Raw genomic sequence first — 54,763 nt, 5'->3', positions numbered from 1 at the left:
ATCGTGCCGTCCATGCAGAGATAGTCTGGCGAAATCCGCCCCACTGCCGGGAATGCCGCCTTGCGTCCGGCCCAGAACAGATTGCGCTCGGCCTCCGAGGTGGAAATCTGGCAGGTCGTCGAACCGCACCCTTGCGCGATCGCCTCGACGCGCTTGATCAATTCGTCGACCTCGACGCTCGGGCCATCGAGTTCGATGATCAGGAGCGCCTCGACGTCGAGCGGATAGCCGGCATGGACGAAGGCTTCGGCGGCGTGGATCGCGGGCTTGTCCATCATCTCCATGCCGCCCGGAATGATGCCGGCGCCGATGATCCGCGCGACGCATTCGCCGGCGGCCTCGACCTCGGCGAAGCCGACCATCAGGGCGCGTGCGGTCTCCGGCTTCTGCAGGATGCGCACCGTGATTTCGGTGATGACGCCGAGCAGCCCCTCCGAACCCGTGATGATTCCCATCAGGTCGTAGCCCGAATTCTCCGCCGTCTTGCCGCCGATCCTTAAAATCTCGCCCGACATCAGCACGATCTCGCAGCCGAGCACGTTGTTGGTGGTCATGCCGTATTTCAGGCAATGCACACCGCCGGAGTTCTCCGCGACATTGCCGCCGATCGAGCAGGCAATCTGCGACGACGGGTCGGGCGCGTAGTAGAAGCCGGCATGCGCCACCGCCTGGCTGATGGCGAGGTTGGTAACGCCGGGCTCGGTCACCACCACGCGGTTGTCGAAATCGATCTCGCGAATGCGCTTGAACTTGCCGAGCCCGAGCAGCACGGCATCGGCCAGCGGCAGCGCGCCGCCTGACAACGATGTGCCGGAGCCGCGCGGAACCACCTTGATGCCCTGCTCACCGCAATATTTCAGGATCCTGGAGACCTGTTCGGTGGTGTCGGGCAACACCACGACCATCGGCGGCTGCCGATAGGCCATCAGGCCGTCGGACTCGTAGGGCAGCATTTCGGCAGCACTGTCGATCACGCCCTCGCCCGGCACGATCGCGCGCAGCGCCGCCACGATTTCACTGCGGCGATCCAGGACCGCCTGATCGGAAGCCGGCATCATGATGGCCATGCGTGTCCTCCAGGCCCCGCGAATTAACGATTTGTGATGGCAAATCAAGCACGTCTACCGAAGTTTGGGTAGGCCATCCGAAGGTTGGATTGCCACAGTTCAAACGATCAGTTCTCTCTGGGACAAGTCTGCAATGATGAAACCTGTCAAAGTTTCGTGGCTTGTCCCGTCCAAGCGGGCCTGCCACAAGAAAATCCGACTCTGTCCCCTGGGAAGAAACGAAGAGCACCACATGAAAACATCGACTTTGAGCGCGCTGGTTGTCGTTACCTCATGGGCCGCAGCATCCGGCGCGCTGGCGCAGGATGCCGCCGCCGGCAAGACCTCGTTCAACAAATGCCTGGCCTGCCATGCAATCGGCGAAGGCGCCAAGAACAAGGTCGGCCCGGTGCTGAACGGGCTCGACGGCCGCAAGTCCGGCACCATCGAGGGCTATTCCTATTCGGAGGCCAACAAGAATTCCGGCATTACCTGGGGCAAGGACGTGTTCCTCGAATACATCAAGGACCCGAAGGCGAAGATCCCCGGAACCAAAATGGTGTTCGCCGGCATCAAGAACGAGAAAGAGGCAGGCGATCTCTGGGCCTATGTCTCCTCGTTCGACAAGGACGGCAAGCAGAAGTGAGAGCTGCGTTGTCCTCACCCTCCCCTGGAGGGGTCCGAGACGAGCGAAGCTTGCTCGTGGGTCGCCGCGTAGCGGCGGGGTGGGGTGACGGTCTCTCCACGTCCGACAGTGCCCGAGTGGAGAGATCACCCCACCCCGTCTAACATTTCGCTGCGCTCAATGTGAGCCGACCCTCCCCCTCCAGGGGAGGGTGAAGACAAACGTCGAGCCGATCTTCCGCTTCTTCGCTTTCCCTGCTGATTGATAGGGCTCCAGCGCTCGCCCGATCAAGCCAGCGTGTGCACGATCACCGGCCCCGCCGTCGCGGTCGCCGGCCCGGTCAGCAGCGGCGCGAGATCGTGCTCGATCCACGCCAGAGCGCGCTTGTTGGATTCTTCGGCCGCCGCAAAATTGCTGAACAGGCTGATCGCAATCACCGTGTCGTCGGGCGCATAGACCACGTAATAGCCCATGAATCCGTCGACCCCGCTGATGACGGGAATCGCGCCTTCCTTGATCCTGCGGGTGAGTTCTTCGGCCTTGCCGGGCTTGGCCTTGCCCTGACGAATGGCGGCGTACATCACGCTCTCCCTCGAAGGTCGGCTGCCCGATATCGCAACTCTCAGGTTCATCCCCGGCGGGACGAGCAGCGGAATCCCGCGCGCACCGATGGTACCTCATCCGGAGCCGTCAGGCCACGTGCGGTGTCACCGCCGTCCCTGATCGCGAGAAAAACGCGGGTCGATAGATCCCGGGCTCCCAGACCCATCAATCGGTCGCCGCTGCCGCCCTCAGCGTCATCGCGCCCATCATCGCCTCCACTTCTGCGATCGCGAGATCGGGCGCCGCTTGCTGAATCATGTGGCCGACGCCGGGCAGCACGATCAGCCTCGCATTCGGCGCAGCGGCGGCGAGCGGTCGCGAATGGATGCGGGTCGAGACCGTTTTGTCGGATTCATCGCCCGTGATGATCGTGATCGGCGCCGTGATCTCGGCGTAGCGCGGCGCTTGCTCGGCCACCGCCGCCTTTAACGTCACGAAGTCAAGCGCGTTGGCGATAAATTCGCGCGGCCGCAGCAGCAGCGGCGTCGCAGTGTCCCTGACAAAGTCGTCCGGCATGGTCTGCGGGAGGAAGACGACGCGCGCGCCGCGTTCGGCCAGCAAGTGGCCGAGCGGCAGCGTGATTGTATAGGCGAGCAGCGGGCCGATCACCGGCGTCGCGATGATCTTGTTGTATCGGCCGACGCCCCCCGGCCAGGGATAGGCGACCGGCGCCAGCATCACGAGACCCGCCACAGTTTGCGGCTCATCCAGCGCCATGCGCAGGCCGAGGGCGCCCGCCCAGGAATGCACCACGAAGATCGCCTGGCCGACGCCGAGCTTTGCCAAAGCCTCCCCGATCATCCGGCCCTGGATTTCGGGCGTCGAATCCTCCAGCCGGAGGCGGGTGCTCCAGCCATGGCCGGGACGGTCGATCAGGATCACGCGGTGCTTTCTGGCAAGCTGTTCCCCGACCGGCCGCCGCATCACCTCCAGATTGGAACTCGCGCCATGCAGCATCACGATCGGCGGGCCGGCCGCATCGCGCGGGCCGATATCCAGGATGTGGAGTACCCCACCCGCCACCTCGACCATCCTGCCCCGGGCTGGATGGGCGCGCTGTGCGAGAAAAACGCCAATTTGCGTGACCAGCGCCAGCACCGCCAGCGCTGCCGCTACAATCACTGCCGCCATCGAGAATTTCCGGCCTGTTTTCTGCACCGGCGAGCTACGGCCCGGATCGGTTGCGGGTTTCGGGATTGTCCACAGGGCCTCGAACCTGTGGATAGCGGGGTCATACTGCTGTCACTGGCAAATTTGTACAGTGGCGCTGACACTTTCGCCATGTGTGCACGTGCCTGATTAGGGGGTAGCCGGGCGCATGCGTTGTACCCAACATCCACAGGAACAAGGGCGCTCACTACAAATTGTTCCAAGCGTATCAAGCGTATCATCGGAGGACTGCCCTATGATTTCCGACGCAAGCGAAGCCGCCATCGATCAGATCGTAGCGAGTTGCAATGGCGACATCCGCGGCGCACTCAAGGCCCTGCTGCGGGTAAACGAGCAGCTTGAGGCCGAACTGGCGCAGTTCTACGCGGCGGTGGGTCTCGACGGCATGGCCCGCGGCAGCAACGCCATACACTAGACCCGCGTCTATTGCTTCTTCTCGTCCGGCGCTCCTGCAGGAGGTTCCGGCACGATCGGGCACTGGGAAATGGTCGAACGGGCCAGCTTGGCATCGTCGATTGATTTGTACGGCCCGGTTCCGAAATAGATGTTGCCACCAACCTGGCTGTTAATGACGGGATTGCTCGTGACGATCTCGCATTTGCCGGTCGCGTGGTCGCCTACGACCCAATAGCCGCCTTGCGCGAAAGCGCAGGTTTCGGTCGCGATAATCATCGCGCCGGCCAGCAGCGATGATTTCATGGCTCGCTCCTGTCACGCAGTCAGCGAATAATAGCGCTTTGGCAGCGCCACGTTCCCGCCTGACGTAAGCGGTCGGAATCAAGGTTAACCGCGAAAGATCAGATATCGCGGCCTTCGACCTTTTCGGTGAGAGTCTTGACCAGGTCCGGCACCTTTTCGAGATGCGGATTGACGGCCAGCGCCTTGCGGAATGCCTCAAGCGCGCGCTTTTCGTCGCCGATTTCCTGCATGATCATGCCAAGCCCGGCCAGCGCGCCGAAATGCCGGGGCTCGCGGATCAGCACCTGCCGGATGTCCTCCAGCGAACGGGTGTAGTCGTTCTTCAGGTAATACAGCGTCGCACGCCGGTTCCAGGCCTCAACATAATCGGGGCGCAGCTTGATGACGGCATCGAGCAGTTTCATCGCGACGTCGACCTTCTGCGCTTCCATCGCGGCCTTGGCGCGCAGCATCAACAGCGAAGCCGTGTCGCTCGGGGTCTGCATCCACAGCGCCCAGATCCGCGCCTCGACATGCTTGGCGCTGGCTTCATCGGGGGCGGCTTTCAATGCGCCGAACAGGAAATCCAGCCCGCGGGTGCGATCGGCACCGACCTTGGGAAGCTTGCTCGGCGCTTCCGGCAATTTCTTCTGGGCTTTCGGCGGGGGAATGACCCTGGGGTCGTCCTGGGCAAAAGCAGCCGCCGGCACGGCCGTCATGACAGCGGCGAGGACCGCAATCCGGCAGTTACGGGCGCCCGGGAATCTCAATGCCATGCGCCAAGTCTAGACGCGTAAAACCGCGCCGCAAAGCGGCACGTCGTCAAAGACATGTGAAACGAGGAAAGAAAACCGCTTCGCCCCAGGCTTAACCTTGGCGGGCCTTGAAGCGGCGCTGCACCTTGTTGATCACGTAAACCCGGCCCTTGCGGCGGACCAGACGGTTGTTGCGGTGACGCCCGCGCAGCGATTTCAAGGAGTTACGGACCTTCATGGGACAATCCTGATGCTTTGAAAGGCCGTGCTGGAGGCCCGAACCTGAGCTACCCGAAAGTGGCAAAATGGGATCAATCCCGAAAAGCGGCCAACCGCCCGGGATGGGGCGGTTTCTAAGCAGCGCGGGAGCGTATGTCAATCCAAACGCGCCGTTTTCGGCTCCATCTGTCCTGTTCCGGACCTAACGCTGGCTTATACTATTTGGCATTCGGCCTGGTGGAGCGTCGCCGTCAAGCTCGCATCTGTGGAACTCTACGGAATCACTGGCAAAACAGGTCGCGCGGGAATTCGACTAGGGCCTCGCCAGTCGCGACCCTTTCGCCCGCCTGGTTCTTGACCACCACATCGATCAACACCCAGCGCGATTTTTCAGTCGATTGCTTGGCCTTGATGATTCCTGTTGGCTGGATGGTATCGCCGGGCCGGACCGGCTTGACCCACCGCGTCTCCAGCCGCCGGTGGACCGCACCGGCGGGGCAGGCCCAATCGGTGATCATTCGGGAGATCAGCCCGAAATTGTTCATGCCGTGCATGATGATGCCGCCAAAATTGGTCTTGCCGAAATTGCCCTTCATGTAGTCGTCGTCGAGATGCAGCGGGTTGTAGTCGAGCGAGGCATCGCAGAACAGGCGGATGGATTCGCGTGAGACCGCGAATTTCGGGCCGTCGATGACGTCGCCGGCGGAGAGATTATCGAACGTAGCAGTCATTGATCGCTCCCTCTCACATCGGCCGAATCGTCCAGCCGCGGCCGGAACAGATTACGTCGCCTTTCTGATTGAAAAAGACGTTGTCGTGCACCACGAACAGCCGCTCGCGCTTGATGAACTTGTCGAGCGCGCGGGCCTGCAACGTGATGACGTCGGCCGGGCGCGCCGGAATGTTGTAGCTCCAGGACTGCCCGGCATTGACGGTGCCCGGCGAGCGCATCCAGTCATCCGCGGGCGTGCAGGAAAACATCAGGAGGATGTGGATGGAGGGCGGCGCGATCAGCCCGCCATAGCGCGTGGTCTTGGCATAGGCCTCGTCGAAATAGATCGGATTGGTTTCGCCGACCGATCTGCAATACAGCTCGATCGCGTGCCTGGTCAGCGTGTAAGGGATGGTCTTGCGCGGCTCGCCCGGGACGATGTCGTCCCATGTTTTCCGCAAGTTCGCATCTTTCCAGAAATCGGTCTCGAAGGCCTCTGCCTGCGCCATACCATCCTCCCTGATTCCGCTCATTTATTTCTGCCGCCTTGCGGAATTTGTTATATAGTATAATCAATTTTCCAGACCCAAAAATCAAGCCGGCGGGAAACCCAAGAGATGCCCAAGCTCAAGCTGCCCGATATCGAAAAAGTCGTCGCGATCGACATCCACACCCATGCCGAAGAGCCCTGCGGCCTTCATGGCGACGACGGCTATGACAACTTCCAGGAGCGCATGGCCGAATACTTCAAGTCGCCGCACAAGCATCCGCCGACCGTGCCGGAAACCGCGGCCTATTATCGCTCCAAGAACATCGCGGCCGTGATCTTCCCGGTCGACGCCGAGCGCGAGACAGGTTTTCGCCGCTACAACAATTACGAGATGCTGGAAGTGGCGTCCGATAATCTCGACGTCCTGATCCCCTTCGTCTCGATCGATCCGCACAAGGGCAAGCTCGGCGTGCGCGAGGCGAAGAAGCTGATGGAGGAATACGGCGTCCGCGGCTTCAAATTCCACCCGACCATGCAGGGCTTCTACGCCAACGACCGCATGGCCTATCCGCTCTATGAAGCGATCAATGACGGCGGCGCGATCGCGCTGTTTCACACCGGGCAGACCGGCGTTGGAAGCGGCATGCCCGGCGGCATGGGGATGCGGCTGAAATATTCCAATCCGATGTATATGGACGACGTGGCGGCGGATTTTCCTGACCTGAAGATCATCCTCGCGCATCCCTCCTTCCCCTGGCAGGAAGAGGCGCTGTCGGTCGCAACCCACAAGCCGAATGTCTATATCGACCTCTCCGGCTGGTCGCCGAAATATTTTCCGCCGATCCTCGTCCGCTACATCAACTCGATCCTGCAGGACAAGATGCTGTTCGGCTCGGACTGGCCTGTCATCACGCCGGACCGCTGGCTGGCGGATTTCGCAAAACTCGACATCCGCGAGGAAATCCGGCCGAAGATCTTGAAGGCCAACGCGCGGAAGATTTTGGGTATATAAGGATACCACCCGCGCGCTTTTTTTGCGCTGGAGGTAGTCCATGACGAACCTCGCCAAAGTCGCTGCCCTCGCCGGTGCATTCGTGATCGGTTATGCGATCGAATCCGCCTCGGCTCAAACTCAGCCGGAGGGCACCGTCGTCGAGCTGGAATCGCCACTGGCAAGCTCGCATCCGCTGGTGGGCTACATGAGACGCCCGAAGGGCGGCGCAGGCCCCTCGCCCGCGGTGGTCTTGCTGCATAGCTGCCACGGAGACTGGCGGCGTATTGACGAGCGATGGGGCAAGCGCATCGCGTCTGGGGTTATGTGACGCTGTCGGTGGACAGCCTTGGTCCGCGCGGCAACAAGGCGAACTGTAGAGAAAGCACGCTATCCAATTTCGCTTCCGACGCTTACCGTGCCCTGGACTTTCTGGCGCAGCACCCCGCCGTCGATCCTTCGCGCATTGCCGCAATCGGATTCGCAATGGGCGGCTTGTCGGTCCTCTCGTCGGTCGAGCGCGGTGTTGCCGAGGAAGCCTCGTCAAACAAGTTCCGTGCGGCGGTCGCGTTCTATCCACGCTGCGAAAGATTGAAGGGGAATATGACCGTTCCCACGCTGATCCTGATTGGCGAACGGGATGACTGGCACTCGGCGAACGAGTGCCGCGATTTAGCGGCCGGCCGCGACGGCTGGGGGATATCCCGGCAGAAGGACCGGGGCGTTCCGATCAAACTCATTGTCTATCCCGACGCCCATCACGCCTTCGACGCGCCGGGCCTGAAGACGCCCGTTCAGCTTCAGGGACATCATCTCGAATTCAACCAATCGGCGGCAGATCAATCGGCCGCCGCGCTCCTTGAGTTTCTCGACACGAAGATGGACAACGGAGTGCAGGTCAAATGACCATCAAAGCCGTTGTGTTCGATGCCTATGGCACGCTTTACGACGTCCAGTCGGTGGCTGATGTCACCGAGGACGCGTTTCCCGGCTATGGCGGGATCATCACCCAGGTCTGGCGTATCAAGCAGCTCGAATATACCTGGCTGCGCTCGCTGATGCGGCACTACCAGGATTTCTCCGAAGTGACGCGCGACTCGCTGGCCTACACGCTCACCAGCCTTGGACTACAGTATGACGAGGACACGTTCGCACGCATCATCGACAAGTATCTGCATCTCGATCTCTATCCGGATGCGCTTGCGGCACTTTCGGCGATGAAGGATCGCAAGCTCGCGATCCTGTCCAACGGAAGTCCTGATATGCTCGACGCGCTGGTGCACAACAGCGGGCTCGACCGCGTGCTCGATGCCGTCATCAGCGTCGACGCGAAGAAAACATTTAAGCCCAGTCCCGAGGTCTACGCGCTGATCGAGGAGGCGCTGCACGTGCCGCCCGCCGAGGTGCTGTTCATCTCGGCCAATCCATGGGACGCCTGCGGCGCCAAGGCATTCGGGCTCAACGTCGCCTGGATCGAGCGGGTGACGCCGGAAGCGATGGCGCTCGCCTGCCTCGAAAGCGAGACGCTGCCGCCATTGACGATGTTTTGGGCGTTGCGTACCCAGATGGACGAGCTTGGCGTCGCGCCCGATCATCGCATCCACGGCCTCGCCGAACTGCCCGCCCTGGTGTCTGCCCAAAGGTCCTGAAATGAGTCTTGAGTCCGTCCGCGCCTTCTTCGCAGAAAAGGCGCCCGATATCTCCGTGATCGAATCCAGCATGAGTTCTGCCACCGTCGCGCTGGCCGCCGAAGCCTATGGCGTCGAGCCGGCGCGGATCGCCAAGACGCTGTCCTTGCGGGTCGGCGACCGCGTGGTGCTGATCGTGGCGGCCGGAACGTCGCGGATGGACAACAGGAAGGTGAAGGCGCTGTTCGGAGGAAAGCCGAAGATGCTCGGCCTCGAAGAGGTCGCCGAGATTACCGGCCACGAGGTCGGCGGCGTCTGCCCGTTCGGATTGAAGACGCCGCTGCCGATCTATTGCGACGTCTCGCTGAAGGCGTTCGACATCGTGGTGCCCGCCGCAGGCTCGACCCACAGCGCCGTAAAGATCACGCCGGCGCGCATGGCAGAGCTGACCGGAGCTGAATGGGTCGATGTCTGCGAGCTCAGGCCCGAGCGCGAAGCTGTGGCCTAATAGTCTTCCTCATAATAGGGCCGAGGCTGCATCGGCCGCGGCCGTACCGCTTGCGGCTGCCCCTGCTGCGGAGCGCGGGCACGTGGTGCGTTTTGTTGCAGCCCGCGCGGCGCTGGCTGCGCGTCGGCCTGCGATTCGAACACCGCACGGCAATTAGGAGAGAGCTGCGGCGTGTTCTGCCGCAAGCAGGCCACGATCCGGCTGGCATCCGGGATCTGGTCGCCACAGAGCCGCCAGACGTCGGGTGTGCAGGCCATCTGCTGTTCCCAGGTTCCGCGATATTCCTGCGAAAATACGGGGCTGGCGCCAATGCCGACGATCGCAACGGCAAGGCTGAGGACTATCCGCTGCGTGGGCATGGATCACGTCCTTTCTGTTCGATTTCGAGTTGACGCGGGAACTCCGCGCGGCGATGGGCATCAAGCCTGTCGAATGAATGCGGCCACGCGACGTTAGTGCGAACAAAAAGTTGTGAAGCGGGTTCCCTACTCCACTTTGCCGATCTTCTTCACCGCCGCGACCAGCCGCGCGCTGTCTTCCGCAACGAACTTTGCAAATTCCGGCGCGTCCAGATAAGCGACCGGGCTGCCGGCGGTCTCATACGTCTTGACCACCTCGGGCGCCTTTACCGCTTCCGCCATTGCTTCACGCAGCCGCGTCATGATCGGCGCCGGCAAGGCTGCTTGCGCGAACAATCCCGCCCAGATGTAGAACTCGACATCCTTGTAGCCGAGCTCCTTGAAGGTCGGCAGATCAGGGAAACTCTTGATGCGCTCGGCGCCCCAATTGGCGAGGACGCGCATCTTGCCGTGATCGACCTGCTGCTTCAGCGTGCCCGGAGCCGACGCCACCGCCTGCACGGTGCCGCTCAAGAGTGCAGTCAGCGCAGGGCCGGCGCCGCGGAACGGTACGTGCAGCAATTTGATGCCGGCGCTGGCCGCAAACATCTCCATCGCCACATGCAGCGTGCCGTAGGGACCGGACGAGCCGTAGGGAATTTGCCCGGGACGCTTTTTGGCGTCATCGACGAAATCCTGCAGCGTCTTCCACGGCGCCGACGCCGGCACCGCCAGCAGGGTCGGATCGGCCAGCACGCGCGCGATCGGCGCGAACTGCGAGACCTCATACGCCACCGGGCGATCGAACAAGCGGTCGGCTTCCGGCAACACGGCGAGCGAGGACAGCGTCATCAACAGCGTGTGGCCGTCGGGCTCGGCGCGCGCCGCCGCCGCATTGCCGACCGATCCGCCGCCGCCGCCGGCGCGGTTGTCGACGATCACGGGCTTGCCGAGGATCCGCTCCAACGCCTGCGCCACAGGGCGCGCGGCGAGATCGGCCTGGCCGCCCGGCGGGAATGGGACGATCATGGTGATGTTGCGCGAGGGGTATGGGCTTTGCGCGAAGGCGATGTGCGAGAGCGTGGTCTGCGCCAGCGGCAGCGCGGCGGCGGTTTTGAGAAGTTCGCGGCGGTTCATTGGTAGCTTCTCCCCGGCATTTGTTTTGGTTGTTGGAGACAGCCTAGCCTCAATCGTAGGGTGGGCAAAGCGCAGCGTGCCCACCATCCCTCGGGCAAAAGGGCTTGTATCGAGCAACTTCACTCGTTGCGCATGAATGGTGGGCACGCTTCGCTCTGCCCACCCTACGAAATTCACTTCCGCTTCTTCGCTTTCGCGAAATGCTTCGCCAAGAACTCCGCCAGCACTTCGACGCGGGCGGGGCGCGGGCCGCCGGGCGGGGTGACCAGATGCACCGCGCCTTCGGGCTGATGCCAGCCTTTCAGGATCACCTCGACCTCGCCCGATGCGATCGCGTCGCCGACGATGAAATCCGGCAGGTCGGCGATGCCGAGCCCGGCAATGACGCTCGGCAGCAGCGCCTCACCGTTGTTGACGCGGAGCTGGCCCGCGGGTCGCACGCTGGCCTGCTCGCCGGCGGCGTTGGTGTAGTGCCAGACGCCCGGTGTCGAGAGATAGACGTAGCCGAAGCATTTGTGCTGGGCTAGATGCATCGGATGCGTCGGTCTGCCATGGCGCTTCAAATAGGCCGGCGCCGCCACCGTGTAGCGCGGCATCGCGCAGAGCCGCCGCGCGATCAGCGAAGAGTCCGGGAGCCGCGCGATGCGCAAACCGGCATCGAACCCCTCGCCGATCAGGTCCACTGTCGCATCGCTCAGATGAAGATCGATCGAGACTTCCGGGTAAGTCGCGAGAAACTCCGGCAATATCGGCGCGACAGCTTTCACCCCGAACGTCATGGGGACCGCGAGCCGCACCAGCCCGCGCGGCGCCTTCGATTGCGACAGCGCTTCGTTCTCGGCGTCCTCACCATCGGCGAGCAGACGCGTGGCGCGCTCCGCGAGCTTCTGCCCGGCATCGGTCAATGCCAGCCGCCGCGAGGTGCGGTTGAACAGCCGTGCGCCGAGCCGCTGCTCCAGCCGGCTGACCGCCTTGGACACCGTGGCCTTGGACAGCGCCAGTTCAGTCGCGGCTGACGCAAACGACCGCAATTCCACGACTTTCGCGAAAATCGCGAGCGCCTCGAAATCCGGGAGTTTCGACATTCGGACCGCCCCACGGTTCACTTTTGGAAACAATGAGTTTCAATAGTTTCTATTTCTATATCACGATGCAGCGCATATCCAAGCGGCATCAAACTTCGAAACTGATGAGGACCACTCCCATGATCGAACTCAGACCATTTGCAAAACTCGCCAGCGCCGATCACGGCTGGCTGAAAGCAAAACACCACTTCTCGTTCGGCAGCCATTACGACCCGGACAATATGGGCCACGGCTCCTTACGGGTGTGGAACGATGACGAGATCGCGCCGAACACCGGCTTTCCCGCACATCCCCACGCCAACATGGAAATCATCACCTATGTCCGCGAAGGCGCGATCACGCACCAGGACTCGCTCGGCAACAAGGGCCGGACCGAGGCCGGCGACGTGCAGGTGATGAGCGCGGGCAGCGGCATTCGTCATTCCGAGTACAATCTGGAGCCTTCGAAGACGAAGATCTTCCAGATCTGGATCGAGCCGACGACGAAGGGCGGCCAGCCGACCTGGGGCGCGAAACCGTTTCCGAAGCCGGATCGCTCCGGCAAGCTCGTCACCATCGCCAGCGGCATCGCCGGCGACAAGGACGCGCTGCCGATCCGCGCCGATGCGCGGGTGCTCGCCACCACACTGAGGGCGGGTGAGCGCGCGGAATACGCACCGCACAAGGCGCGTCACCTTTATCTTGTGCCGGCGGCCGGCAGCATCGAAGTCAACGGTGTGCGCGTCAACGCCCGCGACGGCGCCGCGATCCGCGACGAGGCGAAGCTGACGATTACCGCGCTGGAAGATTCCGAACTGGTGCTAGTCGACGCGGCCTGATCGCCAAACTCAAGACTCGTCATGCCCGGGCTTGACCCGGGCATCCATCCCTCTTCGCAAGATGTTTTTCGAAGTTGGTGGATTGCCGGGTCAAGCCCGGCAACGACACCTCAAAGCAAACAACACGCATCCCAAACTCAAAGGAAAGCCATCATGGCCAAAGTACTCGTGCTTTATTACTCCGCCTACGGTCACATCGAGGCGATGGCGAACGCCGTCGCAGAGGGCGCACGCAAGGCCGGCGCCACCGTCGATATCAAGCGTGTACCGGAACTGGTGCCTGAAGCGGTCGCCAAAGCCTCGTACTACAAGCTCGATCAGGCCGCACCGGTCGCCAATATCGAGGATCTCGCCAATTACGACGCGATCGTCATCGGCACCGGCACCCGCTTTGGCCGGATGGCCTCGCAGATGGCGAACTTCCTCGATCAGGCCGGCGGTCTCTGGGCCAAGGGCGCGCTGCATGGCAAGGTCGGCGGCGCCTTCACCGCGACGGCGACCCAGCACGGCGGACAGGAAACCACGCTGTTCTCGATCATCACCAATCTGCTGCACTTCGGCATGACAGTCGTCGGTCTGAACTACGGCTTCGCCGGCCAGATGAAGCTTGACGAGGTCACCGGCGGTGCGCCTTACGGTGCGACCACGATCACTGGCGGCGACGGCAGCCGCCAGCCAAGCGAAAACGAACTCGCCGGCGCGCGCTATCAAGGACGCGTGATCGCGGAGACCGCCAGCAAGCTGCATGGCTGATGCGACAAGGGCGGCATTCTCATTCGGGGATGCCGCCCTATCTCGTCCCTGACGGGACGACGGAAACAATGATGGTCGAACTTCTTTTTATCGCTCAACTGGCGCGTCAGCCGCTGCAAGCTGTGGCGTGGCGCTGGTGGTGCCGGAGCCTCTACCGCGCCTCGCGCGAACAGCGGCGCTGCCGGGAATGCACGAAATCGCGAGCCGCGCTTTTTAAACCTCTCCTGAATTCGTGATACGCCTTCTGCCTTCACGTGAGCGCCGACAGGGTTCTGGCATGAGCAACAAATCGCAAGGCCCGTGGCCGGAATTGCCGACCGCGGCGTGGCGCGACACCTGCGCGACGCTGCACCTCTGGACCCAGATCGTCGGCAAGATCCGGCTGACCAAATCGCCCTGGCTCAATCATTCCTGGCATGTGACGCTCTACGTCGCGCCGCGCGGATTGATGACTTCCCCGATGCCCGACGGTGCGCGAACGTTTCAGATCGATTTTGATTTCATCGACCATCGCTTGCGCATCTCGACCAGCGACGGCACGCAGCAGCAATTTGCGCTGGCGGGTCATTCCGTCGCCAGCTTCCACGCTGCCACGCTTGCTGCACTTGCCGAACTCGGCATTTCCGTTGCCATCGACGAGATGCCGAATGAGTTGCCCGATCCTGTGCGGTTCTCGCTAGATACCGCGCATGCCTCCTACGATCCCGATGCCGTCGGGCGCTTCCTGCAAATCCTCGTCAACTGCGACCGCGTCTTCAAGCAATTCCGCACCGGCTTCCTCGGCAAAGCGAGCCCGGTGCATTTCTTCTGGGGCAGTTTCGATCTGGCGGTGACGCGCTTCTCGGGCCGTCGCGCGCCGCGCCATCCGGGCGGCGTGCCGAATTTGCCCGACCCGGTCGCCCATGAAGCCTATTCACACGAAGTCAGCAGCGCCGGCTTCTGGCCAGGCAGTGGCGCGATCGATTATCCCGCGTTCTATTCCTATGCCTATCCCGAGCCATCAGGCTTCCGCGCGGCAAAGGTGCTGCCGGAGGCGGCGTTCTTCAGCGAAGCGCTCGGCGAGTTCATCCTGCCCTACGATGCCGTGCGCACGGCTGCCGATCCCGACAAGGCGCTGCTCGATTTCCTGCAGAGCACCTACGAGGCTACTGCGATCGCAGCGAAGTGGGATCGCGGGGAACTCGAATGCGATCCGGGCAAGCCGGGTGTGGTGCGGCAGGTTTGATCTTCGGCTAATGCTGCAGTTGCGGCTTCGCGATGGTCTGGCGAACTTCGGCGCCGCAGTCGGCGCATTCATAGGTGAAGTCGATCTTCGCCATGCTCCAATGCGGCTCGATATCGCGCACATACATCGGAAGTCCGACGCACCTCGGACAGATGACGAAGGCCGGTTCGATATCGTGCTGATGGATATAGGCTGGCATGTCGGCTCTCCCCAAGAAAGCTTTCAAGAAAGCATTCACCGGTGGCCCCTAACCCGGCGCAGAGCATATGCCCATAGCGCGAAGGCGATCATGAACTCTCGCGAACACAGGAAGAACATCCGCACAATCCCCGTATGTGTTGCATATTTGCACTCCGTTCCCGTGCGGCAACAATGTGTCAATCTTCGTGTGGCAGCGGCTTACCGAGCGCGCGCCTCGGCCAGGCATCGAGCGTGGATGGTTGCGCAATGCGCGCACCACACGATCGCGAAGTGCGTAAGGCCATCCGCGCCAACTCAAGGCGGCGCCGCTGATGTCCGTTCGAGGCCGAGCGCGGCCAGCGCGCTGCCGATCGCCACCGTAACGGGATGCATGGCAATCGTCCGCTCACGTTCGGTCAGCATTACGCCCACGGCATAGACAATAGAAAACGGCAAGGCTGCCAGCAGTTTGGCGGTCAACTTCGCCCGCAGCCAGAGCGTCGGCGTCGCCTTGCGCTGGACGTGATAATTGATCGCGCCGATCCGCAGGCCGCGCATCGCCAGCCATTTCAAGCTGGTCCGGCTTTTCGGCACGGTCTCGCTGATCACGGCTTCGGCCACCCAATGAAACCGCAAGCCGAGCCTCATGCAACGGTAGAAGAAATCGGTGTCCCCGCCGCCCAGAAAATTGAAACGGAGATCGAATGCCGGCATGCCCAAGCGGGTAAACACCGAACGCCGGATCAGGCAATTGCCGCAGCCGTAGATCAGCGGCACCGGGCCTGAGGTGTCGTACGCCGGGGCAAAAGCGGGGTGGCGGCGTAAGCCGCGCTTCCGTTCATCATCGAATTCGGGGAATACCGGTCCGCCGACGATGTCGGCACCGGTCGCATTGGCAGTCCTTACCATCTGCTCCAGCCAGTCCGGCGAAGCGATTTCGTCGTCGTCGATCATCAACAAGCTGGTTGCCGCCGGGAACATCTGCAGCGCCGTCTCGAAGGCAGCGTTGATCGCATGGCAATTGCCCTGCCGCGGCTCGATCACGCATAGCCCTGCGAATTTCCCCGACGTCAGGAATTCGGCCGCAACCGGGACGCTCTCGCTCTTCGACGCATCATTCTCCACCATGACGACGGCGAAGCGGCGGCTGGTGCGCTGGACGGCAAGCGACTCCAGCGTCCGGCGCAGATGCTGAGGACGGCGGAAACAGGGGATGCAAACGACGGTTTCGATCGTGGGATCGAGCGCCGGCGAGATCGCCACCAGCGCGCGGAGAGCCCTGACCGACGGATCGGGCCCGTTCATCCGGAGATCGCTGGTCGAAATCTCTGCCATGACGCTCAGGTCGTTCACGAATATGTCCCATCGTCCCGAAACGGGATTTCCGGCGTCATGCCGGGACACTTCCGTCTCGATAAGGTCGTTCATTCCGGGAGTGCGAACGTAACGCGCGCAGTGGTGCAATATTCGGTCCCGCCCCGAAGCGTGAAGCAACGAACTCCAGCGACGGTTAATGGACGCGGTTAATCCGCGCTGAACGAACGCTCGCCGCAAATCGGCGGCTGAACAGCTTTCGGAACAACCGCTGCGAATTCGGAAACTGGCCGTTGTCGATCTGGGTAGGCCACGCCCCGTTGACGTCGAAGCAAGCGGCGTAGGAAATCCTGTCCTCGTTCTTCATGAACCAGTCGTGCATCTGCTGAATGAAGAACGGGTCGTCGCCGGCGTTGCCCACGCCCCATTCGGGTCAGCTCATCCGCTTGCCATGCCGATGCTGCCGGGACTCGCCGACGGCTTACTGCAAGAGACGCGAGAAAAGCGGCAAGTTAACCACGCTAATGCACGGCAAGATGTGTTGCGCCGGTTCGGCACCGATCTTGCTCCATGGGCAGCTCGGAGTTCTGCGCGGGTCTCGAATGGACGTGGCGCATCTGGCTGGAGCCGCGCCGGCTGTTCTGGCACTATTTGACCACCAATCCGCGCGCGCTCTATCTATTGCTGAACAGGAACCGATCACTGACATCGGCAGGAAACACAACCAATGAGCAGCCGTCCAGCCATTCTCGTTACCGGCGGCGCGGGCTATATCGGCTCGCACTGCTGCAGGGCGCTAGATGCGGCGGGCTATCAGCCCGTCACCTACGACAATCTTTCGACCGGCCACCGCAGCTTCGTCGCGCGCACGCTGGTTGTCGGCGACATCGCCGACAAGGCCACGCTGGCACGGGCCTTCGCCGAGCATGACATCGTGGCCGTCATGCATTTCGCCGCCTCCAGCCTGGTCGGCGAGTCCGTTGCCGATCCGCAGAAATATTACATCAACAATCTCGCCGGCACGCTGTCGCTGCTGGAGACCATGCGCGAGGCCGGCTGCAAGCGCCTGGTGTTTTCGTCGACCGGCGCGGTCTATGGCAATGCCGACAGCAAGGCGCTGCGTGAGGATTACGCCTGCGCGCCGATCAATCCCTATGGCGCCTCGAAATGGATGATCGAGCGCGTGCTGGCGGATTATCGCACAGCCTATGGCTTCGGCTCGTTCGCGCTGCGTTACTTCAACGCTGCTGGCGCCGACCCCGCCGGCGGCATCGGCGAGCTGCGCGAGGTCGAAACCCATCTCATCCCGCGCGCCATGATGGCGCTGCAAGGGCATGTGCCTGACTTCGCCGTGTTCGGCGACGACTACGACACGCCGGATGGGACAGCGATCCGCGACTACATTCACGTGACCGATCTCGCGGCTGCCCACGTGCTTGCGCTCAAGCTGCTGCTCGAGGGACATTCAGGCGGGGCATTCAATCTCGGCACCGGCAACGGCTTTTCGGTCCGCGAGATCCTCGCGGCGATCGCGGCCGAAACCGGCCGCGAAGTCCCCCACGTCGTCAAGCCACGCCGCGCTGGCGATCCGACCTATCTCGTCGCCGATCCCTCCGCCGCACGCACGACATTGAACTTCAGCCCCACCCATTCGGATCTGGCCACGATCATCCGTACCGCGTGGGCGTGGCACAGGAAGGCTCACCCGCTGAAGACGGGTGCGCCTGGTCGGGATTGAGACGAGCGGCGCAAGCGATCGCTCAGCGGCCTACAGCGGCTTGATCTGCACCTTGCGCCACTTGATGACGCCAGAACCGTACTGCAGCGCGAACGGGCCGCTGGCGTGTTTTGAATCCTGGACATCAACGGTCTTCTGGCCGTTCAGCAGGACAACGAGATGCGGCCCCTTGGCCGTGATTTCGTAGGTGTTCCATTTGCCGCCCGCCTTCGGCATCGGGTCGACCTTGGCCACATCGACGATCGCGCCGGTGCCGTAGGTCGGATCGGGGCGCTTGTCGAAAATATTGACCTCGTAGCAGATCTTGGAGTCGATCTTCTCCGACTGGTCACAGCGAATGAAAATTCCGCTGTTGGCGTCATCGTCGGCCCAGAACTCGACCTTCATCTCGAAGTCTTTGTATGAGTTCTTGCTGACGAGATAGGACGGGTCCTTGCCCTCGGTGATCTTGTCCGCGACGAGCGCGCCGTCTTTCATTGCCCAGTTGGCTTTGCCGACCTCGGTCCAGTCGCCCATCTTGGTGCTGTCGACGAGCGTCACCCAGCCATCGCTCTGGCCGGACGCCACGCTGGAAAATTGAATAGCGGCGGCGCCGATCACCAGACCGGCTGCAAGTACCGATATGCGCTTCATGAACGTAACCCTCCCATGGCTGCTTTTTGTTGGACGCAACCTAGCATCACAGTTCACGGCGTAAATCCGTTTTTCATGCTGCAATTGCGTTGTGCGCATTGTGCGTGTCGCAGCCGCCGGTCACGCATGCACGCGCTGCGCTTTGCCCCGCAAACAGGAGCGGCTAGCGTAGCCGAACAACAGAGATGAGGCTCAGTTCACAAACCGATTGATGGAGGAATCCATGAAGCTGGCAAAGCGGCCTTGGCTATATCTCATTGCGCTGCCCGCACTCGTCGCGATAAGCGGGATCGCTGCTGCGGCGGAACTCAATCCGGCTGCAGTCATCTACAAGCTGCCGGATCAGATTCCCTGGGGCCCGGTCAATGCGGCCGGCGCGCAAAGCGCCGTCGTTGTCGGCGATCCCGCAAAGCCCGGCTTCTACATGGTCTATAACAAGTGGACCAAGGGCAATCATTTCAGCCGACCGCACTTCCACCCCAACGATCGCTACATCGTCGTGCTGCAGGGCACGTGGTGGGTTGGCTCGGGACCAAAATTCGATCCCGCCAACACGACGCCGATGCCGGCCGGCAGTTTCGTCACGCATTTCGGCAAGCAGGTGCATTGGGACGGCGCCAAGGATGAGGACGCCGTTCTACTGATCATGGGCGAAGGTCCGGCGACCACAACGGCGGCGGAAGAGAAGTAACCGCTGGCAGAACGGGACCGGCTTCGAGATCAACGACCGGGCAACCATTCCGGCAGCGGCGCGTTTCATCTCCCCAACCGTTAGAGGGATATGAAACATGGCTTCCGCTTCACAGATTCGGGAACATATGGACGTCATCTCGTCGGACAAGAAGACAGTCGGAAAAGTCGACCATATGGAAGGAACCGACAAGATCAAGCTGACCAAACAGAGTTCGCCTGATGGCCAGCATCATCACTTCATTCCGATGTCCTGGGTCGACCACGTCGATCAGCATGTCCATCTCAACAAGTCAGGCGCGGATGTAACCTCGCACTGGCAACACGGCCGGCAATAACCGGCAACATGCATTGCGCTGCCCGTGGATGCGGATATCATCAGGCTTCAGGAGATGGAATGCATCCGGCAGCGATACTGCAATTCGAACGTATGATCGGCGAATACATCACGTGGCGTGCCGTTCCGGAAACGGACCGCTCGCCCGCACCGGCGTGGTGGTGGGGACCCGCAATGGAGTTGCGCGCCTCCCCCCAGTCGCTCCCTGCCGAATGGTGCGCCGAGCTCGGGTTGCCGGACCGGGCGACTTATGCTTCCGCCGCGGCGATCTTTCTTGGGACCTTCGCAGGCCAGACGTCTGTGCCGTGGCCTTATGATTTTCCCCGCAAAACGGCTATCCCGGACCCGGCGGTCCGCGAGTTGCACCCGCAGCCATCAGACGACAGCGCCTTTCAACCCTGACCCGGCTTCCGGCTGCAATGGCGGCGAGGCCAGCCGCGGTTCGGCCCGAAGCAGATCAGCCATTTGCTTCGCGGGCAGCGGCATCGAGAACAGGAAGCCCTGCATTTCGTCGCAGGCATGGCTGCGCAGGAAAGCCTCCTGCTCCACGGTCTCGACACCTTCCGCAATGACGGTCATGCCAAGCGCCTTGCCCATGCTGATGATCGCCTGCGCAATGGCCTGGTCTTCGGAATCGACAGGCAGGTCGCGAATGAAGGAACGGTCGATCTTGATGGTATCGATCGGGAACTGCTTCATCAGCGACATTGACGAATAGCCGGTACCGAAGTCGTCGATCGCAAGTCGAATGCCGCGGCTCTGGATCGCGTCCAGCACCTTGATCGCGCGCGACACGTTCCGCATCACCATGCTTTCGGTGACTTCGAGCTGCAGCAGCACCGGCGACATGCCGCTTGCCAGCAGCGCCTCGTCGACATCGTGCAACAGATGCGGATCGGCGAATTGCCGCGGCGAAAGGTTGACCGCCATCGTCACCGGGCGCAGCCCACGGCGCTGCCAGGCCATGTTCTGCGCGCAGGCTTCCTTGAGCACCCATCGGCCGATCGGAACGATCAGCCCGGTTTCCTCGGCAAGCGGAATGAATTGCCCCGGCGATACGGCGCCTAATTCGGGATGAATCCAGCGCAGCAGCGCTTCAACGCCGGTGATCTGGCCGCTCGCCATATCGATCTTGGGCTGATAGTGCAGCGAGAACTGGTCGCGCTCCAACGCGCGGCGCAGCGCGCTCTCCATCGTCAGGCGCTCGATCGACTGCGTCTTGATCTCCTTGGTGAAGAAACGGAAGCCGTTCTTGCCGTCCTCCTTGGCGAGATACATCGCCATGTCGGCATTCTTGGTCAGCGTTTGCATGTCGGTGCCGTCGAAGGGATACATTGCGATCCCGATCGAGGCGGTGGTGTGGCATTCGTGACCGCTGAGCTGAAGGGGCTGGCTCAATACGGAAAGCAGTTCGCCGGCAATGCGCTCGACCTCGTGATGCTCGGCGGTCTCCTCCAGAATGACCACAAATTCGTCGCCGCCGAGCCGCGCCACGACATCGCTCGAACGCAGCGCGTGCCTCAGCCTGCCGCCGATCTCGACAAGGAGCATGTCGCCGGCATCATGTCCCAGCGAATCGTTGATGACCTTGAACCTGTCGAGGTCGATGAACAGCAGGGCAAACTGCCGCTGGTAGCGCGCGGCAGCATCGATCGCGCGGCGAAGCATGCCGTTGAACATTTCCCGGTTCGGCAGGTTGGTCAGGCTGTCGTGCGACGCCAGATACTCGATCCGCTCGTCGGCCTTGGTCTTTTCGTCGGCACGATCGAAATTCTCCAGCGCGAACGATACGTTGTCGACGAGCCGGTGCAGCAACTCCGCAAACTCGGGCGTGAACGTATCCTTCTCGCGCGACATGAAAGACATCGCGCCGACGACCTGCCCCTGCACCAGCAGGGGGAATGAAGCGCCGGAATTCGTGCCGTCGTTGCGAGCGGTGGCGTGAAACGCCTCGGCGCGCGGATCACCGAGGTAATCGTTGATGATGCAGGCATGCTGCGAACGTATCGCCGAACCACAGATCCCACGTCCCTCCGGGTGAGCCTCGCTGCTCGATATCGTTGCCTGGCGCGCGCTCGATGCGGTCGGGCCGGCGGCAGCCACGACGTCAAGATATTCGCTGTCGGGCTTGATCAGCGCGATGGAGGTCAGGGTAAACTTGCCGCCGTTCGCCGCCGCTTCGCACACCAATTCGAACAGTTCCGCCCGAGAGGAGGCGCGGATGATCGCCTCGTTGGTTGAGCTCAGCGCCGCCAGCATGCGCGTCAGGCGCTCTTTCTGGACCTCGGTCCGTGCCTTGTCGTCGGTGCGGTCGAAATTCTCCAGCGCGAACGACACATTGTCGGCCAGTCGTTGCAGCAGTTCCGAAAACTCTGAAGTGAAGGTGTCCTTGTCCAGGGACATGTAAATCATGACGCCGACCGGATCATCGCGCACCAGGAGGGGAAAGGCAGCGCCCGACTGAGCGCCGTAGCTGCCGACGACGGCCTGGAAGGCGGCGACGCGCTGGTCGGTGACATAATCATTGGTGATGCACGGGCGCCTGGTTCGGAACGCCGTTCCGCTGAGCCCCCGTCCCTCTGGACGGGTCTCATCCACCGACAACCTGACGTGCCGCGTCGTCTCGGCTGCCGGGCCCGAGGCGGCTACGATTCTGAGAAGATCGCTGCTGGAATCCGCCAATGCGATGGTGGTCGACGTAAACCTGCCGCCACCCGCTGCGGCTTCGCACACCAGGTCGAACAGGTCCTCGCGGGATTTTGCCCGCATGATCGCCTCGTTCGTCGCGCTCAAAGCAGCGAACATCCGGGTCAGGCGTTCTTTCTGACTTTCGGCCTTCGCCTTCTCGTCGGCCCGATCGAAATTTTCCAGCGCGAACGACACATTCTCCGTGAGCCGCTGCAGCAGCTCGGCGAATTCGGGCGTGAACGTATCCTTCTCGGAGGAGATGAAGAACATCACGCCGACCGGCTGACCGGAAACCAGCAGCGGAAATGCAGCGCCCGACATGGCGCCGTCGCTGTGAATGAACTGCCGAAATGCCGACCCTCGCGGATCGGCCCGCAAATCATTGGCGATGCAGGCTCGTCTTGAGCGGAACGCATTGCCGCAGAGCCCGCGCCCTTCAGGAAGATCCGCGTTGGTCGAAACCTTGACCCGCCGCATGTTGTTCGACGTCGGTCCCGCGACGGCCACCAGATCGACATCGTAGCTGTCGGGGCGAGCCAGCAGGATGCTGGTCGAGTTGAACCGGCCGCCCTTCGCGGCGGCTTCGCACACCAGTTCGAACAGCTCCGTCCGCGACGTCGCACGAACGATCGCTTCATTGGTCGCACTGAGCGCCGCCAGCATGCGCCTCAGACGTTCCTTCTGGGCGTCGGCTCTTGCCTTTTCGCCGGCGCGCTCGAAATTGTCCAGCGCGAACGAGACGTTCTCCGCGATCCGCGCCATCAGGGCGATGATCTCTTCGTCCTCGGCCCACAGCTTTCCGACAAAGAACAGCAGCACGCCGACGCTCTCGTCGGCCTTGATCAGGGGGACAGCGACGCAGGCGGTGACGCCGGTCTCGCGCGCGGCCTGATACCAGGGCTGGCCCTGAGTCGATTTGAGGATGTCGTTGTTGACGGCAGGCTGCTGCGTTCGGAATGCCCTGCCGCAGACGCCTGTTCCGTACACGTTGCCGGCATCGATCGAGAACGGCGCCCGCATGATCTGTTCGACGATGGCGCCCGTTCCGGCGACCGGCTTCAACCAGATCGAGTCCGGCTCCACCAGCAGGACCACCGTAGCCGCGGACTTTCCGCTGTGTACCGCAGCATCGCAGACGCGCTGATAGAGTTCCTGTTCGGTCTTGGCGCGAAGAATGGCTTCGTTGGTCGCGCTGATGGCGCCGAACATCCGGTTCAACCGCCGCATGGTGCGCTCGCCGTTCTTGCGCGCGGCCTCATGGTCGAAGTTGTCGAGTGCAAATGAAATGTTTGCCGACACGCGCTCCAGCATCGAGACGAGCTGCCCGTCGATTGAGTGAGCCTCGCGCCGCGAAATGAGCAACACGCCGACGCTCTCGCCATTGCAGGTCAGCGGCAGCGCCGCCGCGGCGCCCACCTGATTGGCCTTGGCACCCTCGCGCCAGGCCAGCGAGCGCGGGTCATTCAGGAAATCGTTGCTGACGCATACGCGCCCGTCGCGGAAGGCCTGCCCGGCAACCCCGGAACCTTCGGGCGTACCGGCCACGACCGAAATGTCGATGCTGCGCAGGCGGGGTACGTCATCGCCGCAGCCGGCCGCGAAACGCAGAAGATTGGTTTCCGGTTCCAGCAGGAAAACCGCCACGGCCAGGAAGTCGCCGACCGAGAACGCGGCTTCGCAGACCTTCGCGTACAGTTCTTCGGGTGATTTGGCGTACAGAATCGCTTCGTTGGTCGCATTCAACGCCGCGAGTGTGCGCGCGATATCGGTCTTCACCGTCCCCAAGCTCCTGCCGGCAGCGCCGGGCTGCCCCTTACGGATTTTATGCGTGCAACAGGCCTAAATGCTCGTTATTGGCGGCCGGGAGTTGCGATTCAGAGTAAATGTCAGACCAACGGTGAACGACGCCGCTCCGGAGAACTACGGCCCATTCACGATTTGTCAGCCATACCGCTGGCGCGCGCCGGCCGGGTTGCGGGACCTGCTGCGAGCAATTTTCGAATTTTGCAGGATGAGAATCCTGATCCGTGAGGGCCGTGCTGACGGCATGGCTAACAGGATATTTCCACGCTTGCCCTGCCGCGGGCGCTTTGAGAGCATGCCGGTACCAAGCACGACCCGCGGTTCGCGCGGGCGCTCAAGGTCGAGGAAATTCCCCATGCCGATGGTCCAGGCCGACCGTCTCATGCAAATCGGCGCGGCCCTGCTTAGGGCTGCCGGCGCAACTGAAGAGGAAGCCAGTGCGGTCGCCGTCGGCTGCATCAATGCCAATCTCGCCGGCCATGACTCGCATGGCGTGATCGCGATTCCGACCTATATCGACCGCATCAAGGCCGGGCATATCGTGCCCGGCGCGAAATGGACTATCGTTCAGGAATCGCCGACCACCACCGTGATCGACGGCCACTGGGGGTTCGGCTTTCACGTCAACGCCAAGGCGATGGCGCTGACGATCGAGAAGGCGAAGACCGCCAATGTGGCGGCCTGCACCGTGTTCCGGCAGAGCCATGTCGGGCGGCTCGCCGCCTATCCGTTGATGGCGATGCGGGCGGGCATGATCGGCATCGCGGCTGCCGATTCCGGCCGATCGCCAAAGCATGTCGCGCCGTTCGGCGGCCGCGAGGCAAGGCTCGGCACCAACCCGATCTCGATTGCGGTACCATCCGATCTCGAAGCACCATTCTATCTTGATATGGCGACCTCGGCGGTCGCGGCCGGCAAGATCGCGCTGTCGGTCGCGCGCGGCGAACAGATCCCGCAGGGCTGGATCATCGACGCCGACGGACGGCACACCACCGATCCCACCCAGTATCGCAAGGGCGGCGCGCTGCTGCCGCTCGGCGGCAGCGAGGGCTACAAGGGAAGCGGCCTCGCCGCGATGGTCGAGGTGCTGTGCGGACTGCTCACCGGGCTCGGCTTTGGTGTCGAGCCGACCGGCCGCCACAATGACGGGTGCTTCATGGCGGTGTTCAACGTCGCGGCCTTCCGTCCCCTGAAGGATTTCGAGAAAGAAGTCGGCGAGTTCGCGCGCTATCTCAAATCGACGCCGCCATCGGAAGGCTCCTCCGGTGTGTTCTATCCCGGCGAGATCGAACATATCCGCGAGCAGCAGCGCAGGCGCGACGGGATCGAGATCGAGGACGCCACCTGGGACAAACTGAAGGCGCTGGCCACCGACTACAAGCTGGCCACTGACCTCGACCTGAAATGAATTCTGCCAGCACAAGGAGGACGGCATGACACGGCAAATGGCGCTGGTGGGATTCCTGCAGGCGCAGAACTGCACCAATCTGCCGAGTTCGTGGCGACACCCGGAATCGCGAGACGATTCGATGTCGGCCGACTATTATCAGGAGATTGCCCGGATTCTCGAAGCCGGCAAATTCCACATGGCATTCTTCGATGATCGCCTGGCGATGCCGGACCGTTATGGCAACGACCATGCCCACACCGTCGAATACGGCATCCGCTGCGTCAAGATGGACCCGCTGATCGTGCTGACCACGATGGGCATGGTCACGACGAAGCTCGGGCTGGCGTCGACCTGCTCGACCACCTATTACGAGCCGTTCGATGTCGCGCGCCGTTTCGCTACCCTCGACCTGATGTCGGGCGGGCGCGCAGGCTGGAACGTCGTCACCTCGCTCAATGACGGCGAAGCCCACAACATGGGCAAGGACGCCCATCTCGAACATGACTTCCGCTACGATCGCGCCGACGAGTTCATGGAAGTCGTGCTCGGCCATTGGGACACCTGGGAAGACGGCTCCTTGATCATGGACAAGAAGAGCGGCCGCTTCGCCGATCCGGCCAAGGTGAAGCGGCTCGACCACAGCGGGCAGTTCTTCAAGTCGCGCGGACCGTTCACGGTGCCGCGCTCGGCGCAGGGCCATCCCGTCATCATCCAGGCCGGCGCGTCCGGCCGCGGCCAGCGCTTTGCGGGGCGATGGGGCGAGGTGATCTTCACCGCCGCCCGCAACGTCGCCGCCGCCAAGGAAGGCTATGCAGCCGTCCGCAACGAAGCGGCGAAAGCCGGCCGCGATCCCGACCAGATGTTTCTCTGCAACCTCACCACCCCGGTCTGCGGCGCGACCAAGGCCGAGGCTGAGGACAAGATGGCCGTAATCAACAAGCTGCCGCTGGAAATCGATGCGCTGTCGCTGCTCGCGGAAGCGCTGAACTACGACTTCGCCTCCAAGCCGCTCGACGAGCCGCTGACATCGGAAGAGCTCAAGAGCATGCAGGGTATCCTCGGCATTCGCGACGGCGTGCTCAAGAAATCAGGCAAGACCAATCCCAGCGCGCGTGACTTCGTCACCTTCTCCGGCCGCGGCCAGGTGCAGGACGCGATCGTCGGCGGCCCGAAGGAGATTGCGGACAAGTTAGAGGAGATGTTCGTCGAGCGCGGCTGCGACGGCTTTGTCATCGCCGCCACCATCGTGCCCGGCTCCTATGCCGATTTCGTCAAGCATGTCGTGCCGGAACTGCAGCGCCGCGGCCTGTTTCACAAGGACTACGCCGGCAAGACGCTGCGCGAAAATCTCGGTCTGCCGCGCCCCGGCGCCGGCGCCTGGAAAGCCAGCCCGCAGGCCGCAGCCGAATAAAGCAAAGGACACTTCATGCGTTGGCTAAGGTTCACCGCCGCCGGCAAGACGTCCTGGGGCATTGTTGAGGGCGAGCACGTGATCGCCGTCAATGGCGATCCCTTCGGCGAATGGCAGCGCGGGACGCAGTCGCATGCGCTGAAGGCCGTGAAGATCGAGCTGCCGCTGATCCCGCGTACCTTCTATTGCGTCGGGCTGAACTACCTCAAGCATCTCAAGGAAGCCGCCGACAAGGCGGGCACGGTGCCGAACGTGCCCGACCGGCCCGAGATCGGCTATCGCGCCCAGAACGCGCTGATCGCCCACGACGAGGATGTGGTGATCCCGGCGAGCGCGACCGAAAAGATCCATTACGAGGGCGAACTGGTGGTCGTCATCGGCAAGAAGGCAAAGCACCTCGCCGAAGCCAACGCGATGGATTTCGTGTTCGGCTACACCATCGGCAACGACGTCAGCGAGCGAACCTGGCAGAAGGCCGATCGCAGCCTGTGGCGCTCCAAGAACGCCGACACCTTCAAGCCGATGGGGCCGTGGATCGAAACCGATGTCGATCTCGACAAGATGGAGACGGCGATTCGGGTCAACGGCAAGGAGACCGGCCGCTTTCGCACCAACGACATGATCTTCGGCATCGTGCCGTTCCTTGTCGAGCTCTCCAAATATTTCACGCTGTCGCCGGGCGATGTGATCTGGATGGGTACTGACGGCGCCTCACCCGACCTGAGGGACGGCGACGTCGTCGAGATCGACATCACAGGGATCGGCACGTTGCGGAACAGGTTTGTGAGGGAGAAGGTTTGAGGCCGTCGGCCGAAGCCTTTACTTGGGCTGCTTCGGATTGCGCCACTAGTAGACCCTCATCCTGAGGAGCGCGGAACGCGCGTCTCGAAGGATGTGGCCCGGCCGGTGGCCTCGCCCTTCGAGACGGCCGCTGTGCCGCCTCCTCAGGGTGAGGGTCAAGGAGAACGGCTCGCGCCCAAGCCTTCGGGTCAGCGTCCTCAGAAATGAGGACAGGCGCCGGAAGCGGCAGCGGGTAAGGTTCGTCCGGACGGGTACCTAAGTTCTACGGAGGATCATCATGGCTCGCAGCTCAATCCTGCTCGGCACGGCGCTGACGAGCCTTGTCCTCGCCGCGGTGTCTCCAGCGGCGGCCCAATCGGCGATCGATCTGGATCAGCTCACAGCTACGCAAGCCGCCGCCGATCTCTGCGCCGGCAAGATCACCAGCAAGGCACTGACATCGGCGGCGCTGGCGCGGGCCAAGGCAAAGGCCGAGCTCAACGCCTTCATCACGCTGGACGAAGCCGGCGCGATGAAGGCCGCCGAATCCTTCGACGCCGGCCGCAAGAAAGGTTCGTGCAAGCCGCTTGCCGGCGTGCCGGTCGTCATCAAGGACAATATCGAGGTGGCCGGACTTCCCGCCAGCGCGGGAACGCCGGCGCTGAAGGGCTTCGTCCCGAAGAAAGATGCGCCTGTGGCAGCAAAACTGCGCGCGGCCGGCGCGATCATCATCGGCAAGACCAATATGCATGAACTCGCCTTCGGCATCTCCGGCTACAACGCCGCATTCAAGACGGGGACCGAATCCGGCGTGCGCAACGCCTATGATGCGACGAAGATCGCCGGCGGCTCGTCATCGGGAACTGGGGCTGCAGTCGGCGCGCGGATCGTCACGGCAGGTCTCGGCACCGACACCGGCGGCTCGGTCAGGGTGCCCTGCGCGCTGAACGGCTGCGCCGCGTTGCGTCCGACCGTCGGTCGCTATTCGCAGCAAGGGATCGCGCCGATTTCGCACACCCGCGACACCGCCGGCCCGATGGCTTCTACAATGGCCGACGTCGCGGCCCTCGACCGCGTCATCGCCGGCGGCGGCGCGATTGCGCCCGCCGACCTGAAGCAGCTACGCATCGGCGTCGACAAATCCATGCTGGCCAATCTCGACGGCGATACCGAAGCCGCATTCAAAGCCGCGCTGGAGAAGCTCAAGGCGAGCGGCGTGACGATTGTCGATATCGAGATGCCAAAGCTCGCCGAGCTCAGCGGCCAGGTCGGATTTCCGCTCGCGCTCTATGAGGCCTATGACGACATGGTCGCCTATCTCAAGAACAGCGGCAGCCGCGTCAGCATCGAGAATCTCGCCAAAGAAATCGCAAGCCCTGACGTGAAAGGCACCTATGAGGGGCGGGTCATTCCGCGCAAGCTGCCGGGACCGAACAACACGGTCTCTGAGGCCAAGCCGGCCTATGACGCTGCCATGAAGACCGCCCGGCCCGCGCTGCAGGCGCTCTATCGCGACACGTTCGCAAAGAACAAGCTCGACGCCATAGCCTTCCCGACCGTGCCGAAGGTCGCAATTGCCTCAAATGCTGACGCGTCGAGCCTCGCCAATTTCCTGCTGTTCATCCAGAACACCGATCCCGGCAGTAATGCCGGCGTCCCCGGCATCCAGCTTCCGATCGCGCTCGGCGCATCGAGCAAGCTGCCTGTCGGCCTCGAGCTCGATGGGCCCACGGGCAGCGATCGCCGGTTGCTGGCGGTCGGCATGGCCATGGAAAAGCTGTTCGGCCGCCTGCCGCCGCCGTCGCGCTAGGCGCGGCTCGCGTCGCTAATGCCGTGCAAACAGGCTGGCGACGCCGCTGCGGCGGCGGACGCCGAGCTTGGCGAAAATCCGCTCGATATGGGTGCGGACGGTCGAAATCTTGACCTGCAGCCGATGCGCAATCTCCTTGTCGCTCAGATCATCGGATATCATTCGCGCGATCTCGAATTCGCGCACCGAGAGCTTCAGGATCGGTGAGCCATCCGTAGCAATGGCCGAAGCCCCACCGGCCGCGCGCACCAGCGCACCGGTGAAAGCCGGCTCGATCAGCCGCAACAGCTCCAGCGTATGGCCGTCGAAATTCTCGCGCCGCCGACCGCGCCAGATCCTGACATCGCCGATATTGCGGCCGTCGACGAAACTATAGGCATTGACGCCCCAATGCAGTCCGTCGCGGGCAAGAAAGTCGTTGAAGAACTCGCTCCGCATCAGGTCGCGCTGCGGCATCACCTGCGTGACCAGCGTCGCCTCGCGGCGCTCCTGGAGCTTTGAGGTGATCGGGTCGTGTTGCTGATAATAGCGGTCGTAGGCCGCGATGTTGGTCGGGTCCATGTTCAGGTACACGGCCTTCTCAAAACGGCCCGTCGAATCCTGCCAGACGAAGGAGGCGTAGTGGTCGGCTTCCAGCAACTCCAGCAGGTGATGACCGACCGCCTCGCGAACGTCGCGCTCGCTGAGGTCTTCGGACAACAGCCCGAAGATGCGCGCCAGCACCCGGCTCTCGGAAGCGCTCACATACATGGCGCCATCCTAGCGGGGAAGCGCGATCAGGGAAACCGGGTTCGCGCCGCCCTGCCGCCTACTCGATCTTGATGCCGGCGTCCTCGATCACCTTGCGCCAACGCTCCACCTCGCTGCGGTAGTAGCGGCCGAATTCTTGCGGAGGCGCGGCGATCAACACGAGGCGCTCGTTGACGCTGAGCTTTTTGAAGGCGTCGGCCTGCACCGCCGCCGACCGGGTCCATTCTAGATCATCCGCGCCACGGCCGGAATTTTCCGCAGCAGCAGCGTGACCGCCCAGCTCAGCGCCAGCGTGCCGAAGAAAACGGCGGCAAACTTGGCAAAGGCCGGCCAAGAGTAATCGTAAACAGCGTATTGCAGCCAGATGACGAAGATGTAGTGCGTGAGGAAGATGCCATAGGCCTGCGGCCGCATGGCATCGAGCAGCCTCATGGTCGATGCGGCGAAACTCAGGGATACAGCCAGTACCGTGAACGTCATCGCGGCGCTGAACAGCGCAAAGGCAAGGCTGTAACCGATTTGCCAGGACAGTGGCGGCGAATCGAAATCCGCAATCCAGTTGTGGTGGGCATAGACCAGCAACAGGATCGCGCCGTAGAACAATGACGAAAATGCGAGCCAGACCGGCCAGCGCTTGGCCAGCTCCCCGTCCTCGCTCAGGATCCCAGCGCGAAGGCTGACCACGCCGATGCCGACACCGGTCAGAAAATAGCCGGCATAGAGCAAGATCCGGCTAGTCTGGATCGGGAGCGGATAACCGCCCGGCTCCAGCCAGCTCGCATCGCCGAAGATCAGCCGCATCGGCACATAGACCGCGATCGAGAAAACCAGGAAAGCGACGAAGGCTGTTCGTGGCTGGTCGCGCAACGAAAAGATCAGGAGACCGGACGTTTTCAGAAGGCGCGGCCCCAGCGCCCACAGCGTGGCGGCGATGGCATCGAGCGCCAGCAGTACCCACAAGAACCATGCCGGCCCCGACGGCCAAGGACCAACCGTCAACGTGCGCCACCAGAAATGAAAGAAGTTAAAGTCGGTGGTGCCGGGTAAATGATAGCGCAGGAAGGTCGGATAATAGGCAATCGGCATCAGCACGAAGATCGAGACAAGAAAGGGAATGCCGAGCCGCCACGCGCGATTTCGCAGGAAGTTCGCCGCTCCCTTGCGGGTCAGGCTGTCATGGACGAACAGGCCCGAGATCAGGAACATGCAGGCCATGAAGAAGCTGTCGTTGAACAGCACGACGAGATCGAACCCGAGCCAGCGCATTTTGTCGCCGTTGCCGAAATGGGTGTAGTTGACCGCGGCATGGTGGATCAGCACCAACAGCGTGATGAAGGTGCGCGCGCGGTCGAGCGCAACGAGACGTATGGAGGCTGTCTTGGCCTGATTGCCTATTTCGGTCTTGCGCAGCATCTCATCTGTTCCAATCAGGCCTGCGCCAGATCATTTTTCGAGCGCGTCATAAATCAGCTTCTTGACGTTCACTTGCACATGCTGGCGTCCGGATGGCGCGTTCTCCAACACGACAAAGAACATGTCCTGGGCGCGGTCCACAACCAGATAGGCGCCGGTCGCACCATCCCATTTGATTTCGCCAGGCGAGCCCGGCGGTGGCGGCACCGCATTGCCGGGATCGGTGCGGACGCCGAAGCCATAGCCGAATCCAAAGCCGTCGCCCGGAAAATAGAAGTAATTACGTGCGACGCCCGAGCCCGGGCCGATGTGGTCGGTGGTCATGGCCGCGAATGTCCTTGGGCTGAGGTAGGTCTTGCCGTCGAGCGTTCCGCCGTTCAGCAGCATCTGCCCGAAGCGCGCGAGATCGGCGACGGTGGAGACCAATCCGCCACCGCCGGATTCCCAACGCGTGACATCGAGGGAATTGCGTTCGGTATGGCGGTCGCGGCGTAGCGGCTGGGCATAGCGTTTCCGCTCGGCCGGATCGGTCAGAAAGAACTTGGTGGTAGTCATCCCCAGCGGATCGAACAGTTCTATCTTTTCGAATTGGTAGAACGACTGGCCGGAGGCGACCTCGATCACGCGCCCGAGCACGTCGATCGAATGCCCGTAATCCCACAGCGTCCGCGGCTGTTCGGCCAGCGGTAGCTTTGCAATCCGCTCGGCAAATTCAGCATTGTCGAAATCGCCGAGATAGATCCCGTCGTAAGCGGCCTTCACCGGTCCCCTTGGACCGTAGAAGCCGTAAGTGATCCCGGACGTATGCAGCAACAGATCCTCGATCGTGACGGGGCGCCGCAGTGGCACAAGATCGAGTACGGCTTTGCCGGACTCATCCTTGCGCTCGACGCCGACCTTCATGCCGGCGAACGAAGGAATGTACTTGGCTACGGGATCATCGAGTTTGATCTTGCCACGATCTACCAGCATCATCGCAGCAAAGCTGGTGACCGTTTTGCTCAAAGAATGCAGCGGAAAGATCGCATCCGGCGTCATGTCCATTCCGGCATCGGCGTCGCGCTTGCCGAACCACTTGAAATAGACCGGCTTGCCCTGGCGCTGGATCAGGACGATGACGCCCGGAATTTCTCCTTGTGCGATCTGATCGTTGAGAAAATCGTCGATCCGCGAGAGCTTTTCCGCTGACAATGGAGCATTCGGCGGCGGGCCGAACTGGGTCGCGGGCAATGGGGCGCTCAGCAAAACCCATGCGAGCATCGCAACCAACAATGTCGCACAGTGGCCTGTCGACACCGACTTGCGCGGTAACATCCGCTGCCTCCCCATTGCGTCGGTTCACATTATTGTATCTGGCAGCATCGATCCAGATGATCGACTATCGTTCAGCTCAGGATACACTGACTTTCGCCTCAAATTGAAAACGTCCAGAGAGGAGAATTGCATGAAGCCCCGGATGAACTACTACCAAGCCGCGCCCGATACCATCAAAGCGCTCGTCGCGCTCGAAGCCCAGATCCAGGCTTCCGGCCTGGAAAAATCGCTGATCGAGCTGGTCAAGACGCGCGCCTCGCAGATCAACGGCTGCGCTTACTGCATCAACATGCATACCCAGGACGCCCGCAAGCAGGGTGAGACCGAGCAGCGGCTGTATCTGTTGAGCGCCTGGCACGAGTCGCCGCTCTACACCGATCGCGAACGCGCGGCGCTGGCCTGGACCGACGCGCTGACGCTGATTGCCGAGACGCATGCCCCTGACGATCTCTACGAAGACATGCGCGCCCACTTCTCGGAATCGGAGGCGGTCAATCTGACCATGCTGATCGGGGCTATCAATGCCTGGAACCGGCTAGCGATCGCTTTTCGCGCGGTACACCCGGTCAAGGCCAAGGCTGCGGTGGCTTAAAGCAAGGAGGCTGACATGACAATAACGATGCGTCGTGTGGCCGCGATGGCCGTGGTTGTGCTGGCGATTGCCGGCGCATCCGCAGCGCGCGCCGAGGGCGACAAGGTAATGCCTGTTCGATCAGAGAAACTTCCCAACGTGCCCGGCAAAAGTCTGACTGCGGTCGTGGTCGACTACGCGCCGGGCGGCAAATCGGCCAGCCATCATCACGCCGGCAGCGTGTTCGCCTATGTGCTGTCGGGCAGCATCCGTTCGGAAAACTCGGCGACCGGCCCGGCGCGCGTCTACAAGGCGGGCGAAAGCTTCTTTGAGCCGCCCGGCAGCGAGCACCTCGTCAGCGAGAATGCGAGCACGACGGAACCTGCAAGCCTGCTCGCGGTTTTCGTTGCCGATGATGGCGCGCAATTGACGACGTTCGGCAAGAAGTGAGGGGTGGTGTGGTGACGAGCCGCGACACACTCCGCTGTCATGCCCCGCGCATGCGGGGCATCCAGTACGCCGTGGCCTCTCGGCTCGATCACTGACGTCTCTGGAATACTGGGTCGTCCGGTCAAGCCGGACGACGACATCTTGGAGTGCTACACCGCCGTCGCCTTGGCGAAGTCGATGTAGATCTCACGCAGCCGGTTGGTCATCGGGCCGGGCTTGCCGTCGGCGACCATCTTGCCGTCGATCGACACCACCGCCTGCACGAACACGCTGGCGCTGGTGATGAAGGCTTCCTTGGCGGCCAGCGCCTCCTCGACCGAAAACGCCCGCTCCTCGACGCGGAGCTGACGCTCTTCGGCGAGCGCGACCACGGCCTTGCGGGTGCAGCCGGGCAGGATCTCGCTGCCGTTCTGCCGCGTCACGATCACGTCGTCCTGGGTCAGGATGAAGCACGATGACGAGCCGCCCTCGGTCACCTTGCCGTCCTCGATCATCCAGGCCTCGCCGGCGCCGGCCACTGCGGCGGCCTGCTTGGCCAGCACCTGCGCCAGCAGCGCCACGCTCTTGATGTCGCGCCGGGCCCAGCGCAGGTCGGGCACCGTGATCACCTTGATGCCGGTCCTGGCCGAGGGCGCATTGATGATGTCCTTCGTGGACGTAAACATGATCATCGTCGGCTTGACGCCCTTCGGAAACGCGAAGTCGCGCCCGGTATCGGCGCCGCGCGTCACTTCCAGATAGACCATGCCGTTGACGAGATCGTTGCGCGCGACCAGCTCCTTCTGGATCTCCTGGATGCGCGCCGTTGTCTCCGGCAGCGCCAGCTCGATCTCGCCGACCGACCGCTCCAGCCGCGCCAGATGCGAGGCGTTGTCGATCAATTTTCCGTCCAGCACGGCCGCAACCTCATAGATACCATCGGCAAACAAAAATCCGCGGTCGAGGATCGAGACCTTCGCCTCCGAAAGTGGCACGTACGAACCGTTGACGTAAGCGATCTGTTCCAAAGTGGAGTCTCCTAAAAGATAGCGATGCCGCCGCGGCGGACGTTATAGGTAACCGTCATTGCGAGGAGCGCAAGCGACGAAGCAATCCATTCCTCCACTTGCAGCGCTATGGATTGCTTCGCTTCGCTCGCAATGACGCGGATGGGCCGCAGCATCCCCTAATGCGACAAGATCTTCGACAGGAACTTCTGCGCGCGTTCGCTGCGCGGACTGCCGAAGAAATCGGTCTTCAGCGCGTCCTCGACGATCTCGCCCTTGTCCATGAAGATCACGCGGTGCGCGACCTTGCTGGCAAAGCCCATTTCATGGGTGACGACCATCATGGTCATGCCCTCGTGAGCAAGGTCGACCATGACATCGAGCACCTCGCTGATCATTTCTGGATCGAGCGCCGAGGTCGGCTCATCGAACAACATCGCGATCGGATCCATGGCGAGCGCACGCGCGATCGCGACGCGCTGCTGCTGACCGCCGGACAGTTCAGCCGGATATTTGTTCGCGTGCACCGTCAAGCCGACGCGCTCAAGCAGCTTCTGGCCCTTGGCCATCGCCTCGTCATGCGAGCGGCCGAGCACCTTCTCCTGCGCCAGGCACAGATTCTCGATGATACGCAGATGCGGAAACAGCTCGAAATGCTGGAACACCATGCCGACGCGGGCCCGCAGCTTCGGCAAATCGGTCTTCGGGTCATTGACCTTGATGCCGTCGAGGATGATCTGGCCTTCCTGGAACGGCTCCAGCGCGTTGACGCATTTGATCAGCGTCGACTTTCCCGAGCCCGACGGGCCGCAGACCACCACCACCTCGCCCTTGGCGACGCTGGTGGTGCAATCCTTCAGCACCTGGAAGGTCGGCCCGTACCATTTATTGACGTGGCTGATCTCAATCATGGGGTCTCACCGTACAATAGCAATGCGTGCCTGCAGGCGCCGGACGCCGTAGGACGCAACACAGGAAATCGCGAAATAGACTGCGGCGGCAAACAGGTACATCTCGACCAGCCGCCCGTCGCGCTGCGCCACCTTGCTGGCGGCGCCGAGGAAATCCGGGATCGACAGCACGTAGACCAGCGAGGTGTCCTGGAACAGCACGATGGTTTGCGTGAGCAGTACCGGCAACATGTTGCGGAACGCCTGCGGCAGCACGATGTAGCGCATGGACTGACTGTAGGTCAGGCCCAGCGCGCTTGCGGCCGCCGGCTGTCCTTTTGAGATGGACTGGATGCCGGCGCGCATGATTTCAGAGAAATACGCCGCCTCAAACATGATGAAGGTGACGAGCGACGAGGTGAATGCGCCGACGCGAATGGGCCGCGACGCGCCGGTCAACCACTGGCCGATATAGGGCACCAGGAAATAGAACCAGAAGATCACCAGCACCAAAGGCAGCGAGCGCATGAAGTCGACATAGAGCCCGGCGATGCGGCCGAGCAGCCGGTAGCTCGACAGCCGCATCAGCGCAATCAGCGTGCCGAAGACCAGGCCGCCCAGCGCGGACAGCCCCGTCAGCATCAGCGTGAAGCTCATGCCGTCGAGGAAGAGATACGGCAGGGAGCGGCGGATGACGTCGAAATCGAGATTATCGAACATGGTCATTTCCCCGCGATGTAGCCGGGGATCGCCAGGCTGCGTTCGAGGAGGCGCATGCCGGTGACGACGACGATGTTGATCGCGAGATACATCACGGTTGCGGCGGTGAAGGCCTCGAACACCTGGAACGAGAACTCCTGCATCGCCCGCGCCTGGCCGGTCAGTTCGATCAGGCCGATGGTGATCGCCACCGAGGTGTTCTTGATGGTGTTGAGGAACTCGGATGTGAGCGGTGGCAGGATGATGCGGAACGCGATTGGCAGCAGCACGTAGCGATAGCCTTGCCCTGTCGTCAGCCCAAGCGCCGTTGCCGCCTGCTTCTGCCCGCGCGGCAGCGAGGCAATGCCGGCGGCAAGCTGGACGGCGACGCGCGCCGACATGAACAGCCCGACCCCGATCGCCGCCGTCCAGAACGGCGCATTGGGCAGCTGCTTCATCCAGAGCCCCGCGGCGCGCGGCAGCAGTTCGGGCAGCACGAAGAACCAGAGAAAGAGCTGCACCAGGAGCGGCATATTGCGGAAGAATTCGACATAGGCGAAGCCGACCCAGGACGCCGTCTTCGACGGCAGGCTGCGCAGGATGCCGATGATGGTGCCGAAAACAAGCGCGATGATCCAGGCCAGCAACGCGGTCTTGATGGTCAGCAGCAGGCCCGACACCAGCATGTCGAGATACGTGCCGGCCCCGGTCGGGTTCGGCTCGAAGAAGATGTGCCAGTTCCAGTTGTAGTTCACGAAGCACCCTGCCCGAAAACGCCGGTAAAGCCTTTGGTCGCTAACGCTTATGCAAAAGTCCGGCCATTCTGCATTTCAAAATGGCCGGACTTTCGACTTTCACCCCTCATCCTGAGGAGCCGCGCCTAGCGCGGCGTCTCGAAGGATAGAGGCCCGACTGTGGCCTCATGGTTCGAGACGCGCCGCTTCGCTGCGCTCCTCACCATGAGGGTCTGCCCGTTACTTATACGAGTCCGGATCCGGCGAATCCGACGGCTTCGCAAACTCGTTCTTCAGCTCGGCGCTGATCGGCACGTTGAGGTTCAGCCCCTTGGGCGGGATCTTCTGCGTGAACCACTTGTCGTAGATCTTCTGGCCCTCGCCGCCGGTGTAGAGCGCCGCGGTCGCCGCATCGACCACCTTCTTGAAGGCCGGGTCGTCCTTGCGCAGCATGATGCCGTAAGGCTCGGGCTTGGAGAACGCATCCTTGGAGATGACGTAGTCGGCCGGCGCCTTCGAGCCAGCGATCAGGCTCGCCAGCAGGATGTCGTCCATCACGAACGCCACCGCGCGATCGGTCTCCACCATCAGGAACGCCTCGGCGTGATCCTTGGCCGGGATGATGTTGATGTTGAGGCTGCGCGCCGCGTTGGCTTCGGTGAGCTGCTTGATGTTGGTGGTGCCGGCGGTGGAGACCACCGACTTGCCCTTGAGTTCGTCGATCGAATTGATCTTGGCCGCCTTCTTGGTGACATAGCGGCTCGCGGTCAGAAAGTGGGTGTTGGTGTAGGCGATCTGCTTCTGACGCTCGACATTGTTGGTGGTCGAGCCGCATTCGAGATCGATCGTGCCGTTGGCGAGCAGCGGAATGCGGGTCGACGACGTCACCGGATTGAGCTTGACCTCGAGCTTGTCGAGCTTGAGCTCTTTCTTCACGGCATCGACGATCTTGTAACAGATGTCCATGGCGTAGCCGATCGGCTTCTGGTTGTCGTCGAGATAGGAGAACGGAATCGACGAGTCGCGGAAGCCGAGCGTGATGGCGCCGGTATCTTTGATGTTCTTCAACGTCCCGGTGAGTTCCTGCGCCATTGCCGGGGTGGTGCACAACGCACCCGCGACCAGGCAGCCGATAATCTGACGGTGTTTCACGTAACTTCTCCCTCAAAAAGCTTCAGATGATTGCTCATTGCTCATCCACTCTAACTCAGCAACTTGCCGGGCCGTTTGGCCGGCGGCCTCGAACCTGCCTTCGCAAGACCGCCCCCGGCGCGCCCGACACTATGCCTGCACAATTCGGACCAAAACAGATTTAGTGCCCGTTGACCATCATGCATTCGACCCCTGAATGCGACTAAAGACAAAGGCAACGCCCATTTGTCGCCGCCGATCGGGATCAGCCGCTTCCGGCCGGAAGCCGCGACGGTGCCCTCTGTTAACCAAGCCACGCCGCGTCCGCCAAGCGCCATGCCGCACAGAACGTCGGACATGTCGCTTTCGATCACCCGCACCCCGACAATGGGGGTGTTCTCCAGGATGAGATCGACCAGCCGGGCGAAATAGACGCCGGGCGAATACATCAAAAGGGGCACAGGATGTGACGTCCGCCCGGGCAGCGACGCGCCGCCCTTGGCCACCAGCCCTTCGCTGGCATAGGGCCGCAAAAATTCGGTGCCGAGGGTCACGCGTTCGTAGCGGTCCGGATCGAGGTGGATCGGCTGCTGGGCGTGGTGGTAGCAGATCATCAGGTCCACGTTGTCGGAGACCAGCGAGGTGACGAGATCGTGGATGTTGCCGACGACCACCGAACAACTCAGCCGCCGCTCCTGTGACCAAACCTGCCACCAATGCGGCAGCCGTGCGGTCGCCAACGCGAACGGCAAGGCGATGCGGATCTGTTCGTTGCGGCGAAGCGGCTTGCCGCCAAGCTCGAGGCGGCTGTCGAGCATCTGCCGCAGCAACTCGCCGGCATGTTCGCGGAAGCGCTCGCCTTGCGGCGTGAGCTGCGTCGGGTAGACGCTGCGGTCGATCAGGTCGAAACCGAGCCAGGCTTCGAGCGATTTGATCCGTCGGCTGAACGCCGCCTGAGACGTGTTTCGTTTCTCGGCAGCGCGCGTAAAGTTGGCGGTCTCGGCCACCATCAGAAAATCCTGAAGCCAGCGAAGCTCCATCATGCTCCCCATCTTGCAGGCGATAGGCGCGTCACGGCGACGATAGCCGCCCTCGCCCTCGGGCAGCACGCGGCCAACCGGCGCTGGTTCTCGATGCGAAAGGTGAAGCCCCACGCCGGCAAAGCTAGCGGATCGGCATGCGGAATGACCAATGCAAGCTTTGCATCACCGCGGCTCGCCAGCGCCGCTGCGGCAATCCCCGTCAATCCCAGCCCGGTCATGCCAGCCGCTCCGCATTCGCCCATGAGGTCCTGCCTTCATTAGCCTGCCACGCCGGAAGGGGTTATGCAAATTTTGCATCATGCAGACTTGGCATCAATGGCGGCGTCCGAGAGCCTTAACCTGGTGCGCGACAACCCTTCGCCCGATCGGTTCCCGCGTTTTGATCGGACGATCATCTAGGACGCTACCCCGAAAATGAAAACCTGTGTACTTGGCGCCGGCGTTATCGGACTGACGACCGCATGGTGTCTTGCCGAAGCCGGGCACGACGTCGTCATTGTCGACCGGCATGCTTCCACCGCGAAAGACGCCAGCGCCGCCAATGGCGGACAGCTCTCTTACGCGTTCGTGGCGCCGCTGGCGTCGCCGGCGACATTGCTCAAGCTGCCATCGCTGTTGCTGTCGCCGGATTCGCCGATGCGCATCCGCGCCGGCCTCGATCCGGACTTGATTTCCTGGGGCACGCGATTCCTGCTCGCCTGCCGGCCGGCAGCCGTACGCGAGACCATTGCGGCACAGCTCGCGCTTGCCGCTTTGAGCCGGGGCGAGCTGGCGCGGCTGACGCAAACCCTGCGCCTGTCGTTCGGACTGCGGACCGCCGGCAAGCTCGTGATCTACCGCTCCGCAGGGGAATTCAAGGCGGCATGCCGCGCCGTTGTCGCGACCGGCGAGGAGGACGGTCAGCAGATCCTGACCGCGGCCGAATGCATCGCGCTGGAGCCGGCGCTCAGACCAGATGCAGATAAGCTTGCCGGCGGCATCTTTACCGCTTCCGAGCAGGTCGGCGACTGCGCCGCCTTCTGTGCGGCGTTGACGGCCCGCCTGAGGCAGCGAAGCAACGTCGAATGGCTGCTCAATACGCCAATTATCGGGCCGGTTCGTTCCGGCGGCCGGCTGGTCGCCGTCGACACCGGCAAGGGGCAGGTGCAGGCGGACCATTTCGTCTTGTGCATGGGCGTGGCATCGGGCGCGTTTGCGCGCGCATGCGGGTTTTATCTGCCGATCTATCCGCTTAAGGGCTACAGCATCACCCTGACGCCGACGCCGGATGCGCACATTATCAGACACAGCATCACGGACATGGAGCGCAAGCTGGTATTCGCCCCGCTCGCGCGGTGGACGGGCAGCGATAAGGGTCGCGGGCATCGCCGATCTCGAAAGCGACACGACGCTCGATGCCGGACGCGTCGATATCCTGCGCCGCGCCTCGGCGGAGCTGCTCGGCATGGACGCTGCCGGCGACATCGAGCCCTGGTGCGGGCTGCGTCCCATGACGCCGGACAGCCGGCCAATCATAGGCTGGTCGCCGCTGGACGGGCTGTTCATCAACTCAGGCCACGGCATGCTCGGCTGGACGCTGGCCTGCGGCAGCGCGCGGCTGGCGGCGGACATGATCGAGCGCAAGCGCCCGGGCACCGAGAGCGGGGCGTTTGCCCTGCGGCGAGCGGCCTAGCGACGATAAGTGTTTGCGAACGAATGGAGCCGGCCCATCCGGGCCGGTCCATACCGTATTGGCCCAAATATCCCGTGGTGCAGCGGCGGCCAAATTCCGTATCTCGGGATGCCGTGGCAGACCAATTGTCGCAGACGTCATTTCCAGCCGGTCGCGGCGCAGGCGGCGCGAACAGCCAGAGGTCAATAAGCTTTTCTTCCAGGCCGATTTCAGGGAAGATCGGGCACAGTAAAGAAAACAAGCGCGCCTCGCCGTCAAAGAGGCCGCCGGGGAGGATTTGATATGGTTCGACGCAGCCGTCTGACGATCGCTGTCGCTGCCATCGGCATGCTGATATCGGCAGCCGCCGGCGCGCAGGAGTATCCCACCAAGCCGATCACGCTGATCGTCCCATGGCCGGCGGGCGGCTCGACCGACATCTCGATGCGCGCGATTGCCGAAAGCGCTTCCAAGGTGCTTGGACAGCCGATCGCCATCGACAACAAGGCCGGCGGCAGCGGCACCGTCGGCCCTGCCACCATGGCGGCAGGCGCCAAGCCCGACGGCTATACGATCGCACAGATTCCGATCACCGTGTTCCGCCTGCCCTTGATGCAGGAAGTCTCGTGGAATCCGGACAAGGACTTTACCTATATCGTCCACCTCACCGGCTATACGTTCGGCGTCACCACCAGCGCCGAGTCACCCTTCAAGACCTGGAAGGATGTCGTCGATTACGCCAAGCAGAATCCCGGCAAGGTGACCTATGCGACGCCGGGCGCCGGCACATCGCTGCATATCGGCATGGAGCAGATCGCGTCCATGGCCGGCATCAAGCTCACCCAGGTGCCCTTCAAGGGCGGCGCGGAAACCAATGCCGCGGTGCTGGGACAGCACACCATGCTGCAGGCGGATTCAACGGGCTGGCGGCCGCTGGTCGACGCCGGCAAGCTGCGGCTGCTGATGGTGTGGACCGCGGCGCGCTCGCCGAATTATCCCGACGTGCCGACGCTGAAGGAGCTCGGCTACCCCATGGTTTACGACTCGCCGTTCGGTATCGCCGGACCGAAGGGCATGGACCCGAAGATCGTCGCCAAGCTGCATGACGCCTTCAAGAAAGCGCTGGAAGATCCGGCCGTGATCGCGACGCTGGCCAAATTCGACATGGTGCCCAGTTACAAGAGCACCGAGGATTACAAGAAGTTCGTCGTCGAGGTCACCGAGTCCGAGCGCAAGGTGGTCGACAAGCTCGGTCTGGCGAAGAAGACGAACTAGCTTCGGCCGTGTCCCGGACGCGGTGCAGCGTTCTTCACGCTGCTCCGCAGAGCCGGGACCCACCGCGCGCCCGCAACACATGGGCCCCGGCTCTGCAGCGCACCACGATAGCGCGTCAAGACTCGCGTAAACGCGCCGATGGTGCTGCGCAGCGTCTGGGGAACGGCCGAGAGAGAGTATCAATGAGTGATCAATCCAACGTCAAATTCCGCCTCAACAATTCCGAGCTGTGGGGCGGGCTGATCGGGCTTGCGCTCGGTGGATTTGTGATCTGGTCCGGGCTCAAGTTGAAGCTCGGCACCATCAATGATCCCGGCTCCGGCTTCGTACTGTTCTATACCGGCATCCTGATGTGCCTGTTCGCCGCCTCGATCATCATCGCCGCATTGACCGAGGGCGGGCCGACGTTTGGCTCGCGCTGGGTGAACACGCGCTGGACCAAGCCCCTGCTGGTGATCGTCTGCCTCGTCGCTTTTTCCTTCGCCCTCAACCCGCTCGGCTTTCTGCTGTCCGCAATTCCGCTGATGTTGCTGCTGCTACGCGTGGTCGATCCGGTCCGCTGGCCGCTGGCCGTTCCGATTGCGCTGCTGGTTCCGCTCGGCATGTGGTGGATCCTCAAACGCCTGCTCCTGATCCAGTTGCCCTCGGGCATCTTCGAAATCGGCTGATCGCACCATGGACACACTCGTCAATGTCGCCCATGGCCTCGGCGTCGCGCTTCAACCCGTCAACCTGATCTACTGCTTCGTCGGCGTGTTCATCGGCACGCTGGTCGGCGTGCTGCCCGGCATCGGTCCGATCTCGGCGATGTCGCTGCTATTGCCGATCACACTGTCGGGAACGCCGGAATCCGGCATCATCATGATGGCCGGCATCTATTACGGCTCGATGTATGGCGGCTCCACGACGTCGATCCTGGTCAATATTCCCGGCGAGGCCGCCTCCGTCGTCACCTGCATCGACGGCCACCAGATGGCCAAGCAGGGCCGCGCCGGGCCGGCGCTCGGCATCTCCGCCTTTGGCTCGTTCTTCGCCGGCACCTTCGCGCTGATCGCACTGATGCTGGTGGCACCCAAACTCGCCAGCGTCGCGATCGCGTTCGGACCGGCCGAATATTTCAGCCTGATGGTGCTCGGGCTCGTGGTGCTTACCTTCCTGACGCAGGGCTCGATGGCAAAGGCGCTGTTGATGGCCTGCATCGGCGTCGTACTCGGCGTGGTCGGGCTCGACAGCATCACCGCGCAACCGCGCCTGACCTTCGGCCGGATCGAGTTGATCGACGGCATCGGCCTCGTCCCCGTGGTCATGGGCCTGTTCGGCGTCGCCGAAGTGCTGCTCAATACCGAGCAGGTCATCAAACGCGACATCATCAACACCAGGATCACCCACCTGCTTCCAAGCAGGGAGGACTGGAAAGCCAGCGCCGGCCCGATGTCGCGCGGAACGGTCCTTGGATTTTTCCTCGGCACCCTGCCCGGCGGCGGCGCGGTGATCTCGTCGTTCGCGTCCTATGCGCTTGAGAAGCGGCTGTCCAAAACGCCCGAACGGTTCGGCAACGGCGCGATCGAGGGCGTCGCAGGTCCCGAAGCCGCCAACAATGCAGCCGCCGGCGGCGCCTTCATTCCGCTGATGACACTCGGCATTCCGCCGAATGTGGTGATGGCGCTGCTACTCGGCGCCTTCGTCATTCACGGCCTGCAGCCCGGTCCGCTCATGATCACGCAGAACCCCGGCCTGTTCTGGGGCATCGTCGCCAGCATGTATATCGGCAATCTGATGTTGCTCGTGCTCAACCTGCCGATGATCGGAATGTGGGTTCAGCTTCTCAAGCTGCCCTACAATATCCTGTTCCCACTGATCATCCTGTTCACCATCATCGGCGTCTATTGCTCCAGCAATAACGTATTCGACGTCTATGTGATGATCGCGTTCGGCGTGATCGGCTATTTCATGCGCAAGCTCGGCTACGAGCCGGCGCCGCTGGTGCTGGCTTTCGTGCTGGGACCGATGCTGGAGAACAATCTGCGCAAGTCGCTCATTCTATCGCAGGGCGATCTCATGACCTTCGTGCAGCGGCCGATCTCGGCTGTCTGCCTGGCGTTCGCTTTGATGCTGCTCGTCGCGCCCCTGCTGCCGGCGCTGCGTAAGAAGCGCGAACTGGTCGCGCTAGACGAAGAGGTGTGAGCCGCAGCTAAAAAGCCCGCTTCATCTCGCCGAGATCCCAGAATAGCCCCGCCATGATGGCGAGCGCCTCCTCGGTCACCGGCAGAAGGATGTGCTCATCCGGCGCATGCTGCGAGCAGCCGGGATAGGAATGCGGCACCCAGATCGTCGGTAGCCCCAGTCCCTCGGCAAACACGTCGTTGGGCAGCGAGCCGCCGAAGTTCGGCAGGATCGCCGGCGCTTTGCCGGTGGTCTTGCGGATCGAGTCCGCCGTCCAGTTCACCCAGGGGCTGTCGACGTCGGTGCGCGAGGCGGCGAAGCGCTGCGCACCGCTGACCTGCACCATCGAAAAACCGTTGGCATGCAGGTGCCTGCGCACGGCGTCGACCACCTCTTCATATCGGGTGCCGACGACGAAGCGGAGTTGCAGCACCGCATTGGCGTGTCCGGGAATGGCGTTGGCCGGCTTCTCGATATTGCCTGATGACATCGCCAGCACCTCCAGCGTGTTCCAGGCAAACAGCCGCTCCGCCGGCGACAACCCCTCCTCGCCCCAGTCGGGCGCCAGCGCCGGTTCGTCCGCGGTCGGCTCGATCTTTACATCCGCGAGCGCGGCGCGAACGGCGTTCGAAATCCGCGGCGGCTTGAGAACATCGAGCTTCATGCGCCCCTTGCCGTCGACGAGGCTCGCAATGGCGTTGGCTAGGATCGTCGCGGGGTTGGCCAGTACCCCGCCCCAATTACCCGAATGGTGCCCGCCATCGCGTAAGTTGACATCGAGATGGATGCGGTTGCCGCCGCGACAGCCGAGAAAGATGGTGGGCCGGTCGGCCGAAAGCCGTGGCCCGTCCGAGGCCAGGAACAGGTCGGCCTTCAGGTCCTCGCGATGAGCTTCGCAGACCTGCCGCAAATCCGGCGAGCCGATCTCCTCGCCGGTCTCGATGATGAACTTGGCATTGAAACCGAGCTTGCCACCGCGTGTCTGGCGCACCGCGCGCAGCGCCGAGATGTTGATGCTGTGCTGCCCCTTGTTGTCGGCCGTACCGCGGCCGTAGACGCGATCACCTCTTATCGTGGTCTTCCAGGGATCGAGGTTGTCGCGCCACTCGCCGACCATGCCGTCGACGACGTCGCCATGACCGTAAGTGAGCACAGTCGGCCGTGCAGGATCCTCAATATACTCCGCCACCAGATAGGGACCTCCACCGATCGGCGACTCGATCAGTCGGGTCTTGAAGTCGAGTTCGGTCAGCGCGGGCTCGAGGTTCTCAGTGAGATACGCGCGCAGCGCATCGCCGCGGCCGGAACTCTGGCTTTCGGTCTGATAGCCGACCCGTTGATCAAGTTCGCGAAGGAATTCGCCCGACCGGAAATGCTCGCGCACCCGCGCAATTGCGTCGGCTCTTTCAGCCATGAATTTTTCCTTTCGCTGGGCTCTATCGATGCAGCTATTCTGTCGACCTGATTACCGGGATACGCTGCCTGCCGGAAGTGGCACGATCGCGCGGAGCTCTGCTAAAATGCAATAGCCATGCCACCATTGGAAGGCGCCAATCATGACAAAGCAAATCCGGCTCAATGCCTTCGCCATGAACTGCGTGGCGCATCAATCGCCGGGGCTCTGGACCCATCCGCGCGACCGCACCCTCGGCTACAACCGCCTGCCCTATTGGCTCGATCTGGCGAAAACGCTGGAGCGTGGCCGGTTCGACGGGCTGTTTCTCGCCGACGTGCTCGGCGTCTATGACGTGTTCGGCAGCAGCCCGGCCGCGGCGCTGCGCAACGCCGCACAGACGCCGGCCAACGAGCCGCTGATGCTGATCCCCGCGATGGCCGCGGTCACGCAAAATCTCGGCTTCGGCGTCACCAGCAATCTCTCGTTCGAGCCGCCCTATCCGTTTGCGCGGAGAATGTCGACGCTCGACCACCTGACCGAGGGCCGCATCGGCTGGAACGTGGTGACCGGCTATCTCGACAGCGCGGCCCGCGGCGCTGGCAAGGACAGGCAGACCGCGCATGACGACCGCTATGACGTCGCCGACGAATATATGGAGTTGGTCTACAAGCTCTGGGAAGGAAGCTGGGAGGACGACGCCGTGCTGCGTGACCGTACGCGCGGCATCTTCGCCGATCCGTCGAAAGTGCATCGCATCCAGCATGAAGGCACCAACTACCGGCTCAACGCGATCCACCTGAGCGAGCCGTCGCCGCAGCGCACGCCGGTGCTGTACCAGGCCGGCACCTCGCCGCGCGGACGGCAGTTCGCGGCGCATCACGCCGAATGCGTGTTCATGTCCGGGCCGTCGGCCAAAATCATCGGACCGCGCGTGGCGGCGATCCGCGCGCTGGCGAAGGAAGTCGGGCGCAATCCGGCCGAGATCCTGATGTTCTCCATGATGACGATCATTCTCGGCCGCACCGAGGGCGAGGCGAAAGCGAAATACGCCGACTATCGCGCGCACATCGCTCCCGAGGGCGCGCTGGCCTTGATGTCGGGCTGGATGGGTGTCGATTTCTCGAGCTACGACCTCGACCAGCAGGTGCGTCACATCCAGAACGATGCCGGCCGAACCGCGCTCGACAACGTCACGCGCGCCGATCCTGATAGGGTCTGGACCGTGCGCGAGGTCGTCGAGCATGTCGGCATCGGCGGCGCCGGGCCGGTCGTGGTCGGCACACCCGAGAAGGTCGCCGACGATATCGAGGCCTGGTTCGAAGAGACCGACGTCGACGGCCTCAATGTTGCGTTCGCCACCTCACCCGGCGATTTCGAAGATATCGCCGATATGCTGGTGCCGGAGCTGACAAAGCGCGGGCGGTACAAGAGTGCGTATGCGAAGGGCACATTGCGGGAGAAGCTGTTCGGCAAAGGCCGAGCGCGGTTGACGGAGCAGCATCCGGCGAGCCGGTATCGGGTCAAGCCGAGGGCGACGACGGCGGAGTAGAAGCGCAGATCTATCAACCGTCATTGCGAGCGCAGCGAAGCAATCCATCGGGCCACAAAGGAAGAATGGATTGCTTCGTCGCTATGCTCCTCGCAATGACGTTGATGGATCTTGCATCAATTCACCGAATTGCTCACCACGACCTCGATCAGTTTTGCTCCCGGCCGGCTGAAGGCGGAGGACAAGACCGATTTGAGCTGGCCGGGATCGGTCACCTTCGTCGCTTCCAGTCCGAGCGATTTCGCGACGCCGGTGAAATCCACCGGTGGATCGACGAAATCCATGCCGACATAGTGATCGTCGCCGTGAAAGGCGAGCAGCCGCTGCTTGATGATGCGGTAGCCGCCATTGTTGACGATCACGAAGGTCAGCGGCAGCTTGTGGTTGGCCGCCGTCCACAGCGACTGAATCGAATACATCGAACTGCCGTCGCCGGAGTAACACACGACGGGCCGCTCCGGATTGGCGAGGCTGACGCCGACGGAAGCCGGCAATCCCCAGCCGATGCCGCCCGAGGCCAGCGCGTGATAGCCGTAGCGGTCGCGATGAGGACGCAGCGCGATGATTTGCCGTGACGACGTCAGCCCCTCATCGACCAGGATCGCGTTATCGGGCATTGCCTCGACCACCTGCAACGCCAGCCAGTCGGGATCGATCGGCGAGGTGTTGGCGTGCTTCAATATCTGTTCGACCAGCGGCTGGCGCCTGGCCGTCCAGTTCTTCGACGCCAGCGCGTCCAATCCCTGTCTTGCGCGCGCTTGAAGCGCGCTGCCGCCGGCAGCCTTCAGCGCCGGGACCAGCGCGCGCAGGGTTTCCCTCACGTCAGCTTTGAGCGCGATCTCGGCGCTGTAATTCTTGGCGAGATCCCAATCGACCAGGCCGACCTGTACGATCGAAAGCCCGTCCGGCAGCGGATCGGTCTCGCTGTAAACCGACATCCGCAAGGGATCGCCACCGAGCGCAATGATGAGATCGTAGGGTGACAGCGTGTCGCGCGCGATCTTCTGGATGCGCGCCAGCGCTCCCATAAAACACGGGCTTTCCGACAGGAAATATGCGCCATAGGGCGTCGACGACTGGTATGCCGGACAGCCCAGCGTTTCCGCCAGTTGCGCCGCCTCCTGCAAGGCGTCGCTTTTGACGATCTCGTCGCCGACGATGATCACCGGCCGCTCCGCCTTGAGGATGCGCGCGGTGAGCGCCTGCAGCGATTCGTCCGACGGTTTGACGCGGGTATCGACCCGGGTCGACCGGCCGAGGTCGATGCCGGCTTCGGTATTGAGGATGTCGCCAGGCAGCGAGATGAACACCGGTCCAGTGGGCGGCGTGGTCGCGATCTTGGCGGCGCGGCGCACAATCCGCGGCAGGTCCTCCAGCCGCGTCACCTCGACTGCCCATTTCACCAAGGGCTCCGCCATCCGCACCAGCGGGCCGTAGAGCACCGGCTCGGTGAGGCCGTGGCCCTGCTCCTGCTGGCCGGCGGTCAGGATCAGGGGCGTGCCGGTAAAGCTTGCGTTGTAGAGCGAGCCCATGGCGTTGCCGAGGCCAGGCGCGACATGGACGTTGCAGGCGACGAGCTTGCCCGAGGCGCGGCTGAAGCCGTCGGCTATGGCGACGACGAGACTCTCCTGCATCGCCATCACATAGGTGAGGTCCGGATGGTCCTTCAGCGCGTGCATGATCGGCAGTTCGGTGGTGCCGGGATTACCGAACAGATGCGTGATGCCCTCGTCCTTCAGCAATGCGAGGAATGCGGAACGCCCGGTGATCTTGTTTTTCATGTTTCCTCCCGCCCGCCGCTTCGTTGACGTGCGGGGTGGAGGCAGATGACCAAACTTGGCGCGCGTAAGCAATGGATCGCGGTCATGGCTGCTCTGCACAAGCATTTTCCGTGTCCCCGACGCCGTGCAGCGCGGCAGCGGCACACCGCGGGACCCGGATAAAAAAACGCGAAAACAACCCCATGCAAAGTAGAATGGGACCCGGCTCGCAGCACTCAGGCAGCTTGCGTCCGAGGCACGAGATGGTCCGTCACGGCCTCATCCCGCTCCAGGCCGTGTACTCATTAAGCGACTGACTGATGTCCGCTCAACCCTCAACAGCGGCTGAATAGCGGACATAGCCCGATGTCGCAAAGGCTCACAGAAGCGGACGCTGGACCGCTTCTTTACCCGTTGGAATGTGCTCCGAACGGCGTGCGCGATACGAGACTATTTAGAGCGACCCGACCGACGCGGTTGAATGCCTTCGGAAGAAGATAGACTCTGAACCAACAATTGCGCCGGTAGGCTCAGGCCTTTCTCACGCACTAAAACGACGAACTGGCGCTTGGCCCATTTATCGCTGAGGGGGATCACCTTGAGCCCCAGCGCCTGCTGAATCGCGCTCGCCTCCTCAGCGGGTACAATCGCCACTGCCAATTGGGCCGCCACGATCCGGTAAGCGGCGTCCACGGTCGAGACCTGGATGCGGTAGCGCATCTGCTTGCCGGCGGCGGCCGCAGCACTGCGCTGGGTCGTCTGCATGATGCTGCGGGCGACGATGTCGACATGCTCGTAGTCAATCGTGTCGACGAAGGAGACAGAACGTTTTCTCGCCAATGGATGGGCGGGATGGACGACTACCGCAAGATGGTCGCGGTGATATGGCAAGGTCCGCAGGCCGCGCATGTCGACGGCGTCCCAACACACTCCGATATCGGCGCGCCCTTCCTCAACGCCGCGCACCACTTCCCAGATTTCGCGTTCCTCCAGGCTGACGCGTACGTCGAGATAGCGTTGCGCGAACAGGCTGATATCTTCCGGCAGGAATTGCGCCACCGCCGATTTACTGCCGAAGACACGCACGTGACCTTGCACTCCCTCTGCAAACGCTCCCAGTTCTGCCTGCATCCGGTCGAGCAATTGCAGCGATTCCCGCGCATAGCGGCACAGCACCTCCCCCGCCGCCGTCACCGCAACGCCGCGCCTGCCGCGTTCGAGCAAGGTGACGCCTGCGGCTTCCTCCATCTGGCTGATGCGCTTGCTCACCGCGGACGGCACGATCGCCTCGCGCCGGGCGGCTGTGGCGATGTTGCGTTCCTCGCAGACCGCGATGAACAGCCGCAACGAAACGGGATCGAAATTTCGCATGATCTGTCCTGCCGTCAGATTCAGACATCTTAGATGAGAATGTCTGAGGTGAAAATTTACCATTTCTGAGATGGCTGACAAGTCGGCAGTTTCATCTACATTGCGTGGATCAAAAAATTGATCCTGGGAGATATTCATGCGTGCGGTTGTGTGTGCTTCTTTGCTGTTCTTGACAGCGTCTGCAGCGATCGCCCAGGATTTCCCCAAGCGGCCCATCACCATGATCGTGCCTTTTGCCGCCGGAGGCCCTACCGACACCGTGGCGCGCGTGACGGCCGAGAACATGGGCCGTCTGCTCGGACAGCAGGTGATTGTCGAGAACGTCGCCGGCGCGGGCGGCACTCTGGGCAGCAATCGGGTCGTCCGTGCTGAGCCCGACGGCTATACGCTTCTACTTCATCATCTCGGACTGGCCACAGCCGTCACGCTGTATCGGAAGCTTCCGTTCGATCCGACCACCGACCTGAAGCCTGTCGGCGTCGTGTCCGATGCCAACATGGCAATCATTGCGCGCCCGGACTACGCCCCGAATACGCTGGCCGAAGTCATTGCAGACATCAAGGCCCGAGGCGATCACGTCACCTTCGCGCATTCGGGCCTGGGTGCGGCGTCGCAGCTTTGCGGTATGCTATTCATGGCGGCTGTTCAGAAGCAGATGAACGTCGTTCCATTCCGCGGAGGCGGCCCGGTTCTTCAGGCGCTGATGGGGAAGCAGATAGATCTTGGGTGCGAACAAGCCACGACCGCCGCGCCGCTGGTCCAGGCCAACAGCGTGAAGTCTTACGCCGTCACCAGCGCCAAGCGGCTGCCATCGATGCCTAACGTGCCCACCTCGGCCGAGGCCGGCCTGCCTGGTATGGAGATCAGCGTTTGGCACGGTATCTATGTGCCGGCGAAAACGCCCGATTCTATCGTGCAGGTGCTAACCAAAGCCTTGGCCGAGGCGCTCAAAAATCCGGCGCTGGCCAGCAGGTTCGCGGATATCGCGACCGATCCGACGCCGGACAAGGCAACGCCGCAAATCCTTCGTGAAACGCTGAAGAGCGAGATTGACCGCTGGCGTCCGATGATCACCGCAGTCGGCCAATACGCCGATTAAGCTTCCGCCCTCCATCCTCCGATACGGACATCCTTCTCATGCGCATTGTCGACATCCGGGAGCGTACCGCTCCGATATCTTCTCCCATCGCCAACGCCTTCATCGACTTTTCGAAGATGACGCTGAGTCTGGTTGCCGTAGTCACCGACGTCATCCGCGATGGCCGGCCAGTCATCGGCTACGGTTTCAACTCGAACGGTCGCTACGGGCAGGGAGGGTTGATCCGCGAGCGTTTCGCGCCGCGCGTGCTGACGGCTGCGCCGGACAGCCTGCTTGACGAAGGTGGCCTTCTGGACCCCGGCAAAATCTGGGCGGCCATGTTCACTAACGAGAAGCCGGGCGGACATGGCGAGCGTTCGGTCGCCATCGGCACGATCGATATGGCGGTGTGGGACGCCGTCGCCAAGATTGCGAGCAAGCCCCTGTTTCGACTCTTGGCGGAACGCGCCAAAGTGCAGGCCAACCCGCGTGTCTTCGTCTATGCGGCCGGCGGTTACTACTATCCAGGCAAGGGCCTCGAAGGCCTGGCAGCGGAGATGCAAGGGTATCTCGACCGCGGCTACACGGTCGTGAAGATGAAGATCGGCGGTGCGCCGCTGGCTGACGACTGCAAGCGCATCGAAACCGTTTTGAAGATGTTACCTGCGGGCTGCAAGCTCGCCGTCGACGCCAACGGCCGCTTCGATCTCGATACTGCGGTGGCTTATGCGAAGGCGCTGCGCCAATACGATCTGTTTTGGTACGAGGAAGCTGGCGATCCGCTGGATTATGAGTTGCAAGCGAAGCTGGCCGAGCACTATCCCGGCCCGATGGCCACCGGCGAAAACCTGTTCTCGATGCAAGATGCCCGCAACCTGATCCGCTACGGCGGCATGCGGCCAGATCGGGACTGGCTGCAGTTCGACTGCGCGCTGAGCTACGGGCTGGTCGAGTATTTGCGCACGCTGGAAATGTTGAAGAGCTACGGCTGGTCGTGGAGCCGCTGCATTCCACACGGCGGACACCAAATGTCGCTCAACATCGCAGCGGGGCTCGGGCTCGGCGGTAATGAATCATATCCCGATCTGTTCCAACCGTACGGGGGATTCCCCGATGGGGTACGGGTGGAAGCCGGGCATATCAACATGCCGGAGCTTCCTGGCATCGGCTTCGAAGGCAAGTCCGACCTGATTACTGAAATGCGAAGCCTAGCGTCGTAAGGAGCCCCGCGAAATATGTAGCCCGCGCCCTTGGTCCGCTTTGGGTCCAGATGCTGACCTCGGCGGCGCCGGCTCTAGACGTCTCTAAGCTCCAAGGGCGATGCGCCGATCCCGTGCCCCCGCGTGCAATGCGGCGTAACAATCGGCGCGAGGCTAGGGAACCGTGTGCCGCGGGCAACAGTTACCCCCGCGACGAAGCGGAGTGGCGCCGTCGGACGTTGATAGTTCAGGACGGCGCGGTGTATCTTTACTTTCTAGACCGAACGATCGGCAGACTTGAGGGCGAAGGAAAGGTCATGCGCGCCTTGATCCTAGCATTGTGTATCCTAGCGATCGTCGACAGCGCGCACTTTGCTAAGGCTGGTCTGAGCAGCACGCCTCGCGAAACGTTGGCACCCGCCGAAACGACAATAGCTACCGACGAAGCGACTCAGGAGACCGAGGAACAGATCGGCCTCACCAAGGCAAAGCGTCGTGGAGTGCAACGTGGGCTAACCAAGCTCGGGTTCAAGACCAAGGTCAATGGGAAGTTCGACGAATCGACTCGCGCCGTCATCGCGCGCTGGCAGGAGGAGCACGGCTACCCTACGACTGGCTTCCTCAACGCCGCCCAGCACAGGGTACTAACGGACGCCGCGGCAGAGGCTAGCAAATCTGGTCATCAAGACCGTCGTCGCGCTGGGAGCCGTACTCGCCATTCGCGTGGTGTCGGCGGTCCAATCGGCGCGATCGGCGGCGCGGTGCACGGCGTTGTGGGGGGTGTGGTGGGCGGACTATTCCGCAGGTGACTCGTCCAGCCTCAAGATAGTTGATACGCCTAAGCAGCCTAGCACTTTGTTGGACGGCTGTGACGATCGAATCGCCTAGGGCGAACTCAGGGCATGCGCGTGGCTAGAGGCCGGAGGGTGATGTCCGAGCCGGGTCAAGAACGACAAAGCTCAGGGTGAGCATAATAACTCCGCTTTCGGGTGCATAGCGTCCGACCCGCTCCTTGGCGCGCCACATTGAGCCGGACTGTCTTGCCGTGATTCAAGCCCCTTATCGCCTTCGTCCAGCTCACATCCATCCGGCTATGGCTGGCTGCGCGTAGTGGGTCCACGCTCTAGACCATTCCTTCACGGTCCGCGCGCTTCTTCTTTTTCGAACGCTGCCAGACCACGCCTGGATATCCTTTCAGCGGCACCAGCGGCTCGCCGGTGTAGGCCCATTCCTGCAATTCCTCGATCGCGATGTGATAGAGCGGCTGCCGCCCGGTGCGGCCCGAAAACAGCGCGCGAGGAATGTTGATCATATGCGGCGAGCGTGGGCGTTCGTAGGCAATGGGCGTGCCGCAGTGCGAGCAGAAACTGCGTACGGTCTTGGTGGCCTCGTCTTCGTACCGTGTAAGGCTGGTCTTGCCCTTCGTGATACGAAAGCGCTTTTTCCAGCTTCCGACATAGGTGGCATAGGCCGCGCCGTGGGCGCGGCGGCTTGACGGTGAATGATCGTGCCAGGCCCAGCGCGCCGGCACGTCGATCTCGAAGGCGACCTTGCCGCACAGGCATTGGCCGGTGGCGGGTTTGCCGAGGGAGACGGCTTTGGTTTTTCTCTTCTCCGATTCTTCTTCCGGAAACATGGCGAGCCCCCTCGGCGATCATGTAGATGGGGTAACGGGCCCGGTCTGCCCTCCAAGCAAGCCGCGCTTGCTACGGCGCTGTTGAATGCGCGCTTCGCGCGGCTTGCTTGGAAGGCGGGCGGTCGTCCCTCACATGGATGGTGTTACGG

At 62.5% G+C, this 54,763-nt stretch carries 60 protein-coding genes and 1 pseudogene (1 of these 61 cut by a window edge); 29 read left to right on the top strand and 32 right to left on the bottom strand.

Going from position 1 to position 54,763, the window contains the following annotated elements:
• On the bottom strand, positions 1–1,067 hold the 5' portion of the coding sequence (locus tag GWE18_RS36665) for an FAD-linked oxidase C-terminal domain-containing protein (RefSeq protein ID WP_275190521.1). 427 nt of this gene lie to the left of the window's left edge; the window shows 1,067 of its 1,494 coding nt (coding positions 1–1,067); the start codon lies at positions 1,065–1,067; the stop codon falls past the left edge of the window.
• 232 nt (positions 1,068–1,299) lie between these two features.
• Between GWE18_RS36665 and cycA the strand changes: the two genes are divergently transcribed.
• Positions 1,300–1,692, top strand: coding sequence for a cytochrome c-550 CycA (gene cycA, locus GWE18_RS36660; RefSeq protein ID WP_275190520.1), 393 nt, complete (start codon positions 1,300–1,302; stop codon positions 1,690–1,692).
• A gap of 266 nt (positions 1,693–1,958) precedes the next feature.
• On the opposite strand, the gene GWE18_RS36655 is transcribed toward cycA, so the two are convergent.
• Positions 1,959–2,252 carry an antibiotic biosynthesis monooxygenase gene (locus tag GWE18_RS36655; RefSeq protein ID WP_275190519.1) on the bottom strand — a complete coding sequence of 98 codons (294 nt, stop codon included), beginning with the start codon at positions 2,250–2,252 and terminating at the stop codon, positions 1,959–1,961.
• A gap of 187 nt (positions 2,253–2,439) precedes the next feature.
• Positions 2,440–3,405, bottom strand: a complete 966-nt coding sequence (locus GWE18_RS36650) for an alpha/beta hydrolase (protein WP_275190518.1) — start codon at positions 3,403–3,405, stop codon at positions 2,440–2,442.
• A gap of 274 nt (positions 3,406–3,679) precedes the next feature.
• On the opposite strand from GWE18_RS36650, the gene GWE18_RS36645 reads away from it, so the two are divergent.
• Complete coding sequence (locus GWE18_RS36645) at positions 3,680–3,859, top strand: hypothetical protein (RefSeq protein WP_108519921.1); 180 nt, start codon at positions 3,680–3,682, stop codon at positions 3,857–3,859.
• An 8-nt stretch (positions 3,860–3,867) separates the two neighbouring features.
• Here the strand turns inward: GWE18_RS36645 and GWE18_RS36640 are convergent, their stop codons facing one another.
• The 5 genes from GWE18_RS36640 to GWE18_RS36620 all read right to left on the bottom strand — a co-directional run bounded on the left by GWE18_RS36640 (position 3,868) and on the right by GWE18_RS36620 (position 6,317).
• Positions 3,868–4,143: a hypothetical protein gene (locus GWE18_RS36640; RefSeq protein ID WP_275190517.1), complete on the bottom strand. Its 276-nt coding sequence runs from the start codon at positions 4,141–4,143 to the stop codon at positions 3,868–3,870.
• Between the two features lie 98 nt (positions 4,144–4,241).
• A complete protein-coding gene (locus GWE18_RS36635; RefSeq protein WP_275190516.1) occupies positions 4,242–4,898 on the bottom strand; it encodes a tetratricopeptide repeat protein in 657 nt (218 codons plus the stop codon).
• Positions 4,899–4,989: 91 nt separating this feature from the next.
• On the bottom strand, positions 4,990–5,115 hold the full coding sequence (gene ykgO / locus GWE18_RS36630) for a type B 50S ribosomal protein L36 (RefSeq protein WP_002718645.1): 126 nt from the start codon (positions 5,113–5,115) through the stop codon (positions 4,990–4,992).
• Between the two features lie 262 nt (positions 5,116–5,377).
• Complete coding sequence (locus tag GWE18_RS36625; protein ID WP_275190515.1) at positions 5,378–5,827, bottom strand: MaoC family dehydratase; 450 nt, start codon at positions 5,825–5,827, stop codon at positions 5,378–5,380.
• 13 nt (positions 5,828–5,840) lie between these two features.
• Complete coding sequence (locus GWE18_RS36620; protein WP_342804326.1) at positions 5,841–6,317, bottom strand: MaoC family dehydratase N-terminal domain-containing protein; 477 nt, start codon at positions 6,315–6,317, stop codon at positions 5,841–5,843.
• Positions 6,318–6,425: 108 nt separating this feature from the next.
• Here GWE18_RS36620 and GWE18_RS36615 point away from each other — a divergent pair, with 108 nt between their 5' ends.
• The 5 genes from GWE18_RS36615 to GWE18_RS36595 are packed head-to-tail and all read left to right on the top strand — an operon-like array spanning position 6,426 to position 9,425.
• On the top strand, positions 6,426–7,310 hold the full coding sequence (locus GWE18_RS36615) for an amidohydrolase family protein (protein ID WP_275190513.1): 885 nt from the start codon (positions 6,426–6,428) through the stop codon (positions 7,308–7,310).
• Positions 7,311–7,350: 40 nt separating this feature from the next.
• Positions 7,351–7,620, top strand: a complete 270-nt coding sequence (locus GWE18_RS36610; RefSeq protein WP_275190512.1) for a hypothetical protein — start codon at positions 7,351–7,353, stop codon at positions 7,618–7,620.
• Entirely contained in the window at positions 7,587–8,195 is a 609-nt protein-coding gene (locus tag GWE18_RS36605; protein WP_275190511.1) for a dienelactone hydrolase family protein, read from the top strand. Before GWE18_RS36610 ends, GWE18_RS36605 begins: the two co-directional genes overlap by 34 nt.
• The gene (locus GWE18_RS36600; RefSeq protein ID WP_275190510.1) at positions 8,192–8,938 is read left to right on the top strand and encodes a haloacid dehalogenase type II; all 747 of its coding nucleotides are present in this window, start codon (positions 8,192–8,194) and stop codon (positions 8,936–8,938) included. The genes GWE18_RS36605 and GWE18_RS36600 overlap by 4 nt, the downstream gene beginning before the upstream one ends.
• Before the next feature lies 1 nt (position 8,939).
• Complete coding sequence (locus GWE18_RS36595; protein ID WP_275190509.1) at positions 8,940–9,425, top strand: YbaK/EbsC family protein; 486 nt, start codon at positions 8,940–8,942, stop codon at positions 9,423–9,425.
• On the opposite strand, the gene GWE18_RS36590 is transcribed toward GWE18_RS36595, so the two are convergent.
• From GWE18_RS36590 to GWE18_RS36580, 3 genes are all read right to left on the bottom strand, one after another.
• Entirely contained in the window at positions 9,422–9,784 is a 363-nt protein-coding gene (locus GWE18_RS36590) for a hypothetical protein (protein WP_275190508.1), read from the bottom strand. The two genes, GWE18_RS36595 and GWE18_RS36590, sit on opposite strands and share 4 nt — an antisense overlap.
• A gap of 126 nt (positions 9,785–9,910) precedes the next feature.
• Positions 9,911–10,900 (bottom strand): tripartite tricarboxylate transporter substrate binding protein, encoded by a 990-nt coding sequence (locus GWE18_RS36585; RefSeq protein WP_275190507.1) that lies wholly within the window; start codon positions 10,898–10,900, stop codon positions 9,911–9,913.
• Between the two features lie 173 nt (positions 10,901–11,073).
• Positions 11,074–11,985, bottom strand: a complete 912-nt coding sequence (locus GWE18_RS36580) for a LysR family transcriptional regulator (protein WP_275190506.1) — start codon at positions 11,983–11,985, stop codon at positions 11,074–11,076.
• Between the two features lie 119 nt (positions 11,986–12,104).
• On the opposite strand from GWE18_RS36580, the gene GWE18_RS36575 reads away from it, so the two are divergent.
• The 4 genes from GWE18_RS36575 (at position 12,105) to GWE18_RS36560 (ending at position 14,781) form a co-directional block, all read left to right on the top strand.
• Positions 12,105–12,803 carry a pirin family protein gene (locus GWE18_RS36575; RefSeq protein WP_275190505.1) on the top strand — a complete coding sequence of 233 codons (699 nt, stop codon included), beginning with the start codon at positions 12,105–12,107 and terminating at the stop codon, positions 12,801–12,803.
• Positions 12,804–12,956: 153 nt separating this feature from the next.
• Entirely contained in the window at positions 12,957–13,556 is a 600-nt protein-coding gene (gene wrbA / locus GWE18_RS36570; RefSeq protein WP_275190504.1) for an NAD(P)H:quinone oxidoreductase, read from the top strand.
• A 71-nt stretch (positions 13,557–13,627) separates the two neighbouring features.
• Complete coding sequence (locus GWE18_RS36565; protein WP_275190503.1) at positions 13,628–13,792, top strand: hypothetical protein; 165 nt, start codon at positions 13,628–13,630, stop codon at positions 13,790–13,792.
• Positions 13,793–13,833: 41 nt separating this feature from the next.
• On the top strand, positions 13,834–14,781 hold the full coding sequence (locus GWE18_RS36560) for a DUF5996 family protein (RefSeq protein ID WP_275190502.1): 948 nt from the start codon (positions 13,834–13,836) through the stop codon (positions 14,779–14,781).
• 7 nt (positions 14,782–14,788) lie between these two features.
• Here the strand turns inward: GWE18_RS36560 and GWE18_RS36555 are convergent, their stop codons facing one another.
• The 3 genes from GWE18_RS36555 to GWE18_RS36545 all read right to left on the bottom strand — a co-directional run bounded on the left by GWE18_RS36555 (position 14,789) and on the right by GWE18_RS36545 (position 16,696).
• A complete protein-coding gene (locus GWE18_RS36555; protein ID WP_275190501.1) occupies positions 14,789–14,980 on the bottom strand; it encodes a hypothetical protein in 192 nt (63 codons plus the stop codon).
• Between the two features lie 296 nt (positions 14,981–15,276).
• Positions 15,277–16,266 (bottom strand): glycosyltransferase, encoded by a 990-nt coding sequence (locus GWE18_RS36550; protein ID WP_275190532.1) that lies wholly within the window; start codon positions 16,264–16,266, stop codon positions 15,277–15,279.
• Between the two features lie 205 nt (positions 16,267–16,471).
• A complete protein-coding gene (locus tag GWE18_RS36545; protein ID WP_275190500.1) occupies positions 16,472–16,696 on the bottom strand; it encodes a hypothetical protein in 225 nt (74 codons plus the stop codon).
• 173 nt (positions 16,697–16,869) lie between these two features.
• On the opposite strand from GWE18_RS36545, the pseudogene GWE18_RS36540 reads away from it, so the two are divergent.
• A pseudogene (locus GWE18_RS36540) lies at positions 16,870–16,974 on the top strand (glycosyltransferase); the annotation flags it as partial.
• 28 nt (positions 16,975–17,002) lie between these two features.
• Positions 17,003–18,013, top strand: a complete 1,011-nt coding sequence (galE, locus tag GWE18_RS36535; RefSeq protein ID WP_275190499.1) for a UDP-glucose 4-epimerase GalE — start codon at positions 17,003–17,005, stop codon at positions 18,011–18,013.
• 30 nt (positions 18,014–18,043) lie between these two features.
• Here galE and GWE18_RS36530 read toward each other — a convergent pair whose 3' ends face one another.
• Positions 18,044–18,646 carry a DUF1080 domain-containing protein gene (locus GWE18_RS36530; protein ID WP_275190498.1) on the bottom strand — a complete coding sequence of 201 codons (603 nt, stop codon included), beginning with the start codon at positions 18,644–18,646 and terminating at the stop codon, positions 18,044–18,046.
• Positions 18,647–18,869: 223 nt separating this feature from the next.
• On the opposite strand from GWE18_RS36530, the gene GWE18_RS36525 reads away from it, so the two are divergent.
• Positions 18,870–19,337 carry a cupin domain-containing protein gene (locus GWE18_RS36525; RefSeq protein ID WP_275190497.1) on the top strand — a complete coding sequence of 156 codons (468 nt, stop codon included), beginning with the start codon at positions 18,870–18,872 and terminating at the stop codon, positions 19,335–19,337.
• Between the two features lie 97 nt (positions 19,338–19,434).
• Positions 19,435–19,674: a DUF2171 domain-containing protein gene (locus GWE18_RS36520; protein ID WP_275190496.1), complete on the top strand. Its 240-nt coding sequence runs from the start codon at positions 19,435–19,437 to the stop codon at positions 19,672–19,674.
• Between the two features lie 374 nt (positions 19,675–20,048).
• Here the strand turns inward: GWE18_RS36520 and GWE18_RS36510 are convergent, their stop codons facing one another.
• Positions 20,049–24,137 (bottom strand): GAF domain-containing protein, encoded by a 4,089-nt coding sequence (locus GWE18_RS36510; RefSeq protein WP_275190494.1) that lies wholly within the window; start codon positions 24,135–24,137, stop codon positions 20,049–20,051.
• A 382-nt stretch (positions 24,138–24,519) separates the two neighbouring features.
• Between GWE18_RS36510 and GWE18_RS36505 the strand changes: the two genes are divergently transcribed.
• The 4 genes from GWE18_RS36505 (at position 24,520) to iaaH (ending at position 29,555) form a co-directional block, all read left to right on the top strand.
• On the top strand, positions 24,520–25,572 hold the full coding sequence (locus tag GWE18_RS36505) for an Ldh family oxidoreductase (RefSeq protein WP_275190493.1): 1,053 nt from the start codon (positions 24,520–24,522) through the stop codon (positions 25,570–25,572).
• 25 nt (positions 25,573–25,597) lie between these two features.
• On the top strand, positions 25,598–26,965 hold the full coding sequence (locus tag GWE18_RS36500; RefSeq protein ID WP_275190492.1) for an LLM class flavin-dependent oxidoreductase: 1,368 nt from the start codon (positions 25,598–25,600) through the stop codon (positions 26,963–26,965).
• A gap of 15 nt (positions 26,966–26,980) precedes the next feature.
• Positions 26,981–27,766 (top strand): fumarylacetoacetate hydrolase family protein, encoded by a 786-nt coding sequence (locus GWE18_RS36495; protein ID WP_275190491.1) that lies wholly within the window; start codon positions 26,981–26,983, stop codon positions 27,764–27,766.
• Positions 27,767–28,127: 361 nt separating this feature from the next.
• Positions 28,128–29,555, top strand: coding sequence for an indoleacetamide hydrolase (gene iaaH, locus GWE18_RS36490; protein WP_275190531.1), 1,428 nt, complete (start codon positions 28,128–28,130; stop codon positions 29,553–29,555).
• A gap of 15 nt (positions 29,556–29,570) precedes the next feature.
• Here the strand turns inward: iaaH and GWE18_RS36485 are convergent, their stop codons facing one another.
• From GWE18_RS36485 to GWE18_RS36470, 4 genes are read right to left on the bottom strand one after another with little or no spacing between them, the layout of a single operon-like run.
• A complete protein-coding gene (locus GWE18_RS36485; RefSeq protein ID WP_275190490.1) occupies positions 29,571–30,305 on the bottom strand; it encodes a LuxR C-terminal-related transcriptional regulator in 735 nt (244 codons plus the stop codon).
• Between the two features lie 58 nt (positions 30,306–30,363).
• Complete coding sequence (locus tag GWE18_RS36480) at positions 30,364–30,510, bottom strand: hypothetical protein (RefSeq protein WP_275190489.1); 147 nt, start codon at positions 30,508–30,510, stop codon at positions 30,364–30,366.
• A gap of 20 nt (positions 30,511–30,530) precedes the next feature.
• Positions 30,531–31,718 carry an acyltransferase gene (locus GWE18_RS36475; protein ID WP_275190488.1) on the bottom strand — a complete coding sequence of 396 codons (1,188 nt, stop codon included), beginning with the start codon at positions 31,716–31,718 and terminating at the stop codon, positions 30,531–30,533.
• Between the two features lie 30 nt (positions 31,719–31,748).
• The gene (locus GWE18_RS36470) at positions 31,749–33,032 is read right to left on the bottom strand and encodes a serine hydrolase domain-containing protein (protein ID WP_275190487.1); all 1,284 of its coding nucleotides are present in this window, start codon (positions 33,030–33,032) and stop codon (positions 31,749–31,751) included.
• A gap of 130 nt (positions 33,033–33,162) precedes the next feature.
• On the opposite strand from GWE18_RS36470, the gene GWE18_RS36465 reads away from it, so the two are divergent.
• Positions 33,163–33,624, top strand: a complete 462-nt coding sequence (locus tag GWE18_RS36465) for a carboxymuconolactone decarboxylase family protein (protein WP_057851977.1) — start codon at positions 33,163–33,165, stop codon at positions 33,622–33,624.
• Between the two features lie 45 nt (positions 33,625–33,669).
• On the top strand, positions 33,670–34,053 hold the full coding sequence (locus GWE18_RS36460; RefSeq protein ID WP_275190530.1) for a cupin domain-containing protein: 384 nt from the start codon (positions 33,670–33,672) through the stop codon (positions 34,051–34,053).
• A gap of 149 nt (positions 34,054–34,202) precedes the next feature.
• Here the strand turns inward: GWE18_RS36460 and GWE18_RS36455 are convergent, their stop codons facing one another.
• The 8 genes from GWE18_RS36455 to GWE18_RS36420 form a co-directional block, all read right to left on the bottom strand.
• Entirely contained in the window at positions 34,203–35,060 is an 858-nt protein-coding gene (locus tag GWE18_RS36455) for a D-amino-acid transaminase (RefSeq protein WP_275190486.1), read from the bottom strand.
• A gap of 11 nt (positions 35,061–35,071) precedes the next feature.
• Positions 35,072–35,215 carry a hypothetical protein gene (locus GWE18_RS36450; RefSeq protein ID WP_275190485.1) on the bottom strand — a complete coding sequence of 48 codons (144 nt, stop codon included), beginning with the start codon at positions 35,213–35,215 and terminating at the stop codon, positions 35,072–35,074.
• A 3-nt stretch (positions 35,216–35,218) separates the two neighbouring features.
• Entirely contained in the window at positions 35,219–35,950 is a 732-nt protein-coding gene (locus GWE18_RS36445) for an amino acid ABC transporter ATP-binding protein (protein WP_275190484.1), read from the bottom strand.
• 6 nt (positions 35,951–35,956) lie between these two features.
• Complete coding sequence (locus tag GWE18_RS36440) at positions 35,957–36,649, bottom strand: ABC transporter permease subunit (RefSeq protein WP_275190483.1); 693 nt, start codon at positions 36,647–36,649, stop codon at positions 35,957–35,959.
• A gap of 2 nt (positions 36,650–36,651) precedes the next feature.
• Positions 36,652–37,383, bottom strand: a complete 732-nt coding sequence (locus GWE18_RS36435; RefSeq protein WP_275190482.1) for an amino acid ABC transporter permease — start codon at positions 37,381–37,383, stop codon at positions 36,652–36,654.
• A 219-nt stretch (positions 37,384–37,602) separates the two neighbouring features.
• The gene (locus GWE18_RS36430) at positions 37,603–38,454 is read right to left on the bottom strand and encodes an amino acid ABC transporter substrate-binding protein (protein ID WP_275190529.1); all 852 of its coding nucleotides are present in this window, start codon (positions 38,452–38,454) and stop codon (positions 37,603–37,605) included.
• Between the two features lie 110 nt (positions 38,455–38,564).
• Positions 38,565–39,536, bottom strand: coding sequence for a LysR family transcriptional regulator (locus tag GWE18_RS36425; protein ID WP_275190481.1), 972 nt, complete (start codon positions 39,534–39,536; stop codon positions 38,565–38,567).
• Between the two features lie 312 nt (positions 39,537–39,848).
• Positions 39,849–40,694: a hypothetical protein gene (locus GWE18_RS36420; RefSeq protein ID WP_275190480.1), complete on the bottom strand. Its 846-nt coding sequence runs from the start codon at positions 40,692–40,694 to the stop codon at positions 39,849–39,851.
• Between the two features lie 109 nt (positions 40,695–40,803).
• Between GWE18_RS36420 and GWE18_RS36415 the strand changes: the two genes are divergently transcribed.
• The 4 genes from GWE18_RS36415 to GWE18_RS36400 all read left to right on the top strand — a co-directional run bounded on the left by GWE18_RS36415 (position 40,804) and on the right by GWE18_RS36400 (position 44,646).
• The gene (locus GWE18_RS36415) at positions 40,804–41,208 is read left to right on the top strand and encodes an FAD-dependent oxidoreductase (protein ID WP_275190479.1); all 405 of its coding nucleotides are present in this window, start codon (positions 40,804–40,806) and stop codon (positions 41,206–41,208) included.
• 282 nt (positions 41,209–41,490) lie between these two features.
• Positions 41,491–42,462, top strand: coding sequence for a tripartite tricarboxylate transporter substrate binding protein (locus tag GWE18_RS36410; RefSeq protein WP_275190478.1), 972 nt, complete (start codon positions 41,491–41,493; stop codon positions 42,460–42,462).
• Positions 42,463–42,644: 182 nt separating this feature from the next.
• A complete protein-coding gene (locus GWE18_RS36405) occupies positions 42,645–43,130 on the top strand; it encodes a tripartite tricarboxylate transporter TctB family protein (protein ID WP_275190477.1) in 486 nt (161 codons plus the stop codon).
• Positions 43,131–43,137: 7 nt separating this feature from the next.
• Complete coding sequence (locus GWE18_RS36400; protein WP_275190476.1) at positions 43,138–44,646, top strand: tripartite tricarboxylate transporter permease; 1,509 nt, start codon at positions 43,138–43,140, stop codon at positions 44,644–44,646.
• A gap of 7 nt (positions 44,647–44,653) precedes the next feature.
• Here GWE18_RS36400 and GWE18_RS36395 read toward each other — a convergent pair whose 3' ends face one another.
• Entirely contained in the window at positions 44,654–46,039 is a 1,386-nt protein-coding gene (locus GWE18_RS36395; RefSeq protein ID WP_275190475.1) for a M20 family metallopeptidase, read from the bottom strand.
• 142 nt (positions 46,040–46,181) lie between these two features.
• Here GWE18_RS36395 and GWE18_RS36390 point away from each other — a divergent pair, with 142 nt between their 5' ends.
• Positions 46,182–47,570 (top strand): LLM class flavin-dependent oxidoreductase, encoded by a 1,389-nt coding sequence (locus tag GWE18_RS36390; protein ID WP_275190474.1) that lies wholly within the window; start codon positions 46,182–46,184, stop codon positions 47,568–47,570.
• A gap of 116 nt (positions 47,571–47,686) precedes the next feature.
• On the opposite strand, the gene GWE18_RS36385 is transcribed toward GWE18_RS36390, so the two are convergent.
• The gene (locus GWE18_RS36385; RefSeq protein WP_275190473.1) at positions 47,687–49,351 is read right to left on the bottom strand and encodes a thiamine pyrophosphate-binding protein; all 1,665 of its coding nucleotides are present in this window, start codon (positions 49,349–49,351) and stop codon (positions 47,687–47,689) included.
• A 429-nt stretch (positions 49,352–49,780) separates the two neighbouring features.
• Positions 49,781–50,986 carry a LysR family transcriptional regulator gene (locus GWE18_RS36380; protein WP_275190472.1) on the bottom strand — a complete coding sequence of 402 codons (1,206 nt, stop codon included), beginning with the start codon at positions 50,984–50,986 and terminating at the stop codon, positions 49,781–49,783.
• On the opposite strand from GWE18_RS36380, the gene GWE18_RS36375 reads away from it, so the two are divergent.
• The 3 genes from GWE18_RS36375 (at position 50,961) to GWE18_RS36365 (ending at position 53,787) form a co-directional block, all read left to right on the top strand.
• Positions 50,961–51,800, top strand: a complete 840-nt coding sequence (locus tag GWE18_RS36375; protein WP_275190471.1) for a tripartite tricarboxylate transporter substrate-binding protein — start codon at positions 50,961–50,963, stop codon at positions 51,798–51,800. The two genes, GWE18_RS36380 and GWE18_RS36375, sit on opposite strands and share 26 nt — an antisense overlap.
• Positions 51,801–51,838: 38 nt before the next feature.
• The gene (locus GWE18_RS36370) at positions 51,839–52,999 is read left to right on the top strand and encodes a mandelate racemase/muconate lactonizing enzyme family protein (RefSeq protein ID WP_057851991.1); all 1,161 of its coding nucleotides are present in this window, start codon (positions 51,839–51,841) and stop codon (positions 52,997–52,999) included.
• A gap of 296 nt (positions 53,000–53,295) precedes the next feature.
• A complete protein-coding gene (locus GWE18_RS36365; RefSeq protein ID WP_057852028.1) occupies positions 53,296–53,787 on the top strand; it encodes a peptidoglycan-binding domain-containing protein in 492 nt (163 codons plus the stop codon).
• Between the two features lie 314 nt (positions 53,788–54,101).
• Here the strand turns inward: GWE18_RS36365 and GWE18_RS36360 are convergent, their stop codons facing one another.
• Positions 54,102–54,614, bottom strand: a complete 513-nt coding sequence (locus tag GWE18_RS36360) for a GFA family protein (protein WP_275190470.1) — start codon at positions 54,612–54,614, stop codon at positions 54,102–54,104.
• Positions 54,615–54,763: the final 149 nt, after the last annotated feature.

The sequence above is a fragment of the Bradyrhizobium sp. CSA112 genome, from assembly GCF_029051645.1.
Classification (GTDB): domain Bacteria; phylum Pseudomonadota; class Alphaproteobacteria; order Rhizobiales; family Xanthobacteraceae; genus Bradyrhizobium.
The sequence above is the reverse complement of the archived record's forward strand: the minus strand, read 5'-3'. Positions and strand labels throughout refer to the sequence as shown.

Excerpts from the sequence above, each read along its gene's own strand:
- GWE18_RS36450 (WP_275190485.1), bottom strand. The coding sequence starts at position 35,215 with ATGCTGCGGCCCATCCGCGTCATTGCGAGCGAAGCGAAGCAATCCATA.
- GWE18_RS36410 (WP_275190478.1), top strand. The coding sequence starts at position 41,491 with ATGGTTCGACGCAGCCGTCTGACGATCGCTGTCGCTGCCATCGGCATG.
- GWE18_RS36365 (WP_057852028.1), top strand. The coding sequence starts at position 53,296 with ATGCGCGCCTTGATCCTAGCATTGTGTATCCTAGCGATCGTCGACAGC.
- GWE18_RS36380 (WP_275190472.1), bottom strand. The coding sequence starts at position 50,986 with ATGTTCTCGGCCGTCACGCGCGCCACGGTGTCGGTAGGGCCTCCGGCG.
- GWE18_RS36625 (WP_275190515.1), bottom strand. The coding sequence starts at position 5,827 with ATGACTGCTACGTTCGATAATCTCTCCGCCGGCGACGTCATCGACGGC.
- ykgO (WP_002718645.1), bottom strand. The coding sequence starts at position 5,115 with ATGAAGGTCCGTAACTCCTTGAAATCGCTGCGCGGGCGTCACCGCAAC.
- cycA (WP_275190520.1), top strand. The coding sequence starts at position 1,300 with ATGAAAACATCGACTTTGAGCGCGCTGGTTGTCGTTACCTCATGGGCC.
- GWE18_RS36530 (WP_275190498.1), bottom strand. The coding sequence starts at position 18,646 with ATGAAGCGCATATCGGTACTTGCAGCCGGTCTGGTGATCGGCGCCGCC.
- GWE18_RS36415 (WP_275190479.1), top strand. The coding sequence starts at position 40,804 with ATGCGCACATTATCAGACACAGCATCACGGACATGGAGCGCAAGCTGG.
- GWE18_RS36555 (WP_275190501.1), bottom strand. The coding sequence starts at position 14,980 with ATGCCAGCCTATATCCATCAGCACGATATCGAACCGGCCTTCGTCATC.
- GWE18_RS36395 (WP_275190475.1), bottom strand. The coding sequence starts at position 46,039 with ATGGCTGAAAGAGCCGACGCAATTGCGCGGGTGCGCGAGCATTTCCGG.
- GWE18_RS36505 (WP_275190493.1), top strand. The coding sequence starts at position 24,520 with ATGCCGATGGTCCAGGCCGACCGTCTCATGCAAATCGGCGCGGCCCTG.
- GWE18_RS36655 (WP_275190519.1), bottom strand. The coding sequence starts at position 2,252 with ATGTACGCCGCCATTCGTCAGGGCAAGGCCAAGCCCGGCAAGGCCGAA.
- GWE18_RS36470 (WP_275190487.1), bottom strand. The coding sequence starts at position 33,032 with ATGTTACCGCGCAAGTCGGTGTCGACAGGCCACTGTGCGACATTGTTG.
- GWE18_RS36590 (WP_275190508.1), bottom strand. The coding sequence starts at position 9,784 with ATGCCCACGCAGCGGATAGTCCTCAGCCTTGCCGTTGCGATCGTCGGC.
- GWE18_RS36465 (WP_057851977.1), top strand. The coding sequence starts at position 33,163 with ATGAAGCCCCGGATGAACTACTACCAAGCCGCGCCCGATACCATCAAA.
- GWE18_RS36610 (WP_275190512.1), top strand. The coding sequence starts at position 7,351 with ATGACGAACCTCGCCAAAGTCGCTGCCCTCGCCGGTGCATTCGTGATC.
- GWE18_RS36605 (WP_275190511.1), top strand. The coding sequence starts at position 7,587 with ATGGGGCAAGCGCATCGCGTCTGGGGTTATGTGACGCTGTCGGTGGAC.
- GWE18_RS36500 (WP_275190492.1), top strand. The coding sequence starts at position 25,598 with ATGACACGGCAAATGGCGCTGGTGGGATTCCTGCAGGCGCAGAACTGC.
- GWE18_RS36640 (WP_275190517.1), bottom strand. The coding sequence starts at position 4,143 with ATGAAATCATCGCTGCTGGCCGGCGCGATGATTATCGCGACCGAAACC.
- GWE18_RS36390 (WP_275190474.1), top strand. The coding sequence starts at position 46,182 with ATGACAAAGCAAATCCGGCTCAATGCCTTCGCCATGAACTGCGTGGCG.
- GWE18_RS36385 (WP_275190473.1), bottom strand. The coding sequence starts at position 49,351 with ATGAAAAACAAGATCACCGGGCGTTCCGCATTCCTCGCATTGCTGAAG.
- GWE18_RS36485 (WP_275190490.1), bottom strand. The coding sequence starts at position 30,305 with ATGTATGTGAGCGCTTCCGAGAGCCGGGTGCTGGCGCGCATCTTCGGG.
- GWE18_RS36580 (WP_275190506.1), bottom strand. The coding sequence starts at position 11,985 with ATGTCGAAACTCCCGGATTTCGAGGCGCTCGCGATTTTCGCGAAAGTC.
- wrbA (WP_275190504.1), top strand. The coding sequence starts at position 12,957 with ATGGCCAAAGTACTCGTGCTTTATTACTCCGCCTACGGTCACATCGAG.
- GWE18_RS36520 (WP_275190496.1), top strand. The coding sequence starts at position 19,435 with ATGGCTTCCGCTTCACAGATTCGGGAACATATGGACGTCATCTCGTCG.
- GWE18_RS36615 (WP_275190513.1), top strand. The coding sequence starts at position 6,426 with ATGCCCAAGCTCAAGCTGCCCGATATCGAAAAAGTCGTCGCGATCGAC.
- GWE18_RS36425 (WP_275190481.1), bottom strand. The coding sequence starts at position 39,536 with ATGATGGAGCTTCGCTGGCTTCAGGATTTTCTGATGGTGGCCGAGACC.
- GWE18_RS36360 (WP_275190470.1), bottom strand. The coding sequence starts at position 54,614 with ATGTTTCCGGAAGAAGAATCGGAGAAGAGAAAAACCAAAGCCGTCTCC.
- GWE18_RS36400 (WP_275190476.1), top strand. The coding sequence starts at position 43,138 with ATGGACACACTCGTCAATGTCGCCCATGGCCTCGGCGTCGCGCTTCAA.
- GWE18_RS36585 (WP_275190507.1), bottom strand. The coding sequence starts at position 10,900 with ATGAACCGCCGCGAACTTCTCAAAACCGCCGCCGCGCTGCCGCTGGCG.
- GWE18_RS36420 (WP_275190480.1), bottom strand. The coding sequence starts at position 40,694 with ATGGTCCGCCTGCACCTGCCCCTTGCCGGTGTCGACGGCGACCAGCCG.
- GWE18_RS36635 (WP_275190516.1), bottom strand. The coding sequence starts at position 4,898 with ATGGCATTGAGATTCCCGGGCGCCCGTAACTGCCGGATTGCGGTCCTC.
- GWE18_RS36370 (WP_057851991.1), top strand. The coding sequence starts at position 51,839 with ATGCGCATTGTCGACATCCGGGAGCGTACCGCTCCGATATCTTCTCCC.
- GWE18_RS36495 (WP_275190491.1), top strand. The coding sequence starts at position 26,981 with ATGCGTTGGCTAAGGTTCACCGCCGCCGGCAAGACGTCCTGGGGCATT.
- GWE18_RS36445 (WP_275190484.1), bottom strand. The coding sequence starts at position 35,950 with ATGATTGAGATCAGCCACGTCAATAAATGGTACGGGCCGACCTTCCAG.
- GWE18_RS36460 (WP_275190530.1), top strand. The coding sequence starts at position 33,670 with ATGGCCGTGGTTGTGCTGGCGATTGCCGGCGCATCCGCAGCGCGCGCC.
- GWE18_RS36620 (WP_342804326.1), bottom strand. The coding sequence starts at position 6,317 with ATGGCGCAGGCAGAGGCCTTCGAGACCGATTTCTGGAAAGATGCGAAC.
- galE (WP_275190499.1), top strand. The coding sequence starts at position 17,003 with ATGAGCAGCCGTCCAGCCATTCTCGTTACCGGCGGCGCGGGCTATATC.
- GWE18_RS36600 (WP_275190510.1), top strand. The coding sequence starts at position 8,192 with ATGACCATCAAAGCCGTTGTGTTCGATGCCTATGGCACGCTTTACGAC.
- GWE18_RS36650 (WP_275190518.1), bottom strand. The coding sequence starts at position 3,405 with ATGGCGGCAGTGATTGTAGCGGCAGCGCTGGCGGTGCTGGCGCTGGTC.
- GWE18_RS36430 (WP_275190529.1), bottom strand. The coding sequence starts at position 38,454 with ATGGCGCAGGAACTCACCGGGACGTTGAAGAACATCAAAGATACCGGC.
- GWE18_RS36475 (WP_275190488.1), bottom strand. The coding sequence starts at position 31,718 with ATGCTGCGCAAGACCGAAATAGGCAATCAGGCCAAGACAGCCTCCATA.
- GWE18_RS36575 (WP_275190505.1), top strand. The coding sequence starts at position 12,105 with ATGATCGAACTCAGACCATTTGCAAAACTCGCCAGCGCCGATCACGGC.
- GWE18_RS36405 (WP_275190477.1), top strand. The coding sequence starts at position 42,645 with ATGAGTGATCAATCCAACGTCAAATTCCGCCTCAACAATTCCGAGCTG.
- GWE18_RS36595 (WP_275190509.1), top strand. The coding sequence starts at position 8,940 with ATGAGTCTTGAGTCCGTCCGCGCCTTCTTCGCAGAAAAGGCGCCCGAT.
- GWE18_RS36440 (WP_275190483.1), bottom strand. The coding sequence starts at position 36,649 with ATGTTCGATAATCTCGATTTCGACGTCATCCGCCGCTCCCTGCCGTAT.
- GWE18_RS36560 (WP_275190502.1), top strand. The coding sequence starts at position 13,834 with ATGAGCAACAAATCGCAAGGCCCGTGGCCGGAATTGCCGACCGCGGCG.
- GWE18_RS36525 (WP_275190497.1), top strand. The coding sequence starts at position 18,870 with ATGAAGCTGGCAAAGCGGCCTTGGCTATATCTCATTGCGCTGCCCGCA.
- GWE18_RS36565 (WP_275190503.1), top strand. The coding sequence starts at position 13,628 with ATGGTCGAACTTCTTTTTATCGCTCAACTGGCGCGTCAGCCGCTGCAA.
- GWE18_RS36550 (WP_275190532.1), bottom strand. The coding sequence starts at position 16,266 with ATGAACGGGCCCGATCCGTCGGTCAGGGCTCTCCGCGCGCTGGTGGCG.
- GWE18_RS36645 (WP_108519921.1), top strand. The coding sequence starts at position 3,680 with ATGATTTCCGACGCAAGCGAAGCCGCCATCGATCAGATCGTAGCGAGT.